Origin of the sequence: Pseudomonas turukhanskensis (assembly GCF_027922365.1) — a bacterium.
In the GTDB taxonomy this organism is placed as follows: Bacteria; Pseudomonadota; Gammaproteobacteria; order Pseudomonadales; family Pseudomonadaceae; genus Aquipseudomonas; species Aquipseudomonas turukhanskensis.
In genome coordinates this window covers 55,813-112,660 of the sequence record NZ_BSFN01000005.1, presented here as the reverse complement: position 1 = coordinate 112,660, position 56,848 = coordinate 55,813, and the positions used below count along the sequence as shown (strand labels likewise).

Annotated in this window: 52 protein-coding genes (1 of these 52 cut by a window edge); 33 read left to right on the top strand and 19 right to left on the bottom strand. The window is 61.2% G+C overall.

The genetic code is table 11. The annotated features are described in order from the left end of the window. Window positions 1-209 precede the first annotated feature (209 nt). Window positions 210-812 (bottom strand): LysE/ArgO family amino acid transporter, encoded by a 603-nt coding sequence (locus PKE98_RS10930; RefSeq protein WP_271195322.1) that lies wholly within the window; start codon window positions 810-812, stop codon window positions 210-212. Window positions 813-905: 93 nt separating this feature from the next. On the opposite strand from PKE98_RS10930, the gene PKE98_RS10925 reads away from it, so the two are divergent. Then, window positions 906-1,802 (top strand): LysR family transcriptional regulator ArgP, encoded by an 897-nt coding sequence (locus PKE98_RS10925; RefSeq protein WP_271195321.1) that lies wholly within the window; start codon window positions 906-908, stop codon window positions 1,800-1,802. Between the two features lie 182 nt (window positions 1,803-1,984). Further along, on the top strand, window positions 1,985-2,977 hold the full coding sequence (locus PKE98_RS10920; RefSeq protein ID WP_271195320.1) for an NAD-dependent epimerase/dehydratase family protein: 993 nt from the start codon (window positions 1,985-1,987) through the stop codon (window positions 2,975-2,977). A 3-nt stretch (window positions 2,978-2,980) separates the two neighbouring features. Here the strand turns inward: PKE98_RS10920 and PKE98_RS10915 are convergent, their stop codons facing one another. Then, window positions 2,981-3,253 carry a hypothetical protein gene (locus PKE98_RS10915; protein ID WP_271195319.1) on the bottom strand — a complete coding sequence of 91 codons (273 nt, stop codon included), beginning with the start codon at window positions 3,251-3,253 and terminating at the stop codon, window positions 2,981-2,983. A gap of 400 nt (window positions 3,254-3,653) precedes the next feature. On the opposite strand from PKE98_RS10915, the gene PKE98_RS10910 reads away from it, so the two are divergent. Then, on the top strand, window positions 3,654-4,487 hold the full coding sequence (locus PKE98_RS10910; protein WP_271195318.1) for an ATPase: 834 nt from the start codon (window positions 3,654-3,656) through the stop codon (window positions 4,485-4,487). Window positions 4,488-4,660: 173 nt separating this feature from the next. On the opposite strand, the gene PKE98_RS10905 is transcribed toward PKE98_RS10910, so the two are convergent. The 6 genes from PKE98_RS10905 to PKE98_RS10880 are packed head-to-tail and all read right to left on the bottom strand — an operon-like array spanning window position 4,661 to window position 11,323. After that, window positions 4,661-5,083 carry a type IV pilin protein gene (locus PKE98_RS10905; protein ID WP_271195317.1) on the bottom strand — a complete coding sequence of 141 codons (423 nt, stop codon included), beginning with the start codon at window positions 5,081-5,083 and terminating at the stop codon, window positions 4,661-4,663. A 2-nt stretch (window positions 5,084-5,085) separates the two neighbouring features. After that, window positions 5,086-8,979 carry a pilus assembly protein gene (locus PKE98_RS10900; RefSeq protein WP_271195316.1) on the bottom strand — a complete coding sequence of 1,298 codons (3,894 nt, stop codon included), beginning with the start codon at window positions 8,977-8,979 and terminating at the stop codon, window positions 5,086-5,088. Beyond that, complete coding sequence (locus tag PKE98_RS10895; RefSeq protein WP_271195315.1) at window positions 8,976-9,545, bottom strand: pilus assembly PilX family protein; 570 nt, start codon at window positions 9,543-9,545, stop codon at window positions 8,976-8,978. The genes PKE98_RS10900 and PKE98_RS10895 overlap by 4 nt, the downstream gene beginning before the upstream one ends. After that, window positions 9,542-10,255, bottom strand: coding sequence for a PilW family protein (locus tag PKE98_RS10890; protein WP_271195314.1), 714 nt, complete (start codon window positions 10,253-10,255; stop codon window positions 9,542-9,544). Before PKE98_RS10890 ends, PKE98_RS10895 begins: the two co-directional genes overlap by 4 nt. Then, entirely contained in the window at window positions 10,252-10,773 is a 522-nt protein-coding gene (gene pilV / locus PKE98_RS10885; protein ID WP_271195313.1) for a type IV pilus modification protein PilV, read from the bottom strand. The genes PKE98_RS10890 and pilV overlap by 4 nt, the downstream gene beginning before the upstream one ends. A gap of 19 nt (window positions 10,774-10,792) precedes the next feature. Then, on the bottom strand, window positions 10,793-11,323 hold the full coding sequence (locus PKE98_RS10880) for a GspH/FimT family pseudopilin (RefSeq protein ID WP_271195312.1): 531 nt from the start codon (window positions 11,321-11,323) through the stop codon (window positions 10,793-10,795). A gap of 108 nt (window positions 11,324-11,431) precedes the next feature. Between PKE98_RS10880 and PKE98_RS10875 the strand changes: the two genes are divergently transcribed. Then, entirely contained in the window at window positions 11,432-11,701 is a 270-nt protein-coding gene (locus PKE98_RS10875) for a hypothetical protein (RefSeq protein WP_271195311.1), read from the top strand. Window positions 11,702-11,772: 71 nt separating this feature from the next. Here PKE98_RS10875 and leuA read toward each other — a convergent pair whose 3' ends face one another. The 4 genes from leuA to xseA form a co-directional block, all read right to left on the bottom strand. After that, window positions 11,773-13,449 (bottom strand): 2-isopropylmalate synthase, encoded by a 1,677-nt coding sequence (gene leuA / locus PKE98_RS10870; RefSeq protein WP_271195310.1) that lies wholly within the window; start codon window positions 13,447-13,449, stop codon window positions 11,773-11,775. A gap of 375 nt (window positions 13,450-13,824) precedes the next feature. After that, window positions 13,825-15,072, bottom strand: coding sequence for a mechanosensitive ion channel family protein (locus tag PKE98_RS10865; protein WP_271195309.1), 1,248 nt, complete (start codon window positions 15,070-15,072; stop codon window positions 13,825-13,827). Between the two features lie 22 nt (window positions 15,073-15,094). Beyond that, entirely contained in the window at window positions 15,095-15,925 is an 831-nt protein-coding gene (locus PKE98_RS10860; protein WP_271195308.1) for a peptidoglycan DD-metalloendopeptidase family protein, read from the bottom strand. Between the two features lie 27 nt (window positions 15,926-15,952). After that, the gene (gene xseA / locus PKE98_RS10855; protein WP_271195527.1) at window positions 15,953-17,332 is read right to left on the bottom strand and encodes an exodeoxyribonuclease VII large subunit; all 1,380 of its coding nucleotides are present in this window, start codon (window positions 17,330-17,332) and stop codon (window positions 15,953-15,955) included. Window positions 17,333-17,415: 83 nt separating this feature from the next. Here xseA and PKE98_RS10850 point away from each other — a divergent pair, with 83 nt between their 5' ends. The 6 genes from PKE98_RS10850 to tadA all read left to right on the top strand — a co-directional run bounded on the left by PKE98_RS10850 (window position 17,416) and on the right by tadA (window position 25,990). After that, on the top strand, window positions 17,416-17,970 hold the full coding sequence (locus tag PKE98_RS10850) for a sugar ABC transporter ATPase (protein WP_271195307.1): 555 nt from the start codon (window positions 17,416-17,418) through the stop codon (window positions 17,968-17,970). 238 nt (window positions 17,971-18,208) lie between these two features. After that, a complete protein-coding gene (guaB, locus tag PKE98_RS10845; RefSeq protein ID WP_271195306.1) occupies window positions 18,209-19,678 on the top strand; it encodes an IMP dehydrogenase in 1,470 nt (489 codons plus the stop codon). A 99-nt stretch (window positions 19,679-19,777) separates the two neighbouring features. Then, entirely contained in the window at window positions 19,778-21,355 is a 1,578-nt protein-coding gene (gene guaA / locus PKE98_RS10840; protein WP_271195305.1) for a glutamine-hydrolyzing GMP synthase, read from the top strand. Window positions 21,356-21,805: 450 nt separating this feature from the next. Further along, window positions 21,806-23,887, top strand: coding sequence for a TonB-dependent siderophore receptor (locus PKE98_RS10835; RefSeq protein ID WP_271195526.1), 2,082 nt, complete (start codon window positions 21,806-21,808; stop codon window positions 23,885-23,887). A 231-nt stretch (window positions 23,888-24,118) separates the two neighbouring features. Continuing rightward, window positions 24,119-25,489, top strand: a complete 1,371-nt coding sequence (locus PKE98_RS10830) for a multicopper oxidase family protein (protein ID WP_271195304.1) — start codon at window positions 24,119-24,121, stop codon at window positions 25,487-25,489. An 18-nt stretch (window positions 25,490-25,507) separates the two neighbouring features. Beyond that, on the top strand, window positions 25,508-25,990 hold the full coding sequence (gene tadA, locus PKE98_RS10825; RefSeq protein ID WP_271195303.1) for a tRNA adenosine(34) deaminase TadA: 483 nt from the start codon (window positions 25,508-25,510) through the stop codon (window positions 25,988-25,990). A 109-nt stretch (window positions 25,991-26,099) separates the two neighbouring features. Here the strand turns inward: tadA and mltF are convergent, their stop codons facing one another. Then, a complete protein-coding gene (gene mltF / locus PKE98_RS10820) occupies window positions 26,100-27,566 on the bottom strand; it encodes a membrane-bound lytic murein transglycosylase MltF (protein WP_271195302.1) in 1,467 nt (488 codons plus the stop codon). A gap of 166 nt (window positions 27,567-27,732) precedes the next feature. Here mltF and purL point away from each other — a divergent pair, with 166 nt between their 5' ends. The 3 genes from purL to PKE98_RS10805 all read left to right on the top strand — a co-directional run bounded on the left by purL (window position 27,733) and on the right by PKE98_RS10805 (window position 32,491). Further along, entirely contained in the window at window positions 27,733-31,629 is a 3,897-nt protein-coding gene (gene purL / locus PKE98_RS10815) for a phosphoribosylformylglycinamidine synthase (RefSeq protein WP_271195301.1), read from the top strand. A 114-nt stretch (window positions 31,630-31,743) separates the two neighbouring features. Next, window positions 31,744-32,004, top strand: coding sequence for a CDGSH iron-sulfur domain-containing protein (locus PKE98_RS10810; protein ID WP_271195300.1), 261 nt, complete (start codon window positions 31,744-31,746; stop codon window positions 32,002-32,004). A 169-nt stretch (window positions 32,005-32,173) separates the two neighbouring features. Continuing rightward, complete coding sequence (locus PKE98_RS10805) at window positions 32,174-32,491, top strand: YqfO family protein (RefSeq protein ID WP_271195299.1); 318 nt, start codon at window positions 32,174-32,176, stop codon at window positions 32,489-32,491. Between the two features lie 149 nt (window positions 32,492-32,640). On the opposite strand, the gene PKE98_RS10800 is transcribed toward PKE98_RS10805, so the two are convergent. Beyond that, window positions 32,641-33,144: a L,D-transpeptidase family protein gene (locus tag PKE98_RS10800; RefSeq protein ID WP_271195298.1), complete on the bottom strand. Its 504-nt coding sequence runs from the start codon at window positions 33,142-33,144 to the stop codon at window positions 32,641-32,643. Window positions 33,145-33,195: 51 nt separating this feature from the next. Further along, on the bottom strand, window positions 33,196-33,768 hold the full coding sequence (locus tag PKE98_RS10795) for an NUDIX hydrolase (protein ID WP_271195297.1): 573 nt from the start codon (window positions 33,766-33,768) through the stop codon (window positions 33,196-33,198). Between the two features lie 163 nt (window positions 33,769-33,931). On the opposite strand from PKE98_RS10795, the gene PKE98_RS10790 reads away from it, so the two are divergent. Genes PKE98_RS10790 through purT form a run of 4 tightly spaced genes read left to right on the top strand, consistent with a single transcriptional unit; the run spans window position 33,932 to window position 36,521 of the window. Next, window positions 33,932-34,534 (top strand): CoA pyrophosphatase, encoded by a 603-nt coding sequence (locus PKE98_RS10790; RefSeq protein ID WP_271195296.1) that lies wholly within the window; start codon window positions 33,932-33,934, stop codon window positions 34,532-34,534. A gap of 37 nt (window positions 34,535-34,571) precedes the next feature. Further along, window positions 34,572-35,096, top strand: a complete 525-nt coding sequence (locus PKE98_RS10785; protein WP_271195295.1) for a gamma carbonic anhydrase family protein — start codon at window positions 34,572-34,574, stop codon at window positions 35,094-35,096. Beyond that, a complete protein-coding gene (locus tag PKE98_RS10780; RefSeq protein ID WP_271195525.1) occupies window positions 35,093-35,302 on the top strand; it encodes a DUF1289 domain-containing protein in 210 nt (69 codons plus the stop codon). The genes PKE98_RS10785 and PKE98_RS10780 overlap by 4 nt, the downstream gene beginning before the upstream one ends. 37 nt (window positions 35,303-35,339) lie before the next feature. Further along, entirely contained in the window at window positions 35,340-36,521 is a 1,182-nt protein-coding gene (gene purT, locus PKE98_RS10775; RefSeq protein WP_271195294.1) for a formate-dependent phosphoribosylglycinamide formyltransferase, read from the top strand. Between the two features lie 138 nt (window positions 36,522-36,659). Here the strand turns inward: purT and PKE98_RS10770 are convergent, their stop codons facing one another. From PKE98_RS10770 to PKE98_RS10760, 3 genes are all read right to left on the bottom strand, one after another. Continuing rightward, the gene (locus PKE98_RS10770; RefSeq protein ID WP_271195293.1) at window positions 36,660-37,976 is read right to left on the bottom strand and encodes an MFS transporter; all 1,317 of its coding nucleotides are present in this window, start codon (window positions 37,974-37,976) and stop codon (window positions 36,660-36,662) included. A gap of 219 nt (window positions 37,977-38,195) precedes the next feature. After that, a complete protein-coding gene (locus PKE98_RS10765) occupies window positions 38,196-39,491 on the bottom strand; it encodes an HlyC/CorC family transporter (RefSeq protein WP_271195292.1) in 1,296 nt (431 codons plus the stop codon). Window positions 39,492-39,505: 14 nt separating this feature from the next. Further along, the gene (locus tag PKE98_RS10760; protein ID WP_271195291.1) at window positions 39,506-40,306 is read right to left on the bottom strand and encodes a cytochrome C assembly family protein; all 801 of its coding nucleotides are present in this window, start codon (window positions 40,304-40,306) and stop codon (window positions 39,506-39,508) included. A 156-nt stretch (window positions 40,307-40,462) separates the two neighbouring features. Here PKE98_RS10760 and ffh point away from each other — a divergent pair, with 156 nt between their 5' ends. The 6 genes from ffh (at window position 40,463) to PKE98_RS10730 (ending at window position 44,510) form a co-directional block, all read left to right on the top strand. Continuing rightward, window positions 40,463-41,842, top strand: coding sequence for a signal recognition particle protein (gene ffh, locus PKE98_RS10755; RefSeq protein ID WP_271195290.1), 1,380 nt, complete (start codon window positions 40,463-40,465; stop codon window positions 41,840-41,842). Window positions 41,843-42,059: 217 nt separating this feature from the next. Beyond that, window positions 42,060-42,311 carry a 30S ribosomal protein S16 gene (gene rpsP / locus PKE98_RS10750; RefSeq protein ID WP_108095776.1) on the top strand — a complete coding sequence of 84 codons (252 nt, stop codon included), beginning with the start codon at window positions 42,060-42,062 and terminating at the stop codon, window positions 42,309-42,311. A gap of 5 nt (window positions 42,312-42,316) precedes the next feature. Next, complete coding sequence (rimM, locus tag PKE98_RS10745) at window positions 42,317-42,853, top strand: ribosome maturation factor RimM (protein WP_271195289.1); 537 nt, start codon at window positions 42,317-42,319, stop codon at window positions 42,851-42,853. A gap of 18 nt (window positions 42,854-42,871) precedes the next feature. Next, on the top strand, window positions 42,872-43,624 hold the full coding sequence (trmD, locus tag PKE98_RS10740; RefSeq protein ID WP_271195288.1) for a tRNA (guanosine(37)-N1)-methyltransferase TrmD: 753 nt from the start codon (window positions 42,872-42,874) through the stop codon (window positions 43,622-43,624). Between the two features lie 42 nt (window positions 43,625-43,666). Then, complete coding sequence (gene rplS / locus PKE98_RS10735) at window positions 43,667-44,017, top strand: 50S ribosomal protein L19 (RefSeq protein WP_108095773.1); 351 nt, start codon at window positions 43,667-43,669, stop codon at window positions 44,015-44,017. 85 nt (window positions 44,018-44,102) lie between these two features. Continuing rightward, window positions 44,103-44,510: an acyl-CoA thioesterase gene (locus PKE98_RS10730; protein ID WP_271195287.1), complete on the top strand. Its 408-nt coding sequence runs from the start codon at window positions 44,103-44,105 to the stop codon at window positions 44,508-44,510. Between the two features lie 63 nt (window positions 44,511-44,573). On the opposite strand, the gene PKE98_RS10725 is transcribed toward PKE98_RS10730, so the two are convergent. Then, the gene (locus PKE98_RS10725) at window positions 44,574-45,236 is read right to left on the bottom strand and encodes a cyclic di-GMP-binding domain-containing protein, MshE-related (RefSeq protein ID WP_271195286.1); all 663 of its coding nucleotides are present in this window, start codon (window positions 45,234-45,236) and stop codon (window positions 44,574-44,576) included. A 314-nt stretch (window positions 45,237-45,550) separates the two neighbouring features. Between PKE98_RS10725 and xerD the strand changes: the two genes are divergently transcribed. From xerD to PKE98_RS10675, 10 genes are all read left to right on the top strand, one after another. Next, complete coding sequence (gene xerD, locus PKE98_RS10720) at window positions 45,551-46,447, top strand: site-specific tyrosine recombinase XerD (protein WP_271195285.1); 897 nt, start codon at window positions 45,551-45,553, stop codon at window positions 46,445-46,447. Window positions 46,448-46,555: 108 nt separating this feature from the next. Beyond that, window positions 46,556-47,284: a bifunctional protein-disulfide isomerase/oxidoreductase DsbC gene (gene dsbC / locus PKE98_RS10715; RefSeq protein WP_271195284.1), complete on the top strand. Its 729-nt coding sequence runs from the start codon at window positions 46,556-46,558 to the stop codon at window positions 47,282-47,284. Window positions 47,285-47,402: 118 nt separating this feature from the next. Then, window positions 47,403-48,707: a homoserine dehydrogenase gene (locus PKE98_RS10710; protein ID WP_271195283.1), complete on the top strand. Its 1,305-nt coding sequence runs from the start codon at window positions 47,403-47,405 to the stop codon at window positions 48,705-48,707. 10 nt (window positions 48,708-48,717) lie between these two features. Beyond that, window positions 48,718-50,127 carry a threonine synthase gene (thrC, locus tag PKE98_RS10705; protein WP_271195282.1) on the top strand — a complete coding sequence of 470 codons (1,410 nt, stop codon included), beginning with the start codon at window positions 48,718-48,720 and terminating at the stop codon, window positions 50,125-50,127. Window positions 50,128-50,384: 257 nt separating this feature from the next. Further along, on the top strand, window positions 50,385-52,007 hold the full coding sequence (locus tag PKE98_RS10700; protein WP_271195281.1) for a methyl-accepting chemotaxis protein: 1,623 nt from the start codon (window positions 50,385-50,387) through the stop codon (window positions 52,005-52,007). 8 nt (window positions 52,008-52,015) lie between these two features. Then, a complete protein-coding gene (locus PKE98_RS10695; RefSeq protein WP_271195280.1) occupies window positions 52,016-52,519 on the top strand; it encodes a chemotaxis protein CheW in 504 nt (167 codons plus the stop codon). After that, window positions 52,516-53,754, top strand: a complete 1,239-nt coding sequence (locus tag PKE98_RS10690) for a CheR family methyltransferase (protein ID WP_271195279.1) — start codon at window positions 52,516-52,518, stop codon at window positions 53,752-53,754. The genes PKE98_RS10695 and PKE98_RS10690 overlap by 4 nt, the downstream gene beginning before the upstream one ends. Before the next feature lie 5 nt (window positions 53,755-53,759). Further along, window positions 53,760-54,443 carry a chemotaxis protein CheW gene (locus PKE98_RS10685; RefSeq protein ID WP_271195278.1) on the top strand — a complete coding sequence of 228 codons (684 nt, stop codon included), beginning with the start codon at window positions 53,760-53,762 and terminating at the stop codon, window positions 54,441-54,443. Beyond that, entirely contained in the window at window positions 54,440-56,704 is a 2,265-nt protein-coding gene (locus tag PKE98_RS10680; protein ID WP_271195277.1) for a hybrid sensor histidine kinase/response regulator, read from the top strand. Before PKE98_RS10685 ends, PKE98_RS10680 begins: the two co-directional genes overlap by 4 nt. Next, window positions 56,705-56,848: the beginning of a chemotaxis response regulator protein-glutamate methylesterase gene (locus tag PKE98_RS10675; protein ID WP_271195276.1), read on the top strand. 864 nt of this gene lie beyond the right edge of the window; only the first 144 of its 1,008 coding nucleotides appear in the window; the start codon lies at window positions 56,705-56,707; its stop codon lies off the right edge, out of view. It begins immediately after the preceding gene.

The following is a 56,848-nucleotide window of genomic DNA, read 5'->3' as shown; positions in this document are numbered from 1 at the left end:
GGGTGATTCTCCTAATCAGGGTCAGTTGCGGTATAGGCGCAAGGCCGATCACGGGCGGCCAAACATGCGACGGGGAGTTTGTACTCTTTGCGACGCAGGGGTCGGATGATAGCACCGGCCCTGCGGCATAACCACGCAGCAACTGTGTGGGTAAGGCCGGGCCAGGGCTCTGCGTCGAGGTGTTAAAGCGCCCCGTACTGATGGTGGACTTACACCCCGGCGATTAGTTGCCCCGCAACGACGAACATCATTGCCGCCACCAGCACATCCAGCACCCGCCAGGTAGTCGGTCGGGCCAGCCACGGTGCCAACCAGGCGGCGCCCAGAGCGAGGGTAAAGAACCACAACAATGACGCACTGGCCGCGCCCGCTGCATAAGCCCCCGGCGCGGCCTGCTGCGCCCCGAGCGAGCCAATCAGCAGCACGGTGTCGAGGTACACGTGAGGGTTGAGCAAAGTTACTGCCATCGCCGTCATCAACACCGCTTTGCGCGAGCGCGGGCCGGCATTGGCGGCTTCGTTCAAGGCTTCGGGGTTGCAGGCCCTGCGCAGCGCCTTCACGCCGTACCACAACAGAAACGCCGCACCGCCCCAGCGGGCCACGGCCAGCAGCACCGGGCTTTGCGCCAGCAGGGTAGCGAGGCCGAACACGCCGGCTACCACCAGCACCGCGTCACACAGCACGCACAGCGCCGCCACCGGCAGGTGGTGCTCGCGGCGTAGGCTCTGCGCCAGCACAAAGGCGTTCTGCGCACCAAGCGCCACGATCAAGCCGGCAGCCACTAAAAGACCGTTGATATAGCTTTGCCACATGGGAAATACGTCCTGAGGGGTGATTCGTGTGGCGAGTCTGCGGGGCGAGCCTGTATAAGGAAAACGAATCCTGCTGGTCTCACATTAGGAGAATTGATAGTGTTCGACTACAAGTTGCTCTCGGCACTGGCGGCAGTGGTCGAGCAGGCCGGCTTCGAGCGCGCGGCGCAGGTATTGGGGCTGTCGCAATCGGCGGTGTCGCAGCGCATCAAGTTGCTGGAAGCGCGGGTCGGGCAGCCGGTGCTTGTGCGCGGTAGCAAACCCGAGCCCACCGAAATCGGCCGCCGCCTGCTTAACCATGTGCAGCAGGTACGACTGCTTGAGCGCGACCTCTCCGGCCAGGTGCCGGCCCTGGACGAAGGTACCGCGCCGGAGCGGCTACGCATCGCCCTGAACGCCGACAGCCTGGCCACCTGGTGGGCGCAGGCCGTGACCGCTTTTTGTGCCGAACACCGGGTGCTGCTGGAGTTGGTAGTGGAAGACCAGGAGGTGGGCCTTAAGCGCATGCGCGGTGGCGACGTAGCGGCCTGTGTCTGTGCCACCGATAAACCGGTAGCCGGTGCACGCAGCCTGGCCCTGGGCGCCATGCGCTATCGGGCCTTGGCTAGCCCCGATTTTATCGCCCGGCATTTTAGCGCCGGCGTCACCGCGCAAAGCCTGGCGCAGGCACCGGCCATCGTCTTCGGTCCGGATGACTTTCTGCAGCATCGTTACTTGGCGAGCCAGGGCGCGGAGGGCGCGTTTGCCTACCACCTGTGCCCGTCCTCCGAGGGCTTTATTCGCCTGACCGAAGCCGGCATGGGCTGGGGCCTGGTGCCGGAGTTGCAAGTGCGCGAGCTGCTGGCCAGCGGAGCGTTGCAGGAGCTGCAGCCGGAGCGGCCGATTGATGTGCCGCTGTATTGGCACCATTGGCGCAATGGCGGGGAATTGCTCGGCGAGCTGACCCGACATTTGCAGCGGGCGACGGCTGAGGTGTTGGTGCAACCGTAGGGCGAATATAGCCCCTCAGGCGATATCCGCCGATACGCGGCAATCGAACGGCGGATATCCGCAAACGGATATTCGCCCTACGGTGCACCCAGCAAGTCAGAACCTTGGCCCACCACGCCACACTACAAGCGCGCCGGGCCTTGCTACAGTCACGCCCATTACAAAAACCATGGCGGTGAACGATGAAGATTCTGGTAACCGGGGCGAGTGGGTTTATTGGCGGGCGCTTTGCCCGGTTTGCGCTGGAGCAGGGCTTGGCCGTGCGCATCAATGGCCGCCGCCCGGAAGCGGTAGAGCACCTGATCAAGCGCGGCGCCGAATTCGTCCAGGGCGACCTCAGCGATCCCAGCCTGGTGCGCACCCTCTGCCATGACGTAGAAATGGTGGTGCATTGCGCCGGTGCCGTCGGTACCTGGGGCAAGCGTGAGCATTTCTACAACGGCAATGTGGTACTCACCCAGAACGTGATCGAAGCCTGCCTGAGCCAGAAGGTGCGGCGCCTGGTGCACCTGTCCTCACCCTCGGTGTATTTCGATGGCAAATCCCATATAGGCCTGCGTGAAGAACAGGTGCCGAAGAAGTTTGTCGACCATTACGGCGAAACCAAGTTTATCGCCGAGCAGGAAGTGCTGGCCGCGCAGGAGTTTGGTCTGGAAGTGATTGCCTTGCGCCCGCGCTTTGTCACCGGTGCGGGCGACACCAGCATCTTTCCACGACTGATAGAAATGCAGCGCAAAGGCCGGCTGGCTATCATCGGCAACGGCCTAAATCGCGTCGATTTCACCAGCATGCATAACCTCAACGAGGCGCTGTTCAGCAGCCTGCTCGCCGCCGGCACGGCCTTGGGCAAGGTGTACAACATCAGCAACGGTGCGCCGGTGCCGCTGTGGGACGTGGTCAATTACGTGCTGCGCCAACTCGACCTGCCGCCGGTCACCAAACACGTGCCCGTGGGCCTGGCGTACACCGCCGCAACGCTGAACGAAACGGTCTGCAAATTGCTGCCGGGGCGCCCCGAGCCGAGTCTGTTTCGCCTCGGTGTGGCGGTGATGTCCAAGGACTTCTCCCTGGATATCAGCCGCGCCCAGCGCGAACTCGACTATGCGCCGCAGGTGAGTGTCTGGACGGCGCTCGATGAGTTCTGCACGTGGTGGAAAGTGGTTGCAAACCGCTAGCTGTTAACCCCGTAGTGGGCCGGCATAACGCGTGTACTTTTCGATCAGCTCGGCTTCGCTGAGCTGTGGCGCCACCGGCGGTGCCATACGGATATGGGTCAGCTCGCTGAGCTTCAAGCCCATCTGGCGGGTGTCTTCCACGTCTGACGCCGCGCAGGCGATCAACATGTCCATCACGGCATTGGGCTGGCTGAGGCGGATATCCACCTCTTGCTCCTGGCGCAGACGGCGACGCAAGGTTTGCATGCAATCGAGTACAGACTTGGTCAGTTCCATTCGATTTCTCCCCGTGAACTCAAGTCGAAGCGAAGCTTGAGTACGAAAACCATCGCGCCCGGTCTGGCGCAGTTTTCTGGTCTGAATAACCTGGCTCTTTGGCCATCGCGTTCGCCGGCTAGGGCCGGTCTAGACGCCTTGTTACTCCCCGTAACGGTTAAAGCAATTGGCGTACCAGTTCACAAATGCAGGAACTGGGCGGCCTGCGGGCGGTCGATGGCTGTCTCGGGTGCTTTACACGCGCAACTGCGGTGCGTTATGCACCAATGCAGACAGTGTGAGAACCGAGCGCAGCAGGTTTCACACTGTCTGATTGGGTGCCGCCGCTGCGCTCGGTATACTGCGCCCCCGCTGCTCCTTATTTTGCGACCCCTTCACTGCGTGCCCTATAGGTTGAACCATGCGTAACGACGCCCTAGATGAACTCGATAACGTTCCCAGCCTGACCACTGACGCACGCGACCACGAATTCCCCGCCAGCCACCACGACCATGGCCACCATGCCCCGGCCGAGCGTGGCTACGCCACCGCACCGGTAAAAAAAGGCCCGAGCACCGCGCCGCTATGGACGCTGGTCGCCGCCTTGATGATCGCCTTCGGGGTGCTGGGCTGGTGGAGCCATCAACAGATCGACCTGATGAGTCAGCAACTGGTTGCCACCCAGGAAAGCTTCGCGCGCATCAGCGAAGATGCCGCCGGGCGCATTCAGGATATTTCCGGCAAGGTGGTGGCCACCGAGTCCAACGTCACCAGCGGCAGCGAAGCCCTGCGCTTGCAGGTAAAAAGCCTGGAAGCAAAAGTGGCGGACCTGACCAAACAACTGCAAACCCTGAGCAGCAAGCAAGCCGATCAGGGCAAGCGCGATGAGCAGCTGGCCGCCGACCTGAAAGCTCAGCAAGACGCCACCGGGCTCTTGGATAACAAACTCAAGACAGTAGCCAGCGACCAGGCCGCGCTCAAGGCCGCGCAGGGCGACAACAGCAAGATCGATGCGCAGTTGAAAAGCCTGGGCGCCGATATCGATGCGCTGAAAAAACAGGGCAACCCCAGCGTCGCCATCAGCCGTCTGGAACAGGACATGCTGGTACTCAAAAGTGAACAGGAAAACCGCCCGGCTGCTGCGGCCACCAACACCAGCGAGTTCGATGCCTTCCGTGCGCAGATGACGCGCAACATCAGCACCCTGCAAAGCCAGGTGCAGAATCTGCAGCAGCAGTTGAATGCGCGGCAGTAAGGGTTAGATGCCCAGCAAAAAGCCCCGCGATTGCGGGTCTTTTTTATTGGACGAAGCGAACCAATGCAACCGTAGGGCGAATATCGCCGCAGGCGATATCCGCCGTTACGATCCTCGTGAAGCCTGACGGCGGATATCCGTGTTGCGGATATTCGCCCTACGCCTACGCTGCTTTATTTCCAACACTCACTGCTATCGCTAGTCGTCCCGCTCACCGTTTTCTCGCCCAGCGCATTCAGCGTCATCACCGCGCATTCGCTGTCATTGGCCTGGTTGCCCAGCGGCGTGGCGCTGAGCAGGTAGCCGCCCTGGGTGTCGTCGCTGGTGCTGATGCTCAACTGATAAAAGCCGTTGTCGCTAAGCCCCGTGCTGCGGCGCAGGTTGAGGTTGGCCAGAGTGCTGGTGTAGGCATTGTTCTGCGCGTAGTAACGCTCCTCGCGCGCCGCCGCCTCGTTGAGCAAAGCTAGCGCCTCGCTGCGATGGGTGCGTGTGACATAGCGGGTGTAGCTGGGCAGGGCGATGGCGGTGATGATCGACAGAATCACTACGCTGATCATCAGTTCTATCAGGGTGAAGCCGGTTTGCCTGTGCTGCATATTCATTCCTGCAGGCGCACTTCGCGCCAGCTTTGACGTTCATTGGATTGGCCGCTGACACCCACGCCGCCGTCACTGCTATCGCTGTTGTGCAGGCTGATCTGGCCGTCGAGCGAGAGCACGCTGGCGCCGCCAATCAGCGAGTTGAGCTGGATACGCGAGTAGGTGGTGGTTTGCCCCAGCTCCAGGGTGGTCTCGGTGGAGGCGCCGCCGGTGTAAGGGTCGATCAGGGTCAGGTAGGTGGAAGCGCCGCTCTGGCACGGGTCGTCGTTGGGCGCCAGCGAGGTGATCAGCACGCTGCTGCTGACCGTCAGCGGTTTGTTCACCACCATTTCGCCGGTCAGCGGCAGGTTCAGGTACCAGCCGTAGGTTTTGATGCTGCCGTCGTTGTTGAACCAGCTCACGGCATTGCTGCTCAGGGTGTTGGCAGTGGTGGTGACGTTGCTGCCGCTGGTGGAGGTGTAGGTAATGGTGGTGTTGGCACCAAAGGTCTGCGCCTGCAGTTTGCTGCTGGTAAGCGTGGGCGTGCTGGTGGTGTATTCGCCGGCGGTCTGGGTGTCCCAGATGCCGTACACGCTCATGGCCTTGGTGGTGTCGGCTGCGGCATCGGCGGCCTCCATGTATTTGCCCGTGCCGAAGATCACCAGATGGCCAGTGCCGGATGGATGGGCAATCACGTAGGGGCTGGAGGTGATCGGCTGCGTGGTGTTGCTCGCGCCGGCCGTGCTGGTGGCAGCGGCGGTGTACAGCGGCGAGCCACCGAACGCTACGCGAAAGGTGCTGCTGATCGCTGAGTCGGTGAGGCTGCCACCGATGCTGATCAAGTCGAAGCGCCAGAGGTTGCCATGCAGGTCGCCGGCATAGACGTAGTCGGCAATCAGGTCACCATCAATATCCGCTACGTAGGGCGAGGACAGGCCATTGGCGCCGCTTGCGCTGTCCGTGGTGGTCAGTGCCTTGATCAGCGCGCCATCCTGGACGTTGATGACGTACAGCACGGCCTTGTCGTTGGTGCTGTTGACGCCGTTGGCGGCAATCACCGCCCAGTCGCCGCTGTGCAGGCGCGCGATCACCGGCTTGGCGTAGGTGTAGCCCAGTTCGGCATAGGCGCTGTCGCTGTAACTCTTTTCCCAGAGCAGTTTGATGTTGGCCGGGTCGGTGATATCCAGGGCAAACAAGGCGCGCCCGCCGCCGCGCAGGGTGCCCACCAATACCGTGTGCCAGGCATTGCTGAAGTACACGTCGGCCACCGTCGGTGTGCCGTCTACATAGTATTGGTGGGCGCTGCTGGTGTAGTCGGGGTCCATCAGCTTGTAGAGGTTGCTGATCACGCTGCTGGGGATAAAGGCGAAGGTCTCTTTGCCGGCATCATCGAAGGCATGCAGCATGCCGTCGTTGGCGCCGACGTACACCCGCGTCCCTCGGCTGGCCCATTCGGCTTTGAAGTCGGTATACGAACTGTCGCCGACCAGGGCATTCATCTTCGCCGCCGGGCTGCTGGGAGTGGTCACCAGTACCGGCGTCGAGTCGACGATGTCACCGAGAATGTGGCTGCGGCTGCGCAGCAGGGTGCTTTCATTGCTGCGATCACCGCGCAGCCAGCTCACGCGTTTGCTGCCGTTGCTGTCGACGGTGCTATCCAGCGCTTTGTTCAGGGTGGTCTGTTGCGCGCCGCTGAGGTTGGCCCAGGTGAAACTCTGCAGACCGCTGCTGGCGGTACCGCCGGCGATATAGACCGGGCGGCTGGAATACGCGGTGTTGCCGGTGGGGTACTGGGTGTCCAGCAGGGTCTGCGCATTCCAGGCTTCGGTGGCGCTGCTGGTGGTGCGTTCATATTTGATCAGGGTGCCGCTCCAGTCTTCGCTGGAAAAGCTGGGGATATAGGTATTGGCCGAGCTGTAGTCGCTGTCTGTCAGGGGCGAGCTGATCGCCTGGCTGGCGCTGGCGGTGCTGGTTTCGTTGATGCGGGTAACGATATTTTTCAAGGCGCTGAGCAGGCTGTCCGGGCTATCGGCGCTGAAGAATTCGCCGCGCGAGTTGATTGCGGCATGCCACAGGTCGTAGACGTTATTCGAGCTGTTGGGCGAGGCGGCAGGCCAGGTCTTGGTTTTCGCCACCAATGCGCTGTAGTCGCCGGAATAGGTGTCGCCGCCCCACGCGGGATCAGTGAGCGTTTTGGTCAGCCCCAGACCGACGAAGTAGCTGACCATATGCTGCCAGGTAGCAGGGTCGTTTTTCGGGTTCCAGTATTGGCCGCTGCCGCTTTCCTTGGTGTAGGTCGGAACGTTGTTATCGACGTCTTTCTGCGCATCTGTCATCCAGTATTTGAACGTCAAGTCCGCAAGGGTATTGCTGGTGCTGTCCATAAACGGCGCCAAGGGTTTGTAGGTGCCATCGTCGGGAAGCGCTCGTTCCGTGTTGTCGTAGTCACCATGGCTGCCGACGGTGTTCCAGATACCGTCCGTCATCGTGATGCTGTAGCTGGCGCGGCAGGAGTAAATCGGCTTTTCGGTACTGCCCACTACTTTGGCGTAGGGGCCGTTCGCCCCGGTTGATGTCAGCAGTGTGCCTACACGGTCGATTGCGGCCAGCAGTGGAGTGCTCTGGTTGTAGTAGATGTCGCTGAGCCAGGCGAAAAACTGCGCCCGGTGGCTGCCCGAGAAGTCGCGCAAGCGATTGTCGTAGTACGAGGTGGAGCTGTTCGTCAAACCACGGCAGTTGCTGGTGGTGAGGTAGGAGGTGCTGGTGATGCAGGTGTCGCTGGTACCCAATGCCTGCCAGCTCAAGCGGGTAGCGGAACTCAGCTCGGAAAAGGCCAGGTTGGCGGCCGATTGGGTGGCCAGTTCGCGGTTGCGGTAGAAGCTGTACCAGTTGGCGAAGTTCTGACGCTCGTCGGTACCGCCGGTGCCGGAGGAGGCGCTGACAGTGACGAGTTTGTAGCAGTTGTCATCGTCAATACTGGCCGTGCAGCCTGAGAGTGCACTGTTGTACAGGTAGTAGTAAGCCGGTACGGCGCTGGTGGTTTTGTCGGCCATCGCCGACACGGTAGTTGTGGTGGTCGGAGTGACCGTTGTCGTGACCTTTACGGTGTATTTCTTGGTGCCGCTTGTGCTCGTCTGAGTGCAGGTGATGCTGCTGTAGCTGGTGACGGTGTTGACGTAACTTGAGGTGGTCACGCTCGCGCCGGTGCTGACGTTGGTGCCAGTGGTAGTAGTGGTGCTGCTTTTGGAGCTGGTGCTGGGAATCGACGCCGGGCAACTAGTGACGTTGGTGCTATAGGTCACGTTGCTGGTGGTAGTCGCGGTGCCCGCCGTGTTGGTGGTTTTGGCAGTGGTGGCTGCAAAATCCGAGGTCGGGTTGGCCGCCAAGTAATACACGATGCCGGTGGTGTCGTACTTGATGGAACTGCTGTAAGAAAAATTGCTGGCCGTGCTCGTGCCGCGGCTGGTGTCGTAGTCCCAGGCGACCATGTAGCCGGTGGCCAAGTTGTGGCTGCCTAGGGTGCTTTTGAAACCGTTGACGTACGCGGCGGTGAAGCTGGTCGTCAGCGGCGTGGACGTCACCGTTGCGTCGTTGTAGCTGACTGCGTAAGGCGGGGTGTAGGTGACGGTCGGGTTGTAATACAGCGGGTTGAAGGTCGCGGATTTGGCGCGGCGACTGGTACGAATAGCTGTGGCGTCCGTGCTATTGACCGGGCTGAGCGTGTCCGGTGCAAATGCCCAGCGCATGCTCTGCGAATTATCGATGGTCACCATGATATTTGGTGCCACGCCTTCGGTTAAAAACAGCGGCACCTGGCTGAGGTTCAAACCGGTCGCCGCCGCCGGGCTCACGTGCAAGGCGGCGAGCAGCAGCAGCGAGGAAAACAGCGAGCGCGGAGGGTGGCGAGAAGTCATTGCACGGTAATCCTGTAAACACTCTGGCGGACAACGGGAAAGCGCTTGCCGTCGGCCCGGGCGGCCGCGCTGACGCGGTAGAAGTAGGTGCCTTTGCCCTGTTGCAGGGTTTCCAGGTCGGTGGTGGACGTGCCGATATAGGCAGTGTTCCAGCGCGGCGTGTTGGTAAAGCTGGCGTCGCTGTTCGAGCCCAGGTAGTCAGTGGCGTAGGTGGCGGCGGTCCACCAGTCGGTGCCGGCCACGCTGCTGTCGGCATAGCGGTCACTGGCCAGGATGCAGAGGTTTTTCACCGTGGCTGCCAGGGCGCCAATGCTGGCGGTGCAATCGGTGGAGCCCAGGCTGCTGACGCCGGTATTGGCCAGTGCCTGCAAACGCCGTTCGCCCTCGCGTAACGCCGACTCGGCGGCATTGGCGGCGTGCTGGCGTTCGGCGACGGTGCCGCTCAGGCGATTCTGCAGGGTGCTGTCGCGCAGGCTCGAAGTGGCCAGCAACGTAATCAGCAGGAGCATTACCAGGGCGACCAGCAAAGCCGCCCCGTGTTGTTTGTGGGGGAGGGCGGGGGTCATGGCATCAGGTTCCTCAGGGCGACGCTGCCCTGGCTGATTTGGTACAGGTACTGATCGCTGTTGCGGGTTTTGCCGCTAACGCTTTTCCATTGATCGAGCACGCTGGTGGCCACGCCGTCGCGCAGGCTTGCACTGCTCGACAGCAGGGCGGCGTAGCGCACGCCCTGGGCCGAAGCACTGCTGTCAGGCAGCGCAAAAAACATGAAGTCGGCCAGGCCATCGGCCAAGGTGGTGCTCACCCCGCCGACCGAACAGGTGAGGCTGCCCGCCCCGGCGCTGGTGCTGCTGACAAAGTCGATACGGCTCAGCACGTCCTGGCCTTTGCTGATCTTGTTACCCAGGCAATCGACATCGGCGCCGTCCGCCGAGCCCTGGTAGCGGTAGCACACGCCGGTGTTGTCTGTGCTCAGCAACAGGGTCTGGCCGGCGCTGAAGGCCGGGCAACCATTGCTGCTGGCCAGTGCCGGAAACGCGCTGGCAAGGCTCGTGGTCAGCAACGGCGTGGCGCGGTAACCGGTGCGCGCCAGTTGATGTTCCAGCAGCATCTGAATCACCCGGCCCTGGCCTTGGTTGCTGCTCTGGCTTTGCTGGAATTGGTAGGAACGCTGGTTATCGATATAGACCTGCGTGGCGCCGAGGATCAGGAACGAGCTAATCAACATGGCGATCATCAGCTCGATCAACGACAGGCCTTGCTGGGCGTTTTTCATAGCTCGGCTCGCAGGCGGTAGTAGCAGATGTTGTCGGTGCAATCGCCGCTCTTGTCTTGCCAGGCCAGCTGGATCATCACCACCGAGCTTGGGCCGCTGCTGCAGCTGTTTTCCTTGCTGCTCGGGCAGATGGTGAAGTTGCTTTTCAGCAGCCCGCTGGTGACCGGCAGCAAGCTCTGCACTTCCTGCAGCCAGCAGCCGAAGTCCTGGCTGGCAACCGTGGCGCCGCCGCCACTGCGGTCCAGGCTGGCGCAGTTGGCTACGCTGGTGCTGGAAAACTCACTACCGGCGGCCTTGTAGTAGCTGGAGGCGGTGCTGAACAGGTTGTTGGTGAGTGTGGCGTCGGGGTTGCTGCGCATCATCTCGACCAGATCCTGGGCCAGCATTATTGCTGTGCTGCGCTGATTGGCACTTTGCGACAGCTGCAAACCACGACCTTGCAGCGACACCATGCCCAGCAGGCCGATACACAGCACCAGCAGCGCAATCAGTACTTCGATCAGACTGAAGCCGGCCATGGCGGATAAGCCGCGCGCGTTATTCGCTGGCGGTGGGGCGGGAGATCTGGCCACTGGCAAGTACCTTGATTGTGCGGGTGGTCACCGAGCTGTCGTTGGCATAGCTCACGGTGAAGGTAGGCGGGCTACTGAGCGCGCCGTTGTTGCAGGTGGTGGCGGCGATAAAGCCGGGGCAGAACGTGAGGGTCGTCAACGAGCTGCTGGCACTGGCGTCGCCAAAGCTGCCCTTGGCGTAGTGGCGCAGGGTTTGTGTACCGGCTTTCACATAGGTATCGCCAGCCCAGGCGTCTTGCGCGCTGACGCTCACGGTTACGCCGCGGCCGCGGCTAAGCGCTTCGCTGCGGGCGTACTGCAACACCGAGTAGAGTTCGTTGGCGGCGGCCAGCGCTCGATTGCTGTGGGTGGTGTGGTAGAAGTTGGGCACGGCAATGGCCGCAAAAATGCCCAGTAGCGTCACCACTATCAGTAGCTCCACCAGGGTAAATGCAGCCTGGCGTCCAGCGTGGTACGGGTAAATTGCGGCAACGGGAACAGCAGCCAATACAGACATAGGCTTCGCGCAGTTAGGAAATTGAGGCCGAAGTTTGCGCAGGCTTTGTGTTGTCAGGATTTCTTTGGGTATCCACTGTGTCCCCACGTTGTGTGGGAGGCGATACAAATGGCGACCAAAGACATTAGCGATTGGCAGGTGTGCGCGGCGGTATATGACATGCGCCAGCGTCAACTCAATGGCGAACCGTCTGCCCTGGCCGGGCAGGTGGTTATCGAGATTTTGCAGGCCACCAGCGGCGCGCCGAAGAAGGTGTGTGAACGGGCGCTCGAACGGGCGTTTCGGCACGGCCTGGTGGAGACCGGTATGTGGTTCCACGGCGGCTGGTTAACCCATGACGGTATCCTGCTGCTGTACCTCAACGATGGGCAACATTGAGGTTTAGCTCGTGAGAAAACGAAAAGGGGCGCCCGTTTCCGGGCGCCCCTTTTGCGGTGTAGCGGTTTGCGTTATGCCGCCTGAGTGTTTTCCTCGGCCTGTTTCAGCGCGCGGTTAAGGGCGCTGAACAGGGCGCGGAAGCTGGCGGTGGTGATGTTTTCATCAATGCCCACGCCAAACACCGGACGTCCGCCGTTCAGGCGCACTTCGATATAGGCAGCTGCCTTGGCGTTGGCGCCGGCGCCGATAGCGTGTTCGTGGTAGTCAATGATTTCCAGGTTCTGCGGCAAGGCTGCGACCAAGGCCTCCAGCGGGCCCTTGCCAGTGCCGTGTTTGCGGCGCAGCTCGCCACTGACGGTGACGTCGATATCCACGTTGCAGATGCCGTTCTCTTCCTGCAGGCGATGGCTTTTCAGCGCATACGGGCTGCTGGCTTGCAGATACTCGTTCTGCAACAGGCTGTAGATTTGCTCGGCGGTCATTTCCAGGCCCAGGCGATCGGTTTCTTTCTGCACAACCTGGCTGAATTCGATCTGCATACGACGCGGCAAGCTGATGCCGTATTCCTGTTCCAGCAGGAACGTGATGCCGCCTTTGCCCGACTGGCTGTTGACGCGAATTACCGCCTCGTAGCTGCGGCCGATATCGGCCGGGTCAATCGGCAGGTATGGCACTTCCCAGACGCCATCGGCTTTCTGCTGGGTAAAGCCTTTGCGGATGGCATCCTGGTGCGAGCCGGAGAATGCGGTGTGAACCAGGTCGCCCACATAGGGGTGACGCGGGTGCACCGGCAGCTGGTTGCAGTCTTCCACCACCTTGCGCACGGTATCGATGTCGGAGAAATCCAATTGCGGATCGATGCCTTGTGTGTACAGGTTCAGCGCCACGGTCACCAGGCAGACGTTGCCGGTGCGCTCGCCGTTGCCAAACAGGCAGCCCTCCACGCGGTCGGCACCAGCCATCAGGCCCAGCTCGGTGGCGGCAACGCCGGTGCCACGGTCGTTGTGGGTGTGCAGGCTGATGATCACGCTGTCACGGCGATCAACGTGACGACCGAACCATTCGATCTGGTCGGCGTAGTTGTTCGGCGTGGCGTTTTCGATGGTGGCCGGCAGATTGAGAATCAGCGGCTTGGCTGGAGTTGGCTGGAACACGGCGATAACCGCGTTGCACACCTCCACCGAGAAATCGATCTCGGTGGAGCTGAATACTTCCGGCGAGTACTCGAAACCCCATTGGGTTTCTGGCGCGGCTTCGGCCAGGCGCTTGATGATCTGACCGGCCTGCACGGCGATTTCTTTTACGCCGTTCTTGTCCTGGTTGAACACAATGCGGCGAAAGCTCGGGGCGCAGGCATTGTAGTAGTGAACGATGGCTTTCTTGGCGCCTTTGAGCGATTCGAAGGTGCGCTCGATGAGGTCTTCACGGGCCTGAGTCAGCACCTGAATGGTGACGTCATCGGGGATATGGCCGCCTTCGATCAATTCACGCACGAAGTCGAAGTCGGTTTGCGAAGCGGACGGAAAGCCCACTTCGATTTCCTTCAAACCCACGGCCAGCAGGGTTTTGAAGAAACGCATTTTTTTCTCGGCATCCATCGGCTCGATGAGCGACTGGTTGCCATCACGCAGGTCGGTGCTCAGCCAGATCGGGGCTTTGTCGATCACCTTGCTCGGCCAGGTGCGGTCGGGAATGTTGATCGGGGTGAAGGCGCGGTATTTGTTCGACGGATCTTTGAGCATGCTCATGGCAAATTCCTTTACGTAGCGTGGCCAGATAAGGGTGGCCGACCGGTGATAACTGCGTGCAATTAAGTGTAGCGGGGCGAGGTGAGCAGTCAGCTTTGCAGTCGCGGGCTGACCAGGCACAGGCAGGCGTGTTGCCGCAGCAGAATAAGGGTGTGGGGTGTTTTCATGCGGTTAACCCTATTCACTTGAGCTGAATATGGCAAGGCATGCGCAAAATTTGGTGATTCGTAGCGCGCAGCCTGGTTTGCGGAGAAAAATTTGTCTGGAATTTGCGCAAAGCTCCCAAATATTGCGCGATGTATGTAGGGCGAATACCGCTTTGGCGGTATCCGCCGCAGCGATATACGGCAAATCGGCGAGCCGGCGGATATCGCCCTACGGCGCTTCTCGATTGGCCAGGGCAGCGCGCATGTCCGCCCCGCTCGGGTGCTGGAATACGCGTAAACCGAACTCCGGCAGAATCGCCAGCATATGGTCGAAGATATCGCCCTGAATGGCTTCATACGGCACCCATGCCGTGGTGTTGGTAAAACAATAGAGTTCAATCGGTAGGCCGTCGGCCAGCGGGCTTAGCTGGCGCACCAGCAGCGTCATGTCCTGGCGAATGCCCTGGTGCTGACGCAGGTAGTTTTCCACGTAGGCGCGGAAGGTGCCGATGTTGGTCACTCGCCGAGTATTCACCGCTACCCGCAAGGGCTCTTCCAACTGGCTATTCCAGCTCATCAATTCGCTTTCTTTGCTCTTCAGGTACGGCGCCAGCAGTTTGAACTGGCGCAGGTGCTCGATTTCCTCAGGGCTTAGAAAGTGAACGCTGTTCTGATCCAGGTGCAGGCTGCGCTTGATGCGTCGCCCACCGGCTTCCTGCATGCCCCGCCAATTTTTGAACGAGTCGGTGATAAAGCGCTTGGTGGGAATGGTGGTGATGGTCTTGTCCCAGTTCTGCACCTTGATGGTGTGCAGGGCGATATCGATCACGTCGCCGTCGGCATTGAGTTGCGGCATTTCAATCCAGTCACCGACGCGCACGATGTCGTTCGAAGAGATCTGCACGCTGGCCACGAGTGACAGCAGGGTGTCCTGAAAAATCAGAATCAGCACGGCGGCCATGGCGCCCAGGCCGGAGAGCAGAATAAGCGGCGAGCGGTCCACCAGCACGGCGATCATCAACACCGTGGCAACGACATAGATGGCGATTTTGACGACTTGGAAGTAACCCTTGAGCGGCCGCAGATGGGCATCTGGGCGGCGTTCATACAATGAGTTGGCCAGGGTCAGCGCGCCGCTTACGGCCAGGGCGATGGTCAGTACGATAAAGGCGCCGCAGACATTGCGCGTCACCGTGATCAAGGCGTGGGGCAGGTCGGGAATCAGCTCCACGCCATTGGCCAGAATCAGCGCCGGCACCACATTGGCCAGGCGGGCAATGATGTGGGAGCGCGCCAGCGCCTTGTCCTGGCCCAGGTGGGTGGCGCGCAGCAGGCGATAGAAGCCGCGAATCAACACGCGCTTGATCAGCCAGTTGGCCAGCCAGGCGGCAAACAGCAGCAGAATCAGAGCCACCAGACTGTACAGATAAGGGAAGCGTTCCAGCCAGTGCACGGTGTCTTCGTAGTGCTGTTCCATGGTCATTCTCGTCCTGGTCTAACTACGGCTCAAAGGCTCCGATAAAAATCGCCGGGTCCACGCGCACATCATTCAAGCTGATATTCCAGTGCATGTGCGGCCCTGTGGCGCGGCCGGTGGAACCGACCTTACCGACCACTGCGCCACGGGCCAACTGCTGGCCGAGCTTCACATCGATTTTCGACATATGGCAGAACATGCTGATAAAGCCTTGGCCGTGGTCGACGAACACGGTGTTGCCGTTGAAAAAATAATTGCCGATGAGGATGACCTTACCCGCCGCCGGCGTCTTGATCGGGGTGCCGGCGCCGACGGCAAAGTCCAGGCCCGAGTGCGGGTTGCGTTCTTCACCATTAAAGAAACGGCGTACGCCAAAGCGGCTCGACAGCGGACCGTTGACCGGTTTGTCCAACAGCAGGTTGCTCGGCGTGCCAGGGCTGAAGCGCTGATAGGCACGCGTCTGTTCGGCCAGTTCCTTTTCGATGCGCTTGAGGTCGGCGGGGTTGGGGTTGACCTGGCGCTGATTCTTCAAGGTGATGCGCTGCTCGGCGTAGCGTTTGCTGCCAACGTTGAAGCTGAGGGTGCGAATGCCGCTGGCGTCTGTGGCGACGATGTTCTGCGGGCCGGCCTTGCTGGTCAGCGGCACCCCGACAATCGCCAGCCAGCGCTGCCCCTGTTCATGGACCACCAAAACGGGCTTGCCCTGATAGGTAGCGGTGGGTGTGCCGGTGCCGGCGCCGAGGTCGATGACCGCCACGCCGCCGGGTACCGGCTTGTTCAGCAACCGGCTGATATAGCTGTCGGCGTGGGCGGGTAGGGCGAGGCAAAACAGACAGAACAGCAGAAGGCGCATGGGCAAGCCTGTATAAAAGGTGGAAAGTCAGTCCAGAAGCGACAGGGTGACCGGCGTCAGGTGGTTATCTTCCACTCGCACCTCCAGCTCGCCTTCGCCCAGGCGCGCTTTCAGGCGCTGGCCGGGTTTGGTCTGCGCGGCGTTGCGAATGGCCTGGCCTTTGTCGTCGAGCAGAATGCTGTAGCCGCGGCCAAGGGTGGCCAGCGGGCTGATGGCGTTCAGTGTTTGTGCTTGGCTTTGCAATTGCTGGCGGCGATCTTTCAGCGCCTCGCGCATGGCCCGCGGCAAGCGCTCGCTCAGGCCTTCCAGTCGCTGGCGCAGCAAGGCCAGGGCGCGGCCGGGGTGCTGCGCAGCCAGGCGCATATCCAGACGGGCCACGCGGTCCTGACGTTGTTGCAGGTTGCGCTCGAAGGCGCGGCGCAGGCGCATGTCCAGGTCGTCCAGGCGTTGTGCTTGCTGGCGCAGACGTTCGCCGGGGTGGCGCAGGCGACGGCTGATGCCGTCCAGGCGCAGGCGCTCGCGCTCGATGCGGTTGTGCATGCGCATTACCAATCGGCGGTGCAGGCTGTTCAGGCGCTGCACCAGCTCGTTGGCATCCGGGGCCAGCAGTTCGGCAGCGGCGGAGGGCGTGGGCGCGCGCACGTCGGCGACAAAGTCGCTGATCGACACATCGGTTTCATGGCCGACGGCACTGATGATCGGCGTCTGGCAGGCGGCGATGGCACGCGCGACCTGCTCCTCGTTAAAGCACCAGAGGTCTTCCAGCGAGCCGCCGCCACGGGCCAGGATCAATGCGTCGAAGCCTTGCCGGTCGGCGATCTGCAGGGCGCGAACAATCTGCCCCGTGGCCTCTCGGCCCTGCACGGCAGTGGGGATCAGGGTCAGCTGGATCTGCGGCGCGCGGCGGCGGAAGACACTGATGATGTCGCGAATCACCGCGCCGGTGGGCGAGCTGACAATGCCGATGCGCTGCGGGTGCGCCGGCAGGACGACTTTGTTTTCGGCGGCGAACAACCCTTCACCGCTGAGCTTTTCTTTCAGCGCCTCGAAGGCCAGGCGCAGGGCGCCATCACCGGCTGGCTCCACGCTGTCGAGAATCAGCTGGTAGTCGCCACGCCCTTCGAACAACGACACCTTGCCGCGCACCTTCACCGCCAAGCCGTCGCGCAGCGCCTGGCGCACGCGGGCGGCGTTCTGCCGGAACAGAGCGCAGCGCACCTGGGCATTGCTGTCTTTGAGGGTGAAATACACATGGCCAGAGGCGGGCTTGGCCAGGTTGGAGATTTCGCCTTCCACCCAGATATTGCTGAACACATCTTCCAACAGCACGCGGGCGCGGCCGTTGAGCTGGCTGACGGTAAGCACTTCGCGGTCGAGGCCGAGGCGTTGGAACGGGTCTTTGATCATGGCGGGCATGATAGAGGCTTACGCGCCGCGAGCCAAAGGCGCTGCCTGTTAAACTGCGCGCTGTTTTGATTTCGGGGCCGACCATGGCTGAGCAACAACTGATTCTGGTGCCGCAGATATCCACCTTTCCCAACCACGAGGCGCGGGCGCGGCTGATGCTGCGCTGGCTGGTGCAGCGCAATATCGTGGCGGCGGACCTCAGCACCTGTGGCCGCACTGGCAATCGCATGGCTTGTGCCATTGCCGACGGCGCCAAGCGCATTGCCTTGCACCCGCACAAGCTTCCCTTTGGCCGGCCGGTGAACGGGCTGGAAGTGGTGACCAAGCGCTGCATCTATACACCGACGAAAAACTTCCTCGAAGAAGCCGGCTGCCCCAAGTGCCGCAAGGAAGTGGGCGAGGCGCTGTTCGACAGCCTGGAAGAGTGGACGCCCAAGGTCAGCGACAACTTCACCTGCCCGCTGTGCGGGTTTGAAGATGACATCAACGGCTTTCTGTTTTTGCAGCCATGCGGGTTTTCCAACCTGGGCTTTATCTTCAATAACTGGGGCGAGGCGGGGTTTGTGCCTTCCTTTATAGAAGAGTTTGGTGAGCGGCTGGGGTATGGGGTTCGGCAGGTGGTGGTGGATTGTCACTAACTCCACGGTCAATCCCCTCTCCCTCTGGGAGAGGGCTAGGGTGAGGGGCTCTTGGCTTTTGATCGGCGTGGCGCCCGGCCCTCACCCCCGGCCCCTCTCCCGCCCGCGGGAGAGGGGGGAAGAGCCGATGAGTTTGGTTTGAAACGCCTGCTTCATCTAATTAACCTTTTGCATTGAGCCAAGGTGCCCGCGTGGGTATAATGGCGCGCTTCCATTTTCCCGTCCGGGAGCCCCCGCCATGCTGCGTATCAGTCAAGAAGCTCTAACCTTCGACGACGTCCTTCTTATTCCAGGTTATTCCGAAGTTCTGCCCAAAGACGTCAGCCTCAAAACTCGACTGACCCGTGGTATTGAACTGAACATCCCGCTGATTTCTGCAGCGATGGATACCGTGACCGAGTCCCGTCTGGCCATCGCGATGGCTCAGGAAGGCGGAATCGGCATCATCCACAAGAACATGACCATCGAGCAGCAAGCTGCCGAAGTGCGCAAAGTTAAGCGCTTCGAGAGCGGCGTGGTGAAAGACCCGATCACCATCGAAGCCGACGCCACCGTGCGCGATCTGTTCGAACTGACCCGTCAGAACAACATCTCCGGCGTACCCGTGCTGCACAACGGCGACCTGGTCGGCATCGTCACTTCCCGTGACGTACGCTTTGAAAGCCGTCTGGATGCCAAAGTCCGCGACGTAATGACGCCCAAAGAGCGTCTGGTCACCGTGCGTGAAGGCGCCGACAAGCAAGAAGCCCGCGAGCTGCTGCACAAGAACCGCATCGAGCGCGTGCTGATCGTCGACGAAGCCTTCAACCTCAAAGGCATGATGACCGTCAACGATATCGAAAAAGCCAAGGCTTACCCGTTCGCCAGCAAGGACGACCAAGGTCGTCTGCGCGTTGGCGCCGCCGTAGGTACCGGCGCCGATACCGGCGACCGCGTGACCGCACTGGTTGCTGCCGGAGTTGACGTGGTGGTGGTCGACACCGCCCATGGTCACTCCAAAGGCGTGATCGACCGCGTGCGTTGGGTTAAGCAGAACTTCCCGCAGGTGCAGGTTATCGGCGGCAACATCGCCACCGGCGCTGCCGCCAAGGCCCTGGCGGAAGCCGGCGCTGATGCGGTGAAAGTCGGTATAGGCCCAGGCTCGATCTGCACCACGCGTATCGTGGCCGGTGTGGGTGTGCCGCAAATTTCTGCGGTTTCCAACGTGGCCGCTGCCCTTGAAGGCACGGGTGTACCGTTGATTGCCGATGGCGGCATCCGCTTCTCCGGTGACCTGTCCAAGGCCATCGTTGCCGGCGCTTCGTGCGTGATGATGGGTTCGATGTTTGCCGGTACCGAAGAAGCACCGGGCGAAGTCGAGCTGTTCCAGGGCCGTTCCTACAAGGCCTACCGTGGCATGGGCTCGCTGGGCGCCATGGCACAGACCCAAGGCTCCTCCGACCGCTACTTCCAGGATTCGGCCGCCGGCGCCGAGAAATTGGTACCTGAAGGCATCGAGGGCCGCGTGCCGTACAAAGGGCCACTGGCTGCGATCATCCATCAACTGATGGGCGGCCTGCGTGCCTCCATGGGCTACACCGGTTGCGCCACCATCGAGCAGATGCGTACCGAGCCCGAGTTCGTGCGGATCACCGGTGCGGGCATGGCGGAGTCGCACGTGCACGACGTGCAGATCACCAAAGAAGCGCCAAACTACCGCGTAGGTTGAGCCTTCAAGCAAATCGTTAAGCAACCGGGGCTGTTTTATTCAGCCCCGAGTTGTTTCTGAATCACGACTGTTACTGATTGACTTAGACGAGACTGAATCATGGCCCTCGATATTCACGCTCACCGCATCCTGATCCTCGACTTCGGTTCCCAGTACACCCAACTGATCGCCCGCCGCGTGCGCGAGATCGGTGTGTACTGCGAGCTGCATCCGTTCGACATGGACGATGAAGCGATTCGCGAATTTGCGCCCAAGGGCGTGATTCTCGCTGGCGGCCCCGAGTCGGTTCACGTGGCCGACAGTCCGCGTTGCCCGCAGGCGGTGTTTGATCTGGGCGTGCCGGTCTTCGGTATCTGCTACGGCATGCAAACCATGGCCGAGCAACTGGGCGGCAAGGTAGAAGGCTCCGAGCTGCGTGAATTCGGTTACGCCCGTGTGGATGTGGTCGGCAAAAGCCGCCTGCTCGATGGCATCGAAGACCACGTCGACGCTGACGGCCTGTTCGGTCTCGACGTGTGGATGAGCCACGGTGACAAGGTCACCAAGATGCCTGAAGACTTCCACATTCTGGCCAGCACCCCGAGCTGCCCGATTGCCGGCATGTTCAACGACGACCGTCGTTACTACGGCGTGCAGTTCCACCCCGAGGTGACCCACACCAAGCAGGGCGGTCGCATTCTGTCGCGCTTTATCCTCGACATCTGCGGCTGCGAAGCACTGTGGACCCCGTCGAAAATCGCCGAAGACGCCATTGCCCAGGTTCGTGCACAAGTCGGTACCGACAACGTGCTGCTGGGTCTGTCCGGCGGTGTGGATTCGTCCGTAGTTGCCGCGCTGCTGCACAAAGCCATCGGCGACCAGCTGACCTGCGTCTTCGTCGACAACGGCCTGCTGCGCTTGCACGAAGGCGAGCAAGTGATGGCCATGTTCGCCGAGAACATGGGCGTCAAAGTGATTCGCGCCAACGCCGAGGAGCAGTTCCTCAATAACCTGGCCGGCGAAGCCGACCCGGAGAAAAAACGCAAAATCATCGGCCGCACCTTTATTGACGTGTTCGATGCCGAGTCTTGCAAGCTGGACAACATCAAGTACCTGGCACAGGGCACCATCTATCCGGACGTGATCGAGTCGGCTGGCGCCAAGAGCGGCAAAGCCCACGTCATCAAGTCGCACCACAACGTGGGCGGCCTGCCGGAAGAGATGAACCTGAAACTGGTCGAGCCGCTGCGCGAACTGTTTAAGGATGAAGTGCGTCGCCTGGGCCTTGAGCTGGGCCTGCCGTACGACATGGTTTACCGCCACCCATTCCCCGGCCCGGGCCTGGGCGTGCGCATTCTCGGTGAAGTGAAAAAGGAATACGCCGACCTGCTGCGTCGCGCCGACCATATCTTTATTGAAGAGCTGCGCAAGGCCGACTGGTACCACAAAGTCAGCCAGGCGTTCGTGGTGTTCCAGCCGGTGAAATCGGTAGGCGTGGTCGGTGATGGCCGTCGTTACGCCTGGGTTGTGGCCCTGCGTGCCGTGGAAACCATCGACTTTATGACTGCCCGTTGGGCGCATCTGCCGTATGAGCTGCTGGAAACCGTCAGCGGCCGGATCATCAACGAGATCGAAGGTATCTCGCGCGTGACTTACGATGTGAGCAGCAAGCCGCCAGCGACCATTGAGTGGGAGTGAGTCGTTCGCAGGACGGCTTTCTGGTCGTCGGCCATGCTGTGTTGCGTCCTCGCTTTTAATGCTCACGTACTCAAGTACGCTGCGCTTAGAAGCTGCGGGGCGCCTTGCCTGGCCTTAGCCCAGAAACTCTCTTCCTGAGTTGCCCGTTCCATGTGAAGACGAAAAAAGCCCGCCTAGCAGCGGGCTTTTTTTTGGGCGCGTGACTGTGGTGAATAGGCCAAGTTCCGTCACCACCGAAAATATTTTATGTTGTGTTTGCGAATCTTTATCGTTTTAGCTCCGTTTTAGAATATAGTTCACGCCGAAATTTTGAGTGGTCTCGTCTCCTTGGCGAGTCCTGGGGCTCTAGCGGCGAACGCTATTGAATGATCAAGGATCGCAAGCATGCAGAAAAATAAAACCGGGTTTATCAATGCGCGTTCAGCCAAGCAGCGTGCCGCTGCTGCGGTAATGCTCTGTGTGCCCTTGGCCGGTCAGCCGCTGCTGGCGCAGGCAGAGGAGGCCGCCAAGACCGAGGAAGAGGCTTATCGCCTGGCGCCTATCATCATCAATGCCAACGCTGACACCAACGGCGACGCCAGTTCCGTCGTGGCTGAAGAGCTCTGGGTTGGCGGCAAGGTTGCCACCAGCATCCAGAACACCCCGGCTTCCGTCTCCGTCATTACTCAGAAAGAACTGGAACAGCGCAGCGTCAACACCACGGAAGAAGCCCTGCAATACACCCCGGGCGTGATCACTGACTACTACGGTACCGATGACCGCAACGACTACTTCCAGATCCGCGGCTTTCAAGCCACCACTTACCGCGACGGCCTGACCCTGGGTTCCATGCGTGGCGTGCGCGAGGAGCCCTTCGCCTATGAGCGCATCGAGGTTATCCGCGGCGCCAACTCCACCCTGTTTGGCCCGGCAGATGCGGGCGGCTCGGTGAACTTCGTGAGTAAGCAGCCGCGTTTCGAGCAGTTTGGCCAAGGCTATGCAACCTATGGTTCCTTCGACCACAAAGAAGTCGGCCTCGACGTGGGCGATGCCCTCAACGACAGCAAGACCGTGGCTGGCCGGCTCACCGCCAAGCGCCAGGACAGCGACCGCGAGTACGATCACTCGCAGGACGACAACCAGTTCGTGATGGGCGGCCTGACTTGGGCACCGACCGAGCTGACCTCGGCCACCGTGATTCTGGATTACCTGAAAACCGAAAGTACGCCCAACAGCGGCGGTTACCCACTGGACAAGGAATACGACCGCGACGAGTTCTACGGTGAGCCGAGCTACAACTTCCATGATGTAGAGCGCACCAACATCAGCGGCAACTTCACCCACGACTTCGACAACGGTTTTGTGGTGCGCAGCAACCTGCGTTACAGCGAACTGACTGACGACTTCGGTTACGTATTCCTCTACGACACCCCCGGGCGCGTAGGCACCTCGGTACCGCGCTACAAGTTTGGCACCGACACTGACGGCCACCAGACCAACGGCAACGTGATGCTGCAGTACGATCACCGTTTCGAGAACATCGACAGCAGCACCCTGGTGGGCGCGGAGTATCTGGACTCGTCGACTGACGCCGTCAGCGTTTACGACCTTGCCAGCTCCATCGATATTGCCAACCCGGTGCATACCGGTGTTGCCAAAAGCCTCGTGCCTTATCTGACGCAAAAAGACGACGCGACAACTAAATCGCTGTTCCTCCAGCAGAACCTGTCGTTCTACGAGCGTTTTATCCTGACCGGCGGCGTGCGTCGCGACTTCATGGATCTGTCCACCAAGGGTGTCAACCTTTACACCGGCGCCTTTGATGAAGACGACGACATTTCCAAGACTTCGTACCGCGCTGCGTTGACCTATATCGTTTCCGACGAAGTATCGACCTACGTCAGTATGGTGGAGTCGGTGTCGCCGCCTGAAGTGGGCGTTGATCCGGAGACAGGCAAACAGTACGAACTGGGTGTGAAGTACTCGCCCATGGGCATGAAGGCACTGTTCTCGGCAGCCGTGTATGAGCTGAACCAGGACAACGTCTCCACCGCAGTTGTGCAGGACAGCGGCATTATTGAGCAGCAAACCGTGGGTGAGTCGCGTGCACGCGGTCTCGACCTCGAAGCCAAGGCCGAAGTGACCGAAAACGTGAGTGTGGTCGGCGGCTATTCCTATCTGGACTCGGAAGTGACGCGCGGTTCATTGAGCGACGACGGCGTTACCACGTACTCGATCAAGGGCAATCGCCTGGCTACTGCGCCGAAGCATTCCGCGTCGCTGTGGACCTACTACAACGTGCCCGGCACAGATGTGAGCGTTGGCCTCGGCGCCCGTTACATCGGTTCGTACTACTACTCGACCAAAAACGACGGGGAGAGCGACGACGCCACGCTTTACGATGCCGCGCTCAACTACAAACTGTACAAAGGCACCGACCTGGCGCTGAACGTCAGTAACCTGTTCGATGAGCAGCACGTCGTCGGTTCCGGTACTTCGGACTACTACAACCCAGGCCGCGAAATCACCGCCAAGGTGAGCTACAACTGGTAAGCCGGCGCCTGGCCATTCTGGCCATCGCCTACTGACAAAAGCCCGCCTGCTCCAGGCGGGCTTTTGCGCATTCACGGCAGGCCGAATTTGATCAGAGGCATGCAAGCCGCGCCGGCCTTCGGTCATAATGCGCGCCGACCGTTTACCGCAGAGCCAGTCCGCCAGAGACCGGCCACTACCTGATTCCTGATGGGCCAGCGAAGTCCCTTATTTATAAAGGTGTCTGTACCCATGTCATTTACACGTCGACAAATTCTCGGTGGCTTGCTCGGTTTGACCGCAGCGGGCTTTGGTGCCGGAGGAGTTCGTTATTGGCTTGGACGGCCATTGGGCAGCACAACCCATGATTACGAGTTGATTGCCGCACCCATGGACCTGGAGCTGGTGGCCGGGCACAAAACCCCGGCCTGGGCCTACAACGGTTCGGCGCCCGGTGTGGAACTGCGCAGCCGCCAAGGCGAGTGGCTGCGGGTGCGCTTTATCAACAAACTCAGCGAGCCCACCACCATTCACTGGCACGGCATCCGCTTGCCGCTGGAAATGGACGGCGTGCCCTATGTGTCGCAATTGCCGGTGCTGCCTGGCGAGTATTTCGACTATCAGTTCAAGACGCCGGACGCCGGCAACTACTGGTACCACCCGCACGTATTGAGCAGCCAGCAATTGGGCCACGGCCTCGTCGGCCCGCTGGTGGTGGAAGAGCGCGAGCCGACTGGCTTCAAGCACGAGCGCTCGCTCAGTCTGAAAACCTGGCATATCGATGCCGAGGGCGCATTTACCCCGTTCAGCATTCCCCGTGAAGCGGCGCGTGGCGGCACTGCCGGCAGCTACTCAACGATCAATGCCGAGCACTTGCCGACCATCGACTTGCCGGCCGGGCAGATCGTGCGGCTGCGCATTTTCAACCTCGACAACACCGTGACCTACCGCCTCAACCTGCCGGGCGCCGATGCGCGTTTATATGCGTTGGACGGCAATCCGATCGAGCCACGACCGTTCGGCAAGGAATACTGGATTGGGCCGGGCATGCGTTTGTGCCTGGCGATCAAGGTGCCGGAGGCGGGCGTGGAGTTGCCGCTGCGCAATGGGCCGGTGCGGCTGGCAACCTTCCGTTCGGTGCCCAGCGAAGCAGCAGTGGACGAAGCGTGGCCGCCGCAGATTCCGGCCAACCCGATCCCCGAACCAGACCTGCAGAACGCCGAGGTTTTGGACTTCAAATTCGAGTGGGTGGGTGCTGTTTCGGTGACCACCAATGGCCGCGCGCCGGCCTTCTGGCAAATCAACGGCAAGGCCTGGGACATCAACGACAAAACCTGCGCCGACCGGCCCATCGCCAAAATGAAACTGGGGCAGAGTTATATCCTCGAATTTCGCAACATGGCTCAGTACCAGCACCCGATTCACTTGCACGGCATGAGCTTCAAGGTGCTTAGTTCGGACCGCAAGAAAATCATCCCGTACTTCACCGACACCTACCTGCTGGGCAAGAACGAGAATGCGCGGGTGGCATTGGTGGCCGATAACCCGGGTGTGTGGATGTTTCACTGCCACGTGATCGACCATATGGAAACCGGCTTGATGGCATCCATCCTGGTCGAATAGAAAGTGGCTGAGTAAGAAATGAGAAAACCGCAGATCATCGACCGCAGCCAGGACGCGCACTTTATGCGCGAAGCCCTGGCACTTGCCTCACACGGCGCGAGCCTGGGTGAGGTGCCGGTGGGTGCGGTGCTGGTGCAGAACGGCGAAGTGATCGGGCGCGGTTTCAACTGCCCGATCACCACCTTTGACCCCAGCGCCCATGCCGAGATGGTCGCCATCCGCGCCGCCGCCGCTGCGGTGGAAAATTACCGGTTACCCGGTAGCACGCTCTACGTGACACTTGAACCGTGCAGCATGTGCGCCGGTTTGCTGGTGCATGCGCGGGTGAACCGCGTGGTGTTCGGCGCCACCGAACCCAAGGCCGGCATCGTGCAGAGTCGCGGCAAGTTCTTCGATCAGATCTTTCTTAACCACCGGGTGCTGGTGGAGGGCGGGGTATTGGCGGAGGAATGTAGCGCGGTGCTGAGCGAGTTTTTCAAGCAGCGCCGGGCCAAAACGTAGGTGCGCCGCCATTCCCGCGCAGGCGGGAACCCAGACTCTTCGTCACAACATACATTCTGGATCCGCGCCTTCGCGGGGATGACGGTGGGGATTTGAGCGTCGCTCGGAGTTAAAGCGCCGCCGGCCCGTTATCGTCCGGCTTGCGTTTGTCGATACTCGGAATATGCAGATTGCCTTCGGCCATCTGCCCGCCTTCCAGTTGCGGCTGCGTTACCCAGGTGAGGATGTCGTAGTAACGGCGGATGTTCTGCACAAAATGCACGGTCTCACCGCCCCGGGCGTAGCCGTATTTGGTCTTGCTGTACCACTGCTTCTGCGACAGGCGTGGCAGCATGGTTTTCACATTCAGCCACTTGTTCGGGTCCAGGCCTTCAGCCTCGGCCAACTTGCGGGCGTCGCCCAGGTGCGCGATGCCGATGTTGTAGGCGGCCAGGGCAAACCAGGTGCGGTCCGGCTCGGTCAGTTCGGGGGCCAGGTTTTCCAGAATCGAAGCGAAGTATTTACTGCCGCCGTTGATGCTCTGCTTCGGGTCCAGTCGGTTGGACACGCCCATGGCTTCGGCCGTGTTCTGGGTCAGCATCATCAGGCCGCGTACGCCGGTCTTGGAGGTGGCGTTGGGTTGCCACAGTGACTCCTGATAACCGATGGCCGCCAGCAGTCGCCAGTCCATCTCATAGGTTTTGCCGTTCTGGCGGAAGTGTTGCTCATAGCGCGGCAGGCGTTGCTGCAAATGCTTGGCAAAGGTGTAGGCGCCGACATAACCCAGTACGTCCACATGGCCGTAGTAGCGGTCTTTTAAACGTTGCAGTACGCCGTTGATTTTCACCCGCTCCAGAAAGGCATTCACTTCCTTGAGCAGGCTATCGTCGGCGCCGGGTGGCACGGCCCAGCCTAGTGTATTGGCGTCGCCGAAGTCGAAAGCCACGCGCACGTTGGGGAAGTACACCTGGTTCATGGCCAGTTCGTTGGAGTCCACCAGCGTCAGGTCTATCTGCCCTTCATCGACCATGCGCAGCAGGTCGACGATTTCCACCGCGTCCGACTCTTCATAGTTGAGGTCGGGGTACTGGCCTTTAAGGGTTGCAAGCTGCTCGGCATGGCTGCTGCCTTTAAGCACCATGATGCGTTTGCCGAGCAGGTCTTCCGGGCGGGTGGGGCGGTTTTCGCCGTTGCGGTAGATGATCTGCGGGGTGACTTCAAGATACGACTGGGAGAAACGCGCCTGATTCATTCGCCCCTGACTGCTCACCAAGCCGGCGGCGGCCAGGGCCGGGCCGTTTTCCTGATTCAGGCGGGTGAAGATTTCATCGAGGTTGTCAGCGGTCTCGATTTTCAGCTCCACGCCCAGGTCGTCGGCGAAGCGCTTGACCAGCTCGTACTCGAAACCGGTTTCGCCGTTGCGGTCCTGGAAGTAGGTGGCCGGGCTGTTACGGGTGATCACGCGCAGCACGCCATCCTTCTGGATGCGCTCAAGGACTGTCGGCTGCGGCTCATTACAGCCGCAAAGCAACAGAAGGAGGGTGGCTGCCGCCAGCCATTTCGGGGGGCGTTTTTGCAGCAGGGTGTGTGCAGGCATCGGCGGAGTATACGCAAAGCGCTGAAGTCGCCATATCTCGACAGCCGGGCTGCTTCTCTGCTAGCGCAAAACTGTCGACTGGGTCCCCGTCACGAGTGCCTAGGCGCAAGGTTTGGGTTAGAATGCACGGCCTCAAAGCATCCCCCTTCCCGAGGCTTTCCCCGAGATGTTGATCCTGCGCGGCGCTCCAGCCCTTTCTGCCTTCCGCCACGGCAAGTTACTCGAGCAACTGACTGCCAAAGTCCCCGCTGTTACTGCGGTGTACGCCGAGTTTGCCCACTTTGCCGAGGTGACCGGTATTCTGACCGGCGACGAAGAGAAAGTGCTCGCCCGCTTGCTCAAGTACGGCCCGAGCGTGCCGGTACAAGAGCCAAGCGGCCGTCTGTTCCTGGTGCTGCCGCGTTTCGGCACCATCTCTCCGTGGTCCAGCAAGGCCAGCGACATTGCCCGCAACTGCGGCCTGGCCAAGATCCAGCGCCTGGAGCGCGGCATTGCCTACTACGTAGCCGGTGAGCTGAGTGAGGCCGACGCCGAGCTGGTCGCAAGCGCGCTGCACGACCGCATGACCCAACTGGTGCTGGGCGACCTGGAACAGGCCGCAGGTCTGTTCAGCCACGCCGAACCAAAACCGCTGACTGCGGTGGACGTGCTCAACGGCGGCCGCGCCGCGCTGGAGCAAGCCAACAGTGAGTTGGGCCTGGCCCTGGCCGACGACGAAATCGACTATCTAGTCGCCGCGTTTGTAAAACTGGGGCGCAACCCGCACGACATCGAACTGATGATGTTTGCCCAGGCCAACTCCGAGCATTGCCGCCACAAGATTTTCAACGCCAGCTGGGATATCGACGGCGAGAATCAGGAAAAAAGCCTGTTCGGCATGATCAAGAACACCTTCCAGATGCACAGCGATGGTGTGTTGTCGGCTTATAAAGACAACGCCGCTGTTATCGAAGGTTCGGTTGCCGGGCGTTTCTTCCCGAACGCCGAAACCCGCCAGTACGGCGCGGTGCAGGAGCCGGTGCATATTCTGATGAAGGTGGAAACCCACAACCATCCGACCGCCATCGCACCCTTCCCCGGTGCCTCTACCGGTTCCGGCGGCGAGATTCGCGACGAAGGTGCTACCGGTCGCGGCGCCAAGCCCAAAGCTGGCCTTACCGGTTTCACCGTATCCAACCTGCAGATTCCAGGCTTTGAACAACCGTGGGAAACCCCGTACGGCAAGCCTGAGCGCATCGTTACCGCGCTGGACATCATGATCGAAGGCCCGCTGGGCGGCGCTGCGTTCAACAACGAATTCGGTCGTCCGGCACTTACCGGCTACTTCCGTACCTTCGAGCAAAAAATCAACACGCCCCATGGCGAGGAAGTACGCGGCTACCACAAGCCGATCATGCTCGCCGGCGGTATGGGTAACATCCGCGCGGACCACGTTCAGAAAGCCGAAATCACCGTGGGCTCCAAGCTTATCGTGCTCGGCGGCCCGGCCATGCTGATCGGCCTGGGCGGCGGCGCTGCGTCGTCGATGGCCACCGGTGCAAGCTCGGCTGATCTGGATTTTGCCTCCGTGCAACGGGAAAACCCGGAAATGGAGCGCCGTTGCCAGGAAGTGATCGACCGCTGCTGGCAGCTGGGCGACAAGAACCCCATCAGCTTTATCCACGATGTGGGCGCGGGTGGTCTGTCCAACGCGTTCCCGGAACTGGTCAACGACGGTGGCCGCGGTGGCCGCTTCGAACTGCGCGCCGTACCGAACGACGAACCGGGCATGGCCCCGCACGAGATCTGGTGCAACGAAAGCCAGGAACGTTATGTACTGGCCGTCGACGCCGCCGACTTTGAAACCTTCAAAGCCATCTGCGAGCGCGAGCGCTGCCCGTTTGCCGTTGTCGGTGAAGCCCTGGCCGAGCCGCAACTGACCGTCGCCGACAGTCACTTCGGCAACAACGCCGTCGATATGCCGCTGGAAGTGCTGCTGGGCAAAGCCCCACGCATGCACCGCTCGGCCGTTCGCGAGCAAGAGCTGGGCGACGATTTCGACGCCGCCAGCCTCGACCTCAAAGAAGCCGTGGAGCGCGTATTGCACCACCCGGCCGTGGCGAGCAAAAGCTTCCTGATTACCATCGGCGACCGCACCATTACTGGTCTGGTTGCCCGCGACCAGATGGTGGGCCCATGGCAAGTGCCGGTGGCCGACTGCGCCGTCACCGCCACCAGCTTCGACGTGTACACCGGTGAAGCCATGGCCATGGGTGAGCGCACGCCGCTGGCCCTGTTGAACGCTCCAGCCTCTGGCCGTATGGCCATTGGTGAAACGCTGACCAACATCGCCGCCTCGCGCATCGGCAAGATTTCCGATATCAAGCTGTCGGCCAACTGGATGTCGGCAGCCGGCCACCCCGGTGAAGACGCTCGCTTGTACGACACCGTGAAAGCGGTCGGCATGGAACTGTGCCCGGAGTTGGGTATCACCATTCCGGTCGGCAAAGACTCGATGTCGATGAAAACCCGCTGGAGCGAAGAGGGCACCGACAAGTCGGTAACCTCGCCGCTGTCGCTGATCGTGACCGGCTTCGCTCCGGTGCTCGATATTCGCCAAACCCTGACCCCGCAACTGCGCATGGACAAGGGCGAGACCGACCTCATTCTGATCGACCTCGGCCGCGGCCAGAACCGCATGGGCGCCTCCATCCTGGCGCAGGTTTACGGCCAATTGGCGCGCACCGCGCCGGACGTTGACGACGCCGAAGACCTCAAAGCCTTCTTCGCCGTGATCCAGGGCCTGAACGCCGACGGTAGCCTGCTTGCCTACCACGACCGTTCCGACGGTGGTCTGCTGGTGAGCGTGCTGGAAATGGCCTTCGCCGGTCACTGTGGCCTGAACATCGTGCTCGACACCGTGGCCCATAACCGCGAAGAACTGGCCGCCGTGCTGTTCAACGAAGAGTTGGGTGCGGTGATTCAGGTTCGTCAGGACGCTACCCCGGAAGTGCTGGCGCAATTCAGCGCCGCCGGCCTGGGCGACTGCGTGGCCGTGATCGGTCAGCCGCTGAACAACGCCGAAATCAACATCAGCTTCAACGACCAGCCGGTGTTCACTGGCGAGCGTCGTCTGTTGCAGCGCGAGTGGGCGGCCACCAGCTACCAGGTGCAGCGTCTGCGTGACAACGTCGAGTGCGCCGAGCAGGAATACGACGTGCTGCTGGACGAAGCCAACCCGGGCCTTAGCGTCAAGCTGGGTTTTGACGTCAACCAGGACATCGCCGCGCCTTACATCAAGAAGAACGTGCGCCCGCAAGTGGCCGTGCTGCGTGAGCAGGGCGTCAACGGCCAAGTGGAAATGGCAGCGGCGTTCGACCGCGCCGGCTTCAACGCCATCGACGTGCACATGAGCGATATCCTCGCCGGTCGCGTCAGCCTGGAGGAGTTCAAAGGCCTGGTGGCCTGCGGCGGCTTCTCCTACGGCGACGTGCTGGGTGCTGGTGAAGGCTGGGCCAAGTCGGTGCTGTTCAATAGCCGCGCCCGCGATGCCTTCAGCGCGTTCTTCGAGCGTAAAGACAGCTTCACCCTCGGCGTGTGCAACGGCTGCCAGATGATGTCCAACCTGCGTGAGCTGGTGCCGGGCAGCGAGTTCTGGCCGCACTTTGTGCGCAACCGTTCCGAGCAGTTCGAAGGCCGCGTGGCCATGGTGCAAGTGCAGGAGTCGGCCTCGATCTTCCTGCGCGATATGGCCGGTTCGCGTATGCCAATCGCCATCGCCCACGGTGAAGGTCATGCCGAGTTCGAAAGTGAGGAAGCGCTGCTGGAAGCGGATCTGTCCGGCTGCGTGTCGATGCGCTTTATCGACAACCACGGCAAGGTCACCGAAAGCTACCCGGCCAACCCCAACGGTTCCCCGCGTGGTATCACCGGCCTTACCAGCCGCGACGGCCGTGTGACCATCATGATGCCGCACCCGGAGCGCGTATTCCGCGCGGTGCAGAACTCCTGGAAGCCGGAAGAGTGGAACGAAGACGGCGGCTGGATGCGCATGTTCCGCAATGCCCGCGTCTGGGTGAATTGAGTTCACCTCGGTGATTTCAAGTAGGGCGAATATCCGCATCGCGGATATCCGCCGTTTTCTGCAGCGCCCCATCGGCGGATATCACCTACGGCGATATTCGCCCTACGCCGCGGCATGAAGCCGCCTTTGCTCCCCGAGGTGCGCTTGCTTGAAGCAGGCGTCACCTTGCGGTTGTGCACCTGCGGGCAGTCGGCGCAATCGCCGGACTGCACCACCGAATGCGAAAACGCTCTGATCTTCACCGCCAGGCGCGAGCAACGCCTGTTGCTGTGCCGCTGTGGGCAGTCGAAAAACCTGCCGTTCTGCGATGGCAGCCACAACCCGCCGGCTCCGTCATGGAAGGCCAAGTGGCGACGCTTCTGGTCGGGCTTATGAGCAACCTGTCTAACTTGGCCTGAACACTCGGCGCAGTTTTGTACTCCAACAACCATTGTGAAATTGCACGTTTACGTGAGATTGAGGCAATATGCCATCACTGCGCGCTGACTATTTGGCGCCAAAATCCTGCGTAAGCAAGCCGTGCCAATGCTCCGTGGAGACCACGATGTACAAGCTGTGTTTTTACGTTCCGGAAAGTCATCTGGACGTTGTAAAGAGTGCTGTGTTTGAAGCCGGTGCAGGGCGCATAGGGGATTACGACAGTTGCTGCTGGCAATCTTTGGGGCAGGGGCAGTTCCGCCCGTTAACCGGCAGCAAGGCGTTTATTGGTCAGGCCGGTGTGCTTGAGCATGTGGCGGAATGGAAGGTGGAGCTGGTGGTAGCGGATGAGCTGATTCACGATGCGGTGAAGGCGCTGCGCAAGGCGCACCCGTATGAGACGCCGGCGTTCGAGGTGTGGCGGTTGTCGGATCTGGTTTTCTGAACAAAGAAGGCGCCAAGTGAGGCGCCTTCTTTCGTTTTCCTGACCCATTCTGGATTCCCTCCTACGCGGGAATGACGGGAGTGTTATTCAAGTCCACCGTCGTCCCCGCAGGCGGGAACCCAGGTACGACAAGCGTAAGCCGGTGAGGTTTAAGGGCGAATCTCGATCAACGTCCCGTCTTTCACCAAACTCCACACCTCACGCATATCGTCGTTTTTCATGGCGATACAGCCTTCAGTCCAATCCAGCGTATTGAAATACCACTCGGGGAATTCGTCGTCGATCGGCGTGCCGTGAATCATGATCATGCCGCCCGGCGGTACGCCTTCCTTGCGGGCGGCGGCCTGGTCTTTGATGTTGGGGTAGGAGATATGCATGGCCAGGTTGTACTTCTCGCTGGTCTTGCGCCAGTCGATCCAGTAATAGCCTTCAGGGGTGCGGCTGTCGCCTTCGCGTTGTTTCGGGCCTTTGGGTTTTTTGCCCAGCGAGATGCGGTAGGTTTTCAGCGTTTCGCCACGGTTCATCAGAAACAGTTTGTGCTCGGCTTTTATCACCAACACCTTGTCCACGGTCTTGCCGTCCAGGGTCACAGTGGTGGAGGCGTGCGAGAGCATCGCAAACGACAGGCAGACAGCGGCTAACAACCAACGCATCGATGCAGTTCCAGTGTGGGCTGCGTGCAGCAGCCCGAAATGTTGTGTGTTTTAAACGCCGCTCTTTTTATAAGAAGCTGGAAAGTGTGGGCGCAGAGCTTCTAGTGGCTCATTGCGCACCGGGAAGTGTTGGGCGACCCGGTCGGCGAAGAAGCATTCTAAGGTACGGCCTACGGTCGGGAAAGCCAGCTCGGACCAAGGGATGTCAGCCTCATCAAACAGCTTTACCTCCAGGCTTTCCTCGCCGACGGCAAAGTCCAGGTCAACCAGTTCGGCGCGGAAAAACACGTATACCTGGCTGATATGCGGCAGGTCATACAGGCCGTAGAGCTCCAGGTTACGCACCCGCGCACAGGCTTCTTCCAGGGTTTCGCGCATGGCGGCTTCGGCCATGGTTTCACCGTTTTCCATAAAGCCGGCTGGCAGTGTCCAGTACCCACGGCGCGGTTCGATGGCGCGGCGACACAGCAGCACCTGTTGGCCCCACACCGGCAGGCAGCCGGCAACAGTGCGCGGGTTCTGATAATGGATGGTCTGGCATTCATCGCATACATAACGCAGGCGGCTGTCGCCCTCTGGAATGCGCTGCGACACGCGATGGCCGCATTGGCTGCAGTAGTTCATCCCGTCTCCTGGGGCGTGGTTGCGGCGGTGCCTGGCATCTTGGCGTGCCAGGCTTCGCTCGGCAAGGCATGACGACAACCGCCCAGCGACCGGGCGCGGGGCTTGGGCAGCTTTACGCTTTCGTGCCATCATGCCCGGCAGAACAAAAGACCGAGATTGTCCCATGCTCGATGAGATGCTCCAGCGCGTGCGCGACTACCAACCAGTCGTTCTGGGCGCCGACGGGAGTTTTCCAGAAGCCGCCGTGTTGGTCCCCATAACCCGCAGTGACACCCCTGAACTGGTGCTCACCCTGCGTGCCAGCGGGCTCTCGACCCATGGTGGCGAAGTCGCCTTTCCCGGCGGGCGCCGCGACCCCGAAGACACCGATCTGATTGCTACCGCCCTGCGCGAGGCGCAGGAGGAAATCGGCCTGCCGCCCGGTTTGGTCGAGGTCATCGGGCCGCTCAGCAGCCTGGTGTCGCGCCACGGCATTCAAGTGACGCCCTACGTGGGCGTGGTGCCGGACTTCGTCGAGTACCAGGCCAACGACGGCGAAATTGCCTCGGTATTCAGCGTGCCGCTGGAGTTTTTCCGCACCGACCCGCGTGAGGTCACCCACCGTATCGATTACCGCGGGCGCGACTGGTACGTGCCCAGCTACCGGTACGGCGAATACAAAATCTGGGGGCTGACGGCGATCATGGTGGTCGAGCTGGTCAACCTGCTCTACGACGCCGGCATCAGCCTGCATCAGCCGCCGGACCATTACATCAGCTTGAGCTGAGTGAATAGAAAGCCAAAAAAGCCGTGAGGAACCACCGATGAAATACCGCCTGGGACAGTCGAGTGTCGAAACCCATCCCGAAAGCTGGGTCGCGCCCAATGCCACGCTGGTGGGCAAGGTCAAACTCGAAAAGGGCGCCAGCGTGTGGTTCAACGCTGTGCTGCGCGGCGACAACGAGCTGATTCATATCGGCGAGAACGCCAACGTGCAGGACGGCACCGTGATGCACACCGACATGGGCTTTCCGCTGAATATCGGCACCGGTGTCACTATCGGCCATAACGCCATGTTGCACGGCTGCACCGTGGGCGAGTACAGCCTGATCGGCATTAATGCGGTGATTCTCAACGGCGCCAAGATTGGTAAGCACTGCATCATCGGCGCCAATTCGCTGATCGGCGAGGGCAAGGAAATTCCCGATGGCTCACTGGTGATGGGGTCGCCCGGCAAGGTGGTGCGCGAACTGAATGACCAGCAAAAGAAAATGCTCGAAGCCAGCGCCGCTCACTACGTTCATAATTCGCAGCGCTACGCCCGCGACCTGGTAGAGCAGGACGACTGATGGACGCCGAACGCCCGGTACGCTCACCCTGCGTCAGCGTGTGTGCGCTGGATGACAACGATGTGTGCACCGGTTGCCAGCGCACCGCGGACGAAATCATTCGCTGGGGCCGCATGGACAACGCCGAGCGCCGCCTAGTGCTTGGTTACTGCCTGCAGCGGGCGCGGGCCAGCGGCCTGCTGACCGAGCCCAGCAAACCCGTTTGAATACCTAACTTTTAAATTGCACGTGAAGGAATGCCTCATGCCTCGTATCGGAACCCCCTTGTCGCCCAGCGCGACGCGCGTCTTGCTGTGTGGCTCGGGTGAGCTTGGCAAGGAAGTGGTGATCGAGCTGCAGCGCCTTGGCGTTGAAGTGATTGCCGTGGACCGTTACCTGAACGCTCCGGCCATGCAGGTGGCCCACCGCAGCCACGTGGTTGACATGCTTGACGGCGCCGCCCTGCGCGCCGTGATCGAGCTGGAAAAGCCGCACTACATCGTGCCGGAAATCGAAGCCATCGCCACCGCCACCCTGGCCGAGCTGGAAACCGAAGGTTACACCGTGATTCCAACCGCGCGTGCCGCGCAGCTAACCATGAACCGCGAAGGCATTCGCCGTCTGGCCGCCGAAGAGCTGGGCCTGCCGACGTCGCCATACCGCTTTGCCGACACCTTCGAAGAAGCCAAGGCGGCTACCGAAGCGCTGGGCTTTCCCTGCCTGATCAAGCCGATCATGAGTTCGTCGGGCAAAGGCCAGTCGGTGCTCAAAAGCGCTGCCGACTTGCAGGCCGCCTGGGACTACGCCCAAGCCGGTGGCCGTGCCGGCAAGGGTCGGGTCATTGTCGAAGGCTTTATCGACTTCGATTACGAAATTGCGCTGCTCACCGTGCGCCATGTGGGCGGCACCACGTTCTGCCAGCCGGTGGGGCACCGTCAGGTGAAAGGCGACTATCAGGAGTCCTGGCAGCCACAGGTCATGAGCGACAAAGCCCGTGCCGAGGCCGAACGCATTGCCCTGGCCGTTACCGGCTCGCTGGGTGGGCGCGGTCTGTTTGGCGTGGAGCTGTTTGTCAAAGGCGATCAGGTGTGGTTCTGCGAAATCTCCCCGCGCCCGCATGACACCGGTCTGGTTACCCTGATTTCTCAAGACCTGTCGGAATTCGCTCTGCACGCCCGCGCGATTCTGGGTCTGCCGATTCCGGCGATTCGCCAGCTCGGCCCATCGGCTTCGGCGGTGGTGCTGGTGGAAGGCAAGTCGACCCAGACGGCATTCAGCAACCTCGGCGCCGCCCTGAGCGAGCCGGACACGGCGTTGCGTCTGTTTGGTAAGCCAGAAGTGAACGGCCAGCGCCGCATGGGCGTGGCCCTGGCGCGTGATGAGTCCACCGATGCGGCGCGTGCCAAAGCGACGCGTGCTGCACAGGCGGTGGTGGTAGAGCTTTAAAAAGCTTCAGACGTTGTCCGAGGTCTCGCGAGCTAGAGCCAAGCAAGGCGAATCAGGTGGCCGGAAGCGGAGTTGACTGTAGTCAATGAGCATTCTGGGCACCTGATTCAACGCAGCTTGGCCGGCGCGCAGCAGACCTCAGGCGATCTTTTGCAGATCGGCGTTTCTGGTTTCTTTCAGGCACAGCACCGCCAGCAAACTAAGCAACGCTGCCGCCGACACATACCCGCCCACCCAACTCAAGCCGCCCATCGCCACCAATTGCTGGGCGAAGAACGGCGCTGCAGAGGCGCCGACAATGCCGCCCAGGTTGTATGCCGCCGACGCGCCGGTGTACCGCACGCGGGTAGGGAACAGCTCTGGCAACAGGGCGCCCATTGGCGCGAAGGTCACGCCCATCAGAAATAGCTCGATGCTCAGAAACAGCGCGACCGCCCAGGTCGAGCCGTGGGTGAGCAGCGGTTCCATCAGAAAGCCGGAAAGAATCGCCAGTACGCCACCCACGATCAGTACCGGCTTGCGCCCGTAGCGATCGCTGGCCCAAGCCGACAGCGGCGTGGCCAAGGCCATGAACACCACGGCAAAGCACAACAAACCGAGAAAGGTTTCCCGTGTGTAGCCCAGGCTGGTGATGCCGTAGCTCAGGGAAAACACCGTCGAGATATAGAACAGCGCATAGCACACCACCATGGCGCCCGCGCCCAGCAGCATGGGTGCCCAGTATTGGCTGAACAGTTCGAGCAGCGGCACTTTCACCCGTTCGTGGCGCGCGACGGCGTTGGCGAACACCGGGGTTTCTTCCAGCTTCAGGCGCACGTACAGACCGACCATCACCAACACGGCGCTCAGCAGAAACGGAATGCGCCAGCCCCAGTCTTTGAATTGCTCGTCACTGAGGGTCATGGCCAAGGTCAGAAACAAACCGTTGGCAGCGAGAAAACCAATCGAAGGGCCGAGCTGCGGGAACATGCCGAACCAGCCGCGTTTGCCAGGCGGGGCGTTTTCGGTGGCCAACAAGGCCGCGCCGCCCCATTCGCCGCCGAGCCCCAGGCCTTGGCCAAAGCGCAGCAGGCACAACAGAATCGGCGCCCAGGCGCCAATGCTGCTGTAACCCGGCAACACGCCGATCAACGTGGTGCACACGCCCATCAGCAGCAGGGACGCCACCAGCGTCGACTTGCGCCCCACGCGGTCGCCGAAGTGGCCGAACAGCGCCGAGCCCAGCGGGCGGGCTAGAAAGGCGATCCCGAAACTCAAGAAAGCCGCCAAGGTTTGCGCGGTGGTAGAAGTAGCCGGAAAGAACACCGGGCCGATCACCAGCGCTGCCGCGGTGGCGTACACATAGAAATCGTAGAACTCGATAGCGGTGCCAATAAAGCTGGCCGTGGCAACACGGGCGGTGGAGTTCACCGGCTGTGTCTCGTCGCGGGCGGGCGTTGCGATAGCGCTGGTCATGATTCGCCTTCGATGGGCAGGGCCGGACCATGGGCAAGGCCATGGCCGCAGCAAATTATTGTGGTAGCGCGCAGGGGTAAAACGCTGGGGCTGTGCCGCGAATGCTAGGGGCTTTGTGAGGCCTTGCGCGCGGCACCGGCCTACCTGCGGATGGCAGGCGAGGCGGTAGGTAGGGCGACTATAAAAGCGCGGCGGCGGCGCTGACAATTACACCTTCAGCTAATCGGCGCTTTCGATCGGCGCGTCTGGGCTTACCCGAGGAGTAGGGCGCCAGACGCGCACGCTTTTCACCCGGTTGTCGGTGGATTGCAGGATCTCCAGGCGATACGGCCCGATCTTCAGGCACACCGCGCTGTCAGGGATGTTTTCCAGCGCTTCGGTGATCAGGCCGTTCAGAGTTTTCGGCCCGTCGCACGGCAGGCTCCAGCCCAGTGCCTTGTTCACTTCGCGGATATAGGCGGCGCCGTCGATCACCTGGGTGCCGTCTTCCTGCGGGTGGATATCGGGGCTGCGTAGCGCGTCCTGATTGCTGAAGTCGCCGACGATCTCTTCCAGGATGTCTTCCAGGGTGACAATCCCCTGCACATCGCCGTACTCGTCGACGACGATGCCGATGCGGCGTTTGTGCTTCTGAAAGTTCAGCAGTTGGGTCGACAGCGGTGTGCTTTCCGGCACGAAGTAGGGCTCGTGGGCGGCGGCGCTCAGGGCTTCGATGGTCAACTGGTCGTGGGTCAGCAGGCGGGCGATCTGGCGCATATGCACCACGCCTTCAACTTGATTGAGGTCGCTGCGAAACACCGGCAGGCGCGTGTGCGAGGTGGTGCGTAGCTGGGTGATGATGTCGTCCAGCGGGTCATCGAGGTTAATGCCGGTAACCTCGTTGCGCGGAATCATGATGTCGTTAACCGTCACCGTTTCCAGGTCAAGAATGCTCAGCAGCATGCTCTGACGGTTTTGTGGCAACTCGTGGGTGGCCTCGCGCACCACGCTGCGCAATTCCTCGGCGCTGAGGCCGTCCTTGCGCTTGCGCGTGGGGTCGATGCGGCACAGGCGCAGCAGGGAGTTGCTGATGGCGTTGAGCAGCCACACCAGCGGTTCGAGCAGTTCAACCAGCAAGCGTAGCGGTGCGCTGAGGGGAAAGGCGAAGGCTTCCGGACGCAGTACGGCGAGGGTGCGCGGGGTGATGTCGGCGAGCAGCAACAGCGCCAGGGTAAGGCCGAGCGTGGAAAGAATCAGGCCGAACTCGCCCCATAGGCGGGTGGCCAGCAGCGCCGCTACCGTGGCGGCCAGTACGGTCACCAGCGTGTTGCAAAAGTGCAGCACGCCGAGCAGTAGCTGCGGGCGATTGAGCAGGGTGCTGGCGCGCTTGGCGCCCCGTCGGCCTTGCTTGGCCAGGTAGCGCAGGCGGTAGCGGTTGAGGCTGAGCAGGCTGGTTTCTGCGCTTGCGAAAAACGCCGAGAAGAAAATCAGCGCCACCAGCAGGCCAAACAGGTACTGCGGATTCAGGTCAGACACGGTGGCAGCCTAGGCTAGATGTGCAGGATGAATTCACGTACCAGCTTGCTGCCGAAATACGCCAGCATCAGCAGGCAGAAGCCGGCGAGGGTCCAGCGAATGGCCTTGTGTCCGCGCCAGCCGCGCTGATGGCGACCCCACAGCAGCACGGCAAAGATCAGCCAGGCCACGCAGGCCAGGAAGGTTTTGTGCACCAGATGCTGGGCAAACAGGTTGTCCAGAAACAGCCAGCCGGAAATCAATGACAGGCTCAGCAGCGCCCAGCCGGCCCAGAGAAAACCGAACAGCAGGCTTTCCATGGTTTGCAGCGGCGGAAAATTCTTGATCAGGCCGGAGGGGTGCTTGTGCTTGAGCTGGTGGTCTTGCAGCAGCAACAGCAAGGCCTGGAATGCGGCGATGGTGAGCATGCCGTAGGCCAGAATGGACAGCAGGATATGGGCCAGAATCCCCGGCTTTTCGTTGATCACCGGCACCGTGCCGGCCGGTACGAACTGCGCCAGCAATACCGTGAGGATGCCCAGCGGCAAGAACAGCAGCAACAGGTTGAGCACCGGAATGCGCGCGCTGGCGACGATGGTCAGCAAGATGGCGGCGTAGGCGATGAGGCTCGCGGCGTTGAAGAAGTCCAGGGCCAGCCCGGCTTCTGCGCGCAGCTGCATGAACAGCGTATCGCCATGGAAAAACAACGCCAGCAACACCAGAGGGGCGAGCACGCGTTTGGAGGGCAATTTACGCTGAGAAAGGCGCAGGCCTTGGTAAGCGGTGGCGCCTATATAAAGGAAGGCGGCGGCGAGGCTAGGCAGCAGAGGGTGCATAAGTCCGTGTAAGGCGAGCCCGAAAGGGCGAGAGTGTGGCATAAAACGCCCGTTTCACGAAAGACCGCCAGCGGTGTCAGGGTTGGGGAGTCTTGGTTATAATCGCGCCCTTGTTGCAAGCTCACCCCGGCGCCAGACCGCCTGAAAGGAACGCGCATGTTCGAAAATCTAACCGATCGCCTCTCGCAGACCCTGCGCCATGTCACCGGCAAGGCCAAGCTGACCGAGGACAACATCAAGGACACCCTGCGTGAAGTGCGCATGGCCTTGCTGGAAGCCGACGTCGCGCTGCCGGTGGTGAAAGACTTCGTCAATAAAGTCAAAGAGCGCGCCGTTGGTACCGAAGTTTCCAGAAGCCTGACGCCCGGCCAGGCGTTCGTGAAGATTGTGCGCCTTGAACTCGAAGAGTTGATGGGCGCTGCCAACGAAGATCTGGCGCTCAACTCCACCCCGCCTGCCGTGGTGCTGATGGCTGGTTTGCAGGGCGCCGGTAAAACCACCACCGCCGGCAAGCTGGCGCGCTTTCTCAAAGAACGCAAAAAGAAAACCGTGATGCTGGTGTCGTCTGACATCTACCGTCCGGCTGCGATCAAACAGCTGGAAACGCTGGCCAACGATATCGGTGTGACGTTCTTCCCGTCCGATATCACCCAGAAGCCGGTGGCGATTGCCGAAGCGGCGATTCGCGAAGCCAAAATCAAATTCATCGATGTGGTGATCGTCGACACCGCCGGTCGTCTGCACATTGATGAAGAGATGATGGCCGAGATCAAGGCTGTTCACGCCGCGATCAACCCGGTCGAAACCCTGTTCGTGGTTGACGCCATGACCGGCCAGGACGCCGCCAACACCGCCAAGGCGTTTGGCGATGCGCTGCCGTTGACCGGCGTAGTGCTGACCAAAGTCGACGGTGATGCCCGAGGCGGTGCCGCGCTGTCGGTGCGTGCCATTACCGGCAAGCCGATCAAGTTCATCGGTATGGGTGAGAAGAGCGACGCGCTCGAGCCGTTCCACCCCGACCGTATCGCCTCGCGCATTCTCGGCATGGGCGACGTGCTCAGCCTGATCGAACAGGCCGAACAGACCCTCGACCGCGACAAAGCCGACAAGCTGGCCAAAAAGCTGAAGAAGGGCAAAGGCTTCGACCTCGAAGACTTCCGCGACCAGCTGCAACAGATGAAAAACATGGGCGGCCTTGGCGGCCTCATGGACAAGCTGCCGAACATCGGCGGCATGAACCTGGCGCAGATGGGCAATGCCCAGGGCGCGGCGGAGAAGCAGTTCAAGCAGATGGAGGCGATCATCAACTCGATGACCCCTCAGGAGCGCCGCGACCCGGACGTCATCAGCGGCTCGCGCAAGCGTCGCATCGCCATGGGTTCGGGCACTCAGGTGCAGGATATTGGCCGTCTCATCAAACAGCACAAGCAGATGCAGAAGATGATGAAGAAGGTCACCGCCAAAGGCGGTATGGCCAAGATGATGCGCGGCATGGGGGGGATGTTCCCAGGCGGCGGTGGTATGCCAAAAATGTAAATCTGTTTTCGCCCGGGCGGCTCTGGAAACAGGCAATGCCCTGGCGTTCTCCACGCAAATGGATCGCTTGTTCGGGGCCTGTGAGCGTCTGTCATCGGGGCAGGGCAAAAAGAGATTTGCAAAAATCCCGATAATCCTTAGAATATGCGGCCTTTCGGGCCTAGTGCCTGGCATGTATTTTTAGTTTTGCAGCACCGACTACAGGAACGATGTTCACATGGTAACCATCCGTCTTGCCCGTGGCGGCTCCAAGAAGCGCCCGTTTTACCACCTCACCGTGACCGACAGCCGCAATGCGCGCGACGGTCGTTTTGTTGAGCGTATTGGTTTCTTCAACCCAATCGCTTCCGGTGCAGAGATCCGTCTGTCCGTAGACCAAGAGCGTGCTACCTACTGGCTCGGCCAGGGTGCACAGCCTTCTGAGCGCGTTGCTCAGTTGCTCAAGGATGCCGCCAAGGCAGCAGCCTAAGCCGCATGAACGCGACGCCCGCTCCCGCTGATGATCTGATCGTCATCGGCAAGATTGTTTCGGTGCATGGTGTTCGCGGCGAGGTGAAGGTCTACTCCTTTACCGATCCGATTGACAACCTGCTGGACTACAAACGCTGGACGCTTAAACGCGACGGTGATGTACGTCAGGTTGAGTTAGCCCAGGGCCGGTTGCAGAACAAGGTCCTCGTAGCAAAGCTGAAGGGTCTCGACGACCGTGAAGAAGCTCGTCTTCTCGCGGGTTTCGACATTTGTGTTTCCCGCAGCCTGCTCCCAGATCTGACCGATGGCGAGTACTACTGGTACCAGCTCAAAGGTTTGAAGGTAATCGACCAGCTCGGGCAATTGCTCGGGGTTATCGACCACTTGCTGGAGACCGGTGCTAACGATGTGATGGTGGTCAAGCCCTGCGCGGGCAGCCTGGATGATCGCGAACGTTTGCTGCCTTACACGGCGCACTGCGTTCTTTCGGTCGACCTGGCCGCTGGCGAAATGCGGGTTGACTGGGATGCGGACTTCTAATCAACGGTTAGTAGAGATATGGCTAGCCTGCGTGTTGAAGTCATCAGTTTGTTCCCGGAAATGTTTGCTGCCATCAGCGAATACGGTATTACCAGCCGCGCGGTGAAACAGGGGCTCTTGCAGCTGACCTGTTGGAATCCCCGAAGCTACACCGAAGATCGCCACCAGACGGTGGATGATCGTCCTTTCGGCGGTGGCCCCGGCATGGTGATGAAAATCAAGCCTCTGGAGGGCGCCTTGGCCGATGCCAAGCAAGCCGCTGGAGCGCAGGCGAAGGTCATTTACCTTTCGCCGCAAGGCCGCCAGCTGACGCAGTCAGCCGTGCGAGAACTGGCAAAAGAGGAGACCTTGATCCTCATTGCCGGGCGATATGAAGGCATCGATGAGCGGTTCATTGAAACGCATGTCGATGAAGAGTGGTCGATCGGGGATTACGTCCTTTCCGGTGGTGAGCTACCGGCAATGGTTCTGATCGATTCGGTAACGCGTCTGCTGCCTGGTGCGCTGGGTCATGCGGATTCGGCCGAGGAAGACTCCTTTACGGATGGCTTGCTCGACTGCCCGCACTACACCCGACCGGAGGTGTATGCGGATAAGCGCGTTCCCGACGTGTTGCTTAGCGGCAATCACGCACACATCCGGCGTTGGCGTTTGCAGCAGTCCCTTGGTCGGACCAGCGAACGACGCGCTGATCTTCTGGAAAGCCGCTCGCTTTCTGGAGAAGAGAAAAAGCTGTTGGCGGAATACATCCGGCAACGGGACGATAGTTAACGTATCGATGGCAGGCCAGTTGGTTTGTCTTAGGAGCACAGCATGACTAACAAAATTATCTTGGCCCTCGAAGCCGAGCAGATGAGCAAAGAGATCCCTACTTTCGCTCCGGGCGACACCGTAGTCGTTCAAGTTAAAGTGAAAGAAGGCGACCGTTCGCGTCTGCAAGCGTTCGAAGGCGTTGTAATCGCCAAGCGCAACCGTGGCGTGAACAGTGCTTTCACCGTTCGCAAAATCTCCAACGGTGTTGGCGTTGAGCGTACCTTCCAGACCTACAGCCCGCTGGTAGACAGCCTGGCCGTCAAGCGTCGCGGTGACGTACGTAAAGCCAAGCTTTACTACCTCCGTGACCTGTCTGGTAAAGCAGCTCGCATCAAGGAAAAACTGGTTTAACCCCAGTCTCCTTGTAGAAAAAGCAGCCTTCGGGCTGCTTTTTTATTGCCCGCGAATACGTCAGTCCGCATCCGGAAGTTATGGCATGACCCCCAGAGAGCAAGAAATCATCCGGCGCACCGCGCTGTCGGAAACCCGCGTCGCCAAGGCCGTTTTCCCGCCGACCACCAACCACCACAACACCCTGTTCGGCGGTACGGCGTTGGCGTGGATGGACGAGGTGTCGTTTATTGCCGCCACGCGTTTTTGCCGGTTGCCACTGGTGACCGTGTCCTCGGACCGTATCGACTTCAAGCACCCAATTGCCGCCGGGTCCATCGTCGAGTTGGTGGGGCGTGTAGTGAAAGTCGGCAACACCAGCCTCAAGGTCGAGGTCGAGGTGTTTGTCGAAAGCATGTACAGCGATGGGCGTGAGAAGGCCATTACCGGCGTTTTCAGCTTTGTCGCCATAGACGACAATAAGCAGCCGGTGCCGGTGTTGCCAGGGCTTTGACGGCGCTGTTGTAGATACCGTCTTGCCCATCAGTGAGCAATACGGTATCTACAAAATCAAAAGCTACGGTCGCATGCTGATGCGCAGGGAGGCCTGGGACAGGTCGATGTCCTGGAGCGTCACGCTCCCCATGCTCTGCCCCACACCGGCCCCCGCCACCCGCACATTGTCAAAACGCAGCTCTCCAATCGAGCTCGGCAAGCGCACGTTCACGCTGCCATCGGCATTCAACACCGAGGTCAGTTTGCTGGTGTCGTAGCGCACATCTTTCATCGACGTTTCCGCATCCAGGCTGTTCAGCACCGGCATCACCAGTTTTGCCAGCTTTGCCGCTGTGCCGATGCCGTCGCCGCTTTCGGCCTGCAGAAACAGCCCCTGCAATACATCGTCCAGGCCCTGTGCACTGACGTTGCTCATTTCCGAGTCATTCAGCGGCTGCAACGTACGGCTGACGCTGCTCGCCGCCGGCCGATGCAAATCCGCGCTGGCCATTTGAAAGGGGCTGAGCAGGGCAGCCACCAGGGTGGCGGCAACCCGCAGGCTGCTTTGTTTCTTCAGTGCCTTGCCGAGCTGGCGTTCCGTGACCAGCCCTTGTTCGATGAGGATTTCCCCCAACCGCTTGTGGCTGCTGGTTTGTGACTGGATGGCGTGAGCGAGTTGGTCGGGGCTGATCAATCCTTTGTTCAGCAGAATTTGACCGAGGCGGGAGTTGTGCTGAGTGGCCATGGAAAACGTCCGGCGGCAGTAGTGGCGAGTTGAAATCATGGCTGGCCGATGCCGGCCTGTCACCCACCCAAAGATAGGGTGACTCCGGCATTTTCGAGCCAACCGTCGGACGCCTATTCCGGCTGCGGGTCGATCATGGCCACCAGTACCCAGCCTGCCAGTGGCTGCAGATTTGCGTCGGGGTGGCGACGTGCACGTGATGGTTGTTGTCACGGGCAAACAGCGGCCTTCGCTTTTCCTTGGCAGTTAGCCTGTGATGCAAGGCGAGGCTGTGAAAGACTAGCCCGCTCCCGCGTCTCAGATACAGCCTATTTATGCCGGTTCTTGATCACCCTCTCATTGACCAGTTTCTCGATGCCCTTTGGATGGAAAAGGGCCTCTCCGAACACTCGCGTTCGGCGTATCGCAGTGACCTTGCGCACTTCAACGGCTGGTTGCAGGAGCGCGGGCTAAACCTGCCCGAAATCGGCCGCGATGTGCTGCTGGACCACCTGGGCTGGCGCCTGCAAGAAAAGTACGTTGCCCGTTCCACCGCACGTTTTCTCTCGGCCGTGCGCGGCTTTTATCGCTACCTGCTGCGGGAAAACCTCATCGCGGTGGATCCCACCCTGCAGGTAGAAATGCCGCAGCTGGGCCGGCCTTTGCCCAAAAGCCTGTCCGAAGCCGATGTGGAGGCGCTGCTGGCCGCGCCAGAAACCAGCGAACCCATCGGTCTGCGCGACCGCGCCATGCTCGAGGTGCTGTACGCCTGTGGCCTGCGTGTTACCGAGCTGATCAGCCTCACGCTGGAGCAAGTCAACCTGCGTCAGGGCGTGCTGCGCGTATTTGGCAAAGGCAGTAAAGAACGCCTGGTGCCGATGGGCGAGGAAGCGATTGTGTGGATCGAGCGCTACATGCGTGAAGCTCGCCCGCAACTGCTGGAAGGGCGGCCCAGCGACGTGCTCTTTCCCAGCAACCGCGGCGAGCAGATGACCCGACAGACCTTCTGGTACCGCATCAAACACCACGCCAAGGTGGCCGGTATCAGCAAGGCGTTGTCGCCGCACACCCTGCGCCATGCCTTTGCCACGCATCTGCTCAACCATGGTGCCGACCTGCGCGTCGTGCAGATGCTGCTCGGCCATAGCGACCTGTCCACCACCCAGATCTACACCCACATCGCCCGCGCCCGGTTGCAGGAACTGCACGCGCGCCATCACCCGCGCGGCTAATCCGCCACACAGTCCGTAGCACGTTCCGACCCGCTGCGGTCGGCCTGGGCCGGGCTTGTATGGTAGGCTTCGCCCTCGCTGTTAAGCCGCGTTTGCCAGGAGTATCCAATGCGCGCCACCCGAATTATTGCTGCTGCCCTTATCGCCTTGAGCAGTTGCATGGCCTGGGCCGATGAGCCCGACCAAGCTATCCGCAAGACCCTGGAAAATTTGCAGATGGATGTGCCCATCGAAAGCATCGCCGCCAGCCCCCTCAATGGTCTGTATGAAGTGCGTATGCAAGGTGGTCGCGTGCTCTACGCCAGCGCCGACGGCAAATACGTGATGCAGGGCTACCTGTTTGAAGTGAATGACGGCAAGCCGGTCAACCTTACCGAAAAAGCTGAAAGCGAAGGTATCGCCAAAACCATCAACGCCATTCCTACCAGCGAAATGGTCATCTACCCTGCGGTCGGTGAAGCCAAAACCCATATCACGGTGTTCACCGACACCACCTGCCCGTACTGCCACAAACTGCACGGCGAAATCGCCGAACTGAACCGCCGTGGTGTGGAAGTGCGCTACCTGGCCTTTCCGCGCCAGGGCCCAGGCTCCGAAGGTGACAATCAACTGCAGGCCGTGTGGTGCTCCAGCGACCGCAAAAAAGCCATGGACCAGATGGTTGCCGGCAAAGACATCAAAGCTGCCAAATGCGAAAACCCGGTGCACAAGCAATTCGCCCTGGGGCAAAACATCGGGGTAAATGGCACGCCCGCCATCGTGTTGGCTGACGGTAAATTGATCCCGGGCTATCAGCCGGCGCCACAAGTCGCTGCTCTGGCCTTGAAGGCCAAGTAATTTCGGCCCTTGCGGCCAGATTGACTAATACCCAGCCGCTTCGTAAGGTGCGGCTCTTTTATATTCACGGCCCGCGCTGAGCGGGCCGTTTCACGCAGCAGGATCTGGGGAGTTCAGGGTGAAACCGGTCAAAGTAGGCATCTGTGGGCTGGGTACCGTCGGTGGCGGTACGTTCAATGTGCTCAAGCGCAACGCCGAGGAAATTGCCCGGCGCGCAGGGCGCGATATCGAAGTGGCGCAGATTGCGCTGCGTTCGCAGAACCCTCAGTGCGACATTACCGGTATTGCCACCACCAACGACGTGTTCGCGGTGGCCACCAACCCGGAAATCGACATCGTCATCGAGCTGATCGGCGGCTACACCGTGGCCCACGAACTCGTGCTCAAAGCCATTGAAAACGGCAAGCATGTGGTCACCGCCAACAAGGCGCTGATTGCCGTGCACGGCAACGAAATCTTCGCCAAGGCCCGCGAAAAAGGCGTGATCGTCGCCTTTGAAGCCGCTGTAGCCGGCGGCATCCCGGTGATCAAGGCCATCCGTGAAGGCCTGGCCGCCAATCGTATCAACTGGCTGGCCGGCATCATCAACGGCACCGGCAACTTTATCCTCAGCGAAATGCGCGAAAAGGGCCGCACCTTCCCAGACGTGCTGGCCGAAGCCCAGGCCCTGGGTTACGCCGAAGCCGACCCCACCTTCGACGTTGAAGGCATCGACGCTGCCCACAAGCTGACCATTCTGGCCTCCATCGCCTTTGGTATTCCGCTGCAGTTCGACAAGGCCTATACCGAAGGCATAACCAAGCTCACCACCGCCGACGTCAACTACGCCGAAGCGCTGGGCTACCGCATCAAACACCTGGGCGTGGCGCGCAGCACCGCGGCCGGTATCGAGTTGCGTGTGCACCCGACGCTGATTCCGGCCGACCGTCTGATCGCCAACGTCAATGGCGTAATGAACGCCGTCATGGTCAACGGCGACGCCGCCGGCAGCACCCTGTTCTACGGCGCTGGCGCCGGCATGGAGCCGACCGCTTCGTCGGTTATCGCCGACCTGGTGGATGTGGTTCGTGCCCTGACCACCGACCCGGAAAACCGCGTGCCGCACTTGGCGTTCCAGCCAGACGCGCTGTCCACCCATCCGATTCTGCCCATCGAAGCCTGCGAGAGCGCCTATTACCTGCGCATTCAGGCCAAGGATCACCCCGGCGTATTGGCCCAGGTGGCAACCATCCTGTCGGAGCGCGGCATCAATATCGAATCGATCATGCAACAGGAAGTCGAAGAACAAGACGGCCTGGTGCCCATGATCCTGGTCACTCACCGCGTAGTAGAACAACGCATGAACGACGCCATCGCTGCCCTGGAAGCCCTGAGCGATGTGGTCGGCAGTGTCGTGCGTATCCGCGTTGAGCAACTGAGCTGAGGACTTTTCCATGCGTTACATCAGTACCCGCGGCCAAGCGCCTGCGCTGAATTTCGAAGACGTATTGCTGGCCGGCTTGGCCAGCGACGGCGGCCTGTACGTGCCGGAAAACCTGCCGCATTTCACCCAGGAAGAAATCGCTTCCTGGGCCGGCCTGCCTTACCACGAGCTGGCCTTTCGCGTCATGCGTCCGTTCGTCACCGGCAGCATTCCGGATGCCGACTTCAAAAAGATTCTCGAAGAAACCTACGGCGTATTTGCCCATAACGCCGTGGCGCCGCTGCGCCAGTTGAATGGCAACGAGTGGGTGCTGGAGCTGTTCCACGGCCCGACCCTGGCGTTCAAAGACTTCGCCCTGCAACTGCTCGGCCGTCTGCTGGACTACGTACTGGCCAAGCGCAACGAGCGCGTGGTGATCATCGGCGCCACCTCCGGCGACACCGGCTCGGCTGCCATCGAAGGCTGCAAGGCCTGCGATAACGTCGACATCTTTATCCTGCACCCGCACAACCGCGTGTCCGAAGTGCAGCGTCGGCAGATGACCACCATCCTGGGCGACAACATCCACAACATCGCCGTGGAAGGTAACTTCGACGACTGCCAGGAAATGGTCAAAGACAGCTTCGCCGACCAGAGCTTCCTCAAAGGCACACGCCTTGTCGCGGTGAACTCCATCAACTGGGCGCGGATCATGGCCCAGATCGTCTACTACTTCCACGCGGCTCTGCAGCTCGGCGGCCCGGCGCGCTCCATCGCGTTTTCGGTGCCCACCGGCAACTTCGGCGACATCTTCGCTGGCTACCTGGCACGCAACATGGGCCTGCCGATCAGCCAGTTGATCGTCGCCACCAACCGCAACGACATCCTGCACCGCTTTATGAGCGGCAATCAGTATGTGAAAGACACGCTGCACCCGACCTTGTCGCCGTCGATGGACATCATGGTGTCGTCCAACTTCGAACGCCTGCTGTTCGACCTGCACGGCCGTAACGGCGCCGCTATCAATGACTTGATGGCCACCTTCAAGAAAGGCGGCGGTTTCAGCGTCGACCAAGACCGCTGGACCGAAGCGCGCAAGCTCTTCGACTCCCTGGCCGTGACCGACGAAGAAACCTGCGAAACCATCGCCCAGGTGTATGCCGAAACTGGCGAGCTGCTCGACCCGCACACCGCCATTGGCGTTAAAGCCGCACGCGAGTGCCGTCGCAGCCTGAGCACCCCGATGGTGATTCTGGGCACCGCCCACCCGGTGAAATTCCCCGAAGCGGTGGAAAAAGCCGGCGTTGGCAAAGGCCCGATTCTGCCGCCGCACCTGCAAGACCTGTTCGACCGCCCGGAGCGTTGCACCGTCCTGGCCAACGACATAAAGGCCATGCAGAGCTTCGTCAGCGCCCACGGCAACCGTGGCAAGCCGTTGTAAGCCCTGACAAGCGGCAAAAAAAGGCCAGCTCACCGATGTGAGCTGGCCTTTTTTATTCACGATGCAGCCGTTGCGCCGTGCGGCTGCCCATGTTTCACCCGAACTGCCGCGTTTAAGTCGTTGATTCGCTTACCCGCTGCTACGCTTTGTTTGCTTGCGCCTGTGTAGGGCGCGTCTTACAGTCGCTGGCATTGGCGCGCCACCTGTCGCCGTCAGCTTGAGCCGTGCCCCGGCACCGTTCGTATGGGGAGTGAAGTGTGAAGAATTGGACCTTGCGTCAGCGCATCCTGGCGAGTTTTGCGGTGATTATCGCGATCGTCATTCTGATGATCGCCGTGGCCTATTCACGCCTGGTAACCATCGAGGCCGGGGCCAAAAGCGTGGCCAACGACTCCATGCCTGGGGTGTATTTCAGCTCCTATATCCGTAGCTCCTGGGTCGACAGTTTTATCCTCGCCCAACAAGTGGTGGGCCTTTCCGATGAACAGGTGATACCGCCCGCGACGCTGGCCGAGTTCAACAGCAACGACGAAAAACTGATGGCTCGGGTAGCTGAATACCAGCGCTCGATTGTCGACTCCGAAGATAAGGCTCACCTGGACGCCTTCCTCAAGCAACGCGAGGAATTCAACAAGCTGCTATCGGAAGTGCTCGGCCAGTTCCAGCAAGGCCAGCCGCTGGTGGCGCGCAAAATTCTCAATGAGCAGTTGCGCCCGGTATGGGCCAAGGGCCGCGAGCAGTTGCTGGCCATGGTGCAGTTCAACAAAGACCGTGCGGACGTGGCCACCACCAATATCACCAGCCAGGCCAGCGGCGCGAAGGTCAGCATGGTGCTGTCGCTGTTGCTGGTCATAGCCGTGGCGATGATCAGCGGCTTTATTTTGATGCGCGCCATCATGGGCCCACTGAATAACCTGGCGCAGATTCTCACGGTGATGCGCACGGGCAACCTCACCACCCGTTTCAACGGTGTGCGCGCCGACGAATTCGGCGCGGTGCAGAGCGGCTTCAATGCCATGATCGATGACCTCACGGCTCTGGTGTCGCAGTCGCAGCGCTCGGCTGTGCAGGTCACCACCGCGGTGACGGAAATCGCCGCCACCTCCAAACAGCAACAAGCCACGGCCACCGAAACGGCCGCCACCACCACGCAGATCGGCGCCACCTCGCGGGAAATTGCCGCCACCTCGCGTGACCTGGTGCGCACCATGGGCGAAGTGAGTTACTCCGCCGAGCAGGCTTCGCACCTGGCCGGCGCCGGACAGGTGGGCTTGCAGCGCATGGAAGAAACCATGCGCCAGGTGATGGGCGCCGCCGAGCTGGTGAACGCCAAACTTGGCATTCTCAACGAGAAAGCGAGCAACATTAATCAGGTGGTGACCACCATTGTGAAAGTGGCAGACCAGACCAACCTGCTGTCGCTCAACGCCGCCATCGAGGCGGAAAAAGCTGGCGAGTACGGACGCGGTTTTTCGGTGGTTGCCACCGAAGTGCGCCGTCTGGCCGACCAGACCGCCGTCGCCACGTACGACATCGAACAGATGGTGCGCGAGATTCAGTCGGCGGTGTCGGCCGGGGTGATGGGCATGGATAAATTCTCCGAGCAGGTGCGTCGCGGCATGAGCGATGTGCAGGAAGTGGGCGAGCAACTGTCGCAAACCATCGACCAGGTGCAGGCCCTGGCGCCGCGCGTAGTGGTGCTTAACGAGGGCATGCAGGCCCAGGCCACCGGCGCCGAGCAGATCACCCAGGCGCTGACGCAATTGGGTGAGGCCACCGGGCAGACCGTCGAGTCGCTGCGCCAGGCCAGCTTTGCCATCGAAGAACTCAACCAAGTGGCCGGCAGCCTGCGCAGCGGCGTGTCGAGCTTCAAGGTCTGAAGCCGCTTATGAACGCCAACCAGCAGCCGGCGCACGGGCACAAGGCCCCGCTGTACCTGCTGTTTTCCCTGGGCCTTGAGCGCTATGCCCTGGCCGCGCGCGACGTGGTGGCTGTGTTGCCGCGGGTGCCAGTCAAAACCCTGCCCGGCGCGCCGGTCTGGGTGGCCGGGGTGTTCGCCTTCCGGGGTGCCCTCGTGCCGGTATTGGACCTGTGCCAACTCAGCCTGGGTACCGCCGCCGTGGCGCGTACCAGCACTCGCACGGTGTTGGTCCATTACCGCACCGCTGATGGCCTTACACGGCCGCTGGGCTTGGTGCTGGAGCAGGCCAGCGACACCTTGCGCTGCGACGCCGAGGCCTTTCGCGATTACGGCCTGGTCAACCCGGCTTCGCCGTACCTAGGCCCGGTGGTGGAAACCGCCGCTGGCCTGGTGCAGCGCATCGCCATCGACCAACTGTTGCCGGAAACGGTGCAGGCGCTGCTGTTCCCGCCGCAAGGGCTGACGCTATGACCGTCGACCCCCGCTTCGAGCAACTGCTCAAAGACAAGATCGGCCTGGATGCCATCACCGTCGGTGCCTCGATCATCGAGCGCGCCGTCCGCCGCTGCATGGCCAGCGTACCGGGCCGCGATCTGGAAACGTTCTGGCACGACCTGCACCACTCGGACGCCGAACTGCAGGCGCTGATCGAAGCGGTAATCGTGCCCGAGACCTGGTTTTTCCGTTACCCCGAATCTTTCGCCACCCTGGCGCGCATGGCCACCCGCCGCGCTGCCGAGTTGGCCGGCGCGCGCCCACTGCGTCTGTTAAGCCTGCCGTGTTCAACCGGTGAGGAGCCGTATTCGATTGCCATGTGCCTGTTGGATGCAGGCCTGGCGGCCGATGCCTTCAAGGTGGATGCGCTGGATATCAGCCCGCTGTCGATCGAGCGCGCTACTGTAGGCCGCTACGGGCGCAATTCGTTTCGCGGCGAAACCTTAGGTTTTCGCAACCGGCACTTCAGCACCGAAGCCAATGGCTACCGGCTCAATGAGTCGGTGCGCAAGCAGGTGCGCTTTCAGGTCGGTAACCTGCTGGAACCGGGGCTGCTGGCTGGCGAGCAGGCCTATGACTTTGTCTTTTGCCGCAACCTGCTGATCTATTTCGACGTGGCCACACAAGAACAAACGATGGACGTGCTCAAGCGCCTGACCCGTGACGACGGCGTGCTGTTTATCGGCCCGGCCGAGGCCAGTCTGTTTACCCGCCTGGGCATGCAGTCGCTGGGTATTGCGCTGTCGTTCGCGTTTCGCCGCCAGCCCGTCAATCAGCCGCCTGCGCCCGTTACCGTTGCGCCCGTGGTGCGCCGCCCGCCGCCGTTGCCTACGCCGCGACCGGTGGCCACGCTGCCAGTCAAACCAGCCAATAAAAAAGCTGCGACCCCGGCGGATGACAGCGCCGCGCAGTTGGCGCAGCTGGCCGCGTTGGCCAACCAGGGCCGCACCGCCGAAGCCCGTCGTTTGGGCGATGCGTTGCTGGCCAGGCACGGGCCGTCGGCCGAAGTCTTTTATTGGTTGGGGCTGCTATGCGAAGTGGAAAACGATGCCGCCGGCGCCCAGGGTTTTTACCGCAAGGCGCTGTACCTGCAACCCCAGCATCCGGCGGCGTTGGCGCAATTGGCAGCCTTGCTCGCCGCCCAGGGCGACACTGCCGGCGCCCAGCGTTTGCAAGCCCGGGCGCAACGGGGAGCGGGGCGCAATGAGTAACCGCCATGACTGAAGTGAGCCTGAGCCTGCACGGCGGCGAGCTGACCGTAGATGACTGCTGGAACCGCATCGGCGTGCGCGGCGACAAGAGCTGCCCGAAGCTGATCGAACATGTGCATTGCCGCAACTGCGAGGTGTACGCCGCCGCGGCCACGCGCCTGCTCGACCGCTACAGCTTGAGCCAGGAACACGTGGCCCTGTACGACCAGGACAAGGATACCGAGGCGCAAGTTACCCGTTCGATGATCGTGTTTCGCCTCGGCGATGAGTGGCTGGCGCTGGCCACGCGCACGCTGGTGGAAGTGTCGCCGCTGGCCCCCATTCATTCGTTGCCGCACCAACGTTCGCGGGCTTTGCTGGGAGTGGCCAATGTGCGCGGCGCGCTGGTGCCGTGCGTGTCGCTGACCGAGCTGTTGGGCCTGGATGCTGCCGCCGGCAAACCCAGCGGCCGCATCGTGCCGCGTCTGCTTATTCTGGCCGCGCAGGGCGGCAATGTGGTGGCGCCGGTGGATGAGGTGCTGGGTATTCAGGCGTTCCCCGAGCAGGCGCTGGACGCGGCCAGTGCCAGCCAGGCCGGCAGTGCTGCCAGCGGCAAATTCACCCGTGGCGTGTTGCAGTGGCAACAGCGCAGCGTGCGTTTGCTGGATGAAGACCTTCTTTTGCACGCCGTGATGCGGAGCCTGACATGACCCCGGATCAAATGCGCGATGCCTCGATGCTGGAACTGTTTCAGCTCGAAGCCGAGGCCCAGGCCCAGGTGCTGAACGAAGGCTTGCTGGCGCTGGAGCGCAACCCTACCCAGGCCGATCAACTGGAAGCCTGCATGCGCGCGGCGCACTCGCTAAAAGGCGCGGCGCGGATTGTGGGTGTGGATGCCGGCGTGGGCATCGCCCATGTGATGGAAGATTGCCTGGTCAGCGCGCAGAACGGCCAGCTGCGTCTGACGCCGGACCATATCGATGCGCTGCTCAAAGGCACCGATTTGTTGCTGCGCGTGGCCAAGCCCGACTCGGGGGTTACGCCAGCGGACGTGGCCAGGTTTGTCGAGCAGATGGACATCATGAACCGTGGCGGTTTTATGGCCATGCAGGAAAGCCGCCTGGTCGCGCCCGAACCGCAATTCACGCTGCCCACCGAGCACACGCTGCCGCCCATTGCTGCCGAGCCGCCAGCCGTTACGGTGGAAGACGCGCCGGTGGCCGATGCTGGCGGTGAGCGCGTGCTGCGGGTAACCGCCGAGCGCCTGAACCGCTTGCTGGACTTGTCGAGTAAATCGCTGGTGGAGTCGCAGCGGCTCAAGCCGTTCCTCACCTCGATGCAGCGCATGAAACGCTTGCAGACCGGTGCCAGCCGCACCCTCAACGGCGTACAGGACGCGCTGAACGACGCCAACACCGACCCGCAAACCCTGGAGCTGCTCAGCGAGGCCCGGCGCCTGGTGGACGAGTGCCAGCAACTGCTGACCCAGCAGGCCAGCGACCTCGATGAATTCAGCTGGCAATCCGAGCAGCGCGCGCAGTTGCTGTACGACACTGCGCTGGCTTGCCGCCTGCGGCCGTTCAACGATGTATTGCGCGGCCAGGAACGGATGATCCGCGACCTCGGCCGCTCCCTCGGCAAACAGGTACGGCTGGAAGTTGAGGGCCATAAAACCCAGGTCGACCGCGAGGTGCTGGAAAAGCTCGAGGCGCCGCTGGTGCACCTGCTGCGCAACGCCGTCGACCATGGCATCGAAAGCGCCGATGTGCGCGCACTTGCGGGTAAGGCGACTGAAGGCGTAATCCGCATAAAGGCTCGCCATCAGGCCGGTTTGCTGGTGCTGGAATTGAGTGACGACGGCGCCGGTATCGACCTGGACCGCCTGCGCCGGGCCATCGCCCAGCGACAGTTATCCACGCCTGAAACCATTGCGCAAATGAGCGAGCAAGAGCTGCTGAGCTTTCTGTTCCTGCCCGGTTTCAGCATGCGCGATACGGTCACCGAGGTGTCGGGCCGTGGCGTTGGCCTGGACGTGGTGCAGCACATGGTCCGCCAACTGCGCGGGGTAATCGAGCTGCGTCAGGTGCCGGGCCAAGGCGCTACCTTCCACCTGGAAGTGCCGCTGACCCTGTCGGTGGTGCGCAGCCTGGTGGTGATGATTGGTGGCGAGGCCTATGCCTTTCCCCTGGCGCAGATTGAACGCATGTTGGAACTGGCACCGGCCGATATCGTGCAGCTAGAAGGGCGCCAGCATTTCTGGCACGAGGGCCGGCATGTGGGCCTGGTGGCGGCGCATCAGTTGTTGCAGCGGCCCGAGGGCGAGCCGACGGCGGGCGATATCCGCGTGGTGGTGATTCGTGAGCGCGACGCGGTGTATGGCGTGGCGGTGGAGCGGTTTATCGGCGAGCGTACATTGGTGGTGCTGCCCATCGATGCGCGGCTGGGCAAGGTGCAGGACATTTCTGCCGGCGCCTTGCTGGACGACGGCACGCCGGTGCTGATTCTGGATGTGGAAGACATGCTGCGTTCGGTGGAGAAACTGCTCAGCACGGGTCGCCTGGAACGCATCGACCGTGGCCGGCAAGCCGGCGCGGTGGCGCGCAAGCGCATTCTGGTGGTGGACGACTCGCTCACCGTGCGCGAGTTGGAGCGCAAGTTGCTGCTGCAACGCGGCTACGACGTGGCGGTGGCGGTGGATGGCATGGACGGCTGGAACGCGCTGCGCTCCGAGCACTTCGATTTGCTGGTGAGCGATATCGATATGCCGCGTATGGACGGCATCGAGCTGGTCACCCTTATCCGCCGCGACAACCGTTTGCAGTCGTTGCCAATCATGGTGGTGTCGTACAAAGACCGAGAAGAAGACCGGCGCCGAGGCCTGGATGCCGGTGCGGATTATTACCTGGCCAAGGCCAGTTTCCATGACGAAGCGCTGCTGGATGCGGTCGTCGATCTGATTGGGGAGCCGTAGGTGAAGATCGCCATCGTCAACGATATGCCCCTGGCGGTAGAGGCGCTGCGCCGGGCGCTGGCGCTGGAGCCGGCGCATCAGGTGATCTGGGTGGCCGGCGATGGCGCCGAGGCGGTGGCCAAGTGTGCGGAACATCGCCCGGAT

Coding starts and splice junctions, on each gene's coding strand:
- PKE98_RS10790 (WP_271195296.1), top strand. CDS start 33,932: ATGCTCGATGAGATGCTCCAGCGCGTGCGCGACTACCAACCAGTCGTT.
- PKE98_RS10730 (WP_271195287.1), top strand. CDS start 44,103: ATGACCCCCAGAGAGCAAGAAATCATCCGGCGCACCGCGCTGTCGGAA.
- PKE98_RS10695 (WP_271195280.1), top strand. CDS start 52,016: ATGAACGCCAACCAGCAGCCGGCGCACGGGCACAAGGCCCCGCTGTAC.
- pilV (WP_271195313.1), bottom strand. CDS start 10,773: ATGGCCGGCTTCAGTCTGATCGAAGTACTGATTGCGCTGCTGGTGCTG.
- PKE98_RS10725 (WP_271195286.1), bottom strand. CDS start 45,236: ATGGCCACTCAGCACAACTCCCGCCTCGGTCAAATTCTGCTGAACAAA.
- dsbC (WP_271195284.1), top strand. CDS start 46,556: ATGCGCGCCACCCGAATTATTGCTGCTGCCCTTATCGCCTTGAGCAGT.
- PKE98_RS10810 (WP_271195300.1), top strand. CDS start 31,744: ATGAAGCCGCCTTTGCTCCCCGAGGTGCGCTTGCTTGAAGCAGGCGTC.
- mltF (WP_271195302.1), bottom strand. CDS start 27,566: ATGCCTGCACACACCCTGCTGCAAAAACGCCCCCCGAAATGGCTGGCG.
- PKE98_RS10760 (WP_271195291.1), bottom strand. CDS start 40,306: ATGCACCCTCTGCTGCCTAGCCTCGCCGCCGCCTTCCTTTATATAGGC.
- PKE98_RS10865 (WP_271195309.1), bottom strand. CDS start 15,072: ATGGAACAGCACTACGAAGACACCGTGCACTGGCTGGAACGCTTCCCT.
- rimM (WP_271195289.1), top strand. CDS start 42,317: ATGAACGCGACGCCCGCTCCCGCTGATGATCTGATCGTCATCGGCAAG.
- rplS (WP_108095773.1), top strand. CDS start 43,667: ATGACTAACAAAATTATCTTGGCCCTCGAAGCCGAGCAGATGAGCAAA.
- PKE98_RS10905 (WP_271195317.1), bottom strand. CDS start 5,083: ATGCAGCACAGGCAAACCGGCTTCACCCTGATAGAACTGATGATCAGC.
- PKE98_RS10805 (WP_271195299.1), top strand. CDS start 32,174: ATGTACAAGCTGTGTTTTTACGTTCCGGAAAGTCATCTGGACGTTGTA.
- PKE98_RS10770 (WP_271195293.1), bottom strand. CDS start 37,976: ATGACCAGCGCTATCGCAACGCCCGCCCGCGACGAGACACAGCCGGTG.
- PKE98_RS10920 (WP_271195320.1), top strand. CDS start 1,985: ATGAAGATTCTGGTAACCGGGGCGAGTGGGTTTATTGGCGGGCGCTTT.
- PKE98_RS10680 (WP_271195277.1), top strand. CDS start 54,440: ATGACCCCGGATCAAATGCGCGATGCCTCGATGCTGGAACTGTTTCAG.
- PKE98_RS10685 (WP_271195278.1), top strand. CDS start 53,760: ATGACTGAAGTGAGCCTGAGCCTGCACGGCGGCGAGCTGACCGTAGAT.
- PKE98_RS10890 (WP_271195314.1), bottom strand. CDS start 10,255: ATGAAAAACGCCCAGCAAGGCCTGTCGTTGATCGAGCTGATGATCGCC.
- leuA (WP_271195310.1), bottom strand. CDS start 13,449: ATGAGCATGCTCAAAGATCCGTCGAACAAATACCGCGCCTTCACCCCG.
- purL (WP_271195301.1), top strand. CDS start 27,733: ATGTTGATCCTGCGCGGCGCTCCAGCCCTTTCTGCCTTCCGCCACGGC.
- PKE98_RS10900 (WP_271195316.1), bottom strand. CDS start 8,979: ATGACTTCTCGCCACCCTCCGCGCTCGCTGTTTTCCTCGCTGCTGCTG.
- guaB (WP_271195306.1), top strand. CDS start 18,209: ATGCTGCGTATCAGTCAAGAAGCTCTAACCTTCGACGACGTCCTTCTT.
- PKE98_RS10910 (WP_271195318.1), top strand. CDS start 3,654: ATGCGTAACGACGCCCTAGATGAACTCGATAACGTTCCCAGCCTGACC.
- PKE98_RS10800 (WP_271195298.1), bottom strand. CDS start 33,144: ATGCGTTGGTTGTTAGCCGCTGTCTGCCTGTCGTTTGCGATGCTCTCG.
- PKE98_RS10690 (WP_271195279.1), top strand. CDS start 52,516: ATGACCGTCGACCCCCGCTTCGAGCAACTGCTCAAAGACAAGATCGGC.
- tadA (WP_271195303.1), top strand. CDS start 25,508: ATGAGAAAACCGCAGATCATCGACCGCAGCCAGGACGCGCACTTTATG.
- trmD (WP_271195288.1), top strand. CDS start 42,872: ATGGCTAGCCTGCGTGTTGAAGTCATCAGTTTGTTCCCGGAAATGTTT.
- xseA (WP_271195527.1), bottom strand. CDS start 17,332: ATGATCAAAGACCCGTTCCAACGCCTCGGCCTCGACCGCGAAGTGCTT.
- ffh (WP_271195290.1), top strand. CDS start 40,463: ATGTTCGAAAATCTAACCGATCGCCTCTCGCAGACCCTGCGCCATGTC.
- PKE98_RS10835 (WP_271195526.1), top strand. CDS start 21,806: ATGCTCTGTGTGCCCTTGGCCGGTCAGCCGCTGCTGGCGCAGGCAGAG.
- purT (WP_271195294.1), top strand. CDS start 35,340: ATGCCTCGTATCGGAACCCCCTTGTCGCCCAGCGCGACGCGCGTCTTG.
- guaA (WP_271195305.1), top strand. CDS start 19,778: ATGGCCCTCGATATTCACGCTCACCGCATCCTGATCCTCGACTTCGGT.
- PKE98_RS10880 (WP_271195312.1), bottom strand. CDS start 11,323: ATGTCTGTATTGGCTGCTGTTCCCGTTGCCGCAATTTACCCGTACCAC.
- thrC (WP_271195282.1), top strand. CDS start 48,718: ATGCGTTACATCAGTACCCGCGGCCAAGCGCCTGCGCTGAATTTCGAA.
- PKE98_RS10830 (WP_271195304.1), top strand. CDS start 24,119: ATGTCATTTACACGTCGACAAATTCTCGGTGGCTTGCTCGGTTTGACC.
- xerD (WP_271195285.1), top strand. CDS start 45,551: ATGCCGGTTCTTGATCACCCTCTCATTGACCAGTTTCTCGATGCCCTT.
- PKE98_RS10915 (WP_271195319.1), bottom strand. CDS start 3,253: ATGGAACTGACCAAGTCTGTACTCGATTGCATGCAAACCTTGCGTCGC.
- PKE98_RS10785 (WP_271195295.1), top strand. CDS start 34,572: ATGAAATACCGCCTGGGACAGTCGAGTGTCGAAACCCATCCCGAAAGC.
- PKE98_RS10860 (WP_271195308.1), bottom strand. CDS start 15,925: ATGCGCCTTCTGCTGTTCTGTCTGTTTTGCCTCGCCCTACCCGCCCAC.
- PKE98_RS10875 (WP_271195311.1), top strand. CDS start 11,432: ATGGCGACCAAAGACATTAGCGATTGGCAGGTGTGCGCGGCGGTATAT.
- PKE98_RS10795 (WP_271195297.1), bottom strand. CDS start 33,768: ATGAACTACTGCAGCCAATGCGGCCATCGCGTGTCGCAGCGCATTCCA.
- rpsP (WP_108095776.1), top strand. CDS start 42,060: ATGGTAACCATCCGTCTTGCCCGTGGCGGCTCCAAGAAGCGCCCGTTT.
- PKE98_RS10895 (WP_271195315.1), bottom strand. CDS start 9,545: ATGACCCCCGCCCTCCCCCACAAACAACACGGGGCGGCTTTGCTGGTC.
- PKE98_RS10930 (WP_271195322.1), bottom strand. CDS start 812: ATGTGGCAAAGCTATATCAACGGTCTTTTAGTGGCTGCCGGCTTGATC.
- PKE98_RS10850 (WP_271195307.1), top strand. CDS start 17,416: ATGGCTGAGCAACAACTGATTCTGGTGCCGCAGATATCCACCTTTCCC.